Source organism: Pseudomonas sp. HMSC065H01, assembly GCF_001815235.1.
GTDB classification, from domain to species: Bacteria; Pseudomonadota; Gammaproteobacteria; order Pseudomonadales; family Pseudomonadaceae; genus Pseudomonas; species Pseudomonas aeruginosa.
The window spans coordinates 54311-97519 of the sequence record NZ_KV819892.1; the positions used below are offsets into that span (position 1 = coordinate 54311).

Here is a 43209-nt window from a genome sequence, read left to right on the forward strand (position 1 = left end):
GCCCGCCGAGGCGCGTCTGCTGGATGAGCCGACGTTGTGGGAGCGGGTGCCGCCGGTGCGTTTTCGCAAGTCGGTGCCGACCCACTGGCTGGAACTGGTGATCCGCGAGGGGCGCAATCGCCAGGTGCGGCGGATGACGGCGGCGGTGGGCTTGCCGACGCTGCGGCTGGTGCGGGTGCGGATCGGCCCCTGGAGCCTGGATGGCCTGGGCCTCGGGGAATGGCGGGAAGTGCCGGCGCGGCTGGACTGACGAGAGGGGCGTCGTCCAGCGGGCGCGGAACGATCAGTAGTACGACTTGATCACGGCGATGCCACGACCCATCACGTCGCGCCAGGCGTCGCGGGTCTCGGCGTCGCAGTCGCGGTCGTGCTCGGCGACCGCCATCAGCAGGGCGTCCAGCCACAGGTCGTAGAGTTCCGGGCGGATATCCAGCGCGGCGCGCGAATGGCTGGCGCCGAGGGCGCGCAGCTTGCTGTCGGACATGCCGCGGGCGTACATCACCAGGTTCATGATCCCGGCACGCAGCAGGTGTTTCTGCGCAGTCATGTCGGTGGTGGCGAACTTGGCGCGAATCTGCGGGGAACTGGCAAGGAAATGCCGGTAGAAATCATCGAAGAATCCGGTGCTGGCACAGCAGCGTCCATAACTCTGCATGACGCGGTCGGCGGCGTTCATGGCGACTCCCTTGTTCTAGGCAATGGCAAGGCGAGCCGGCCCCGTTGGCCGGGGCCGGCGGATGATTACGAATGGTTGGATGACGCGCGTGGCGCCGGGGTTACATGCCCGCGCCTTCGAGGCTGCCGATGACCAGGCCCTTGATGATGAAGCCCAGTACGCCCAGGCCGAGGGCGAAGAACAGGATCAGGGTTCCGAACTTGCCGGCTTTCGACTTCTTCGCCAGGTCCCACACGATGAAAGCCATGAACAGGATAAGCACGGTCACCAGACCGGTCATCATCCACTCTTCGAACAGTTCGGGATCCATTGGCAACCTCCGGATTTTCAAGCAAACGAAGTCCGGCTCGCGGTCGGACGGAGCGTGCCATGGGGGGCGGGCAAGGCGTTTATCGTTCTACGAGCAGGCTGCTCTTTATATGCGGGGGCCACGCGGGCATGACAACTGAAACAGGCTGCCGATTATACGGCATGCCGCCTGTTCCGTGTCATGTCCCAGGTCTCGCTACGATCAATCGCGCAGGTGCTCCAGCGGCAGTTCGGTACTCGCCAGCACCTGGTTGAGGACGAAGCTGGAGCGCACGCTGGAGACCCCCTCGATGCGCGTCAGGGTACCCAGCAGGAGCTTCTGGTAGTGGTCCATGTCCGGCACCACGACCTTCAACTGGTAGTCCGCGTCCATCCCGGTGACCAGGCTGCACTCCAGCACTTCCGGGCATTTGCCGATGACTTCCTGGAAGTGTTCGAAGCGTTCCGGGGTGTGTCGATCCATGCCTATGAGGACGAAGGCGGTGAGGCTCAGGCCGAGCTTCTTGCGGTCCAGCAAGGCTACCTGGCGGACGATGTAGCCGTCGTCCTCGAGCTGCTTGACCCGTCGCGAACAGGGCGATGGCGACAGGCCTATCCGTTCTGCCAGTTCCTGGTTGGAGATGCGTGCGTCGCGCTGGAGTTCTTCGAGGATACGCAGGTCGTAGCGGTCGAGTTTGTTCATGGCGAGGATTTCTTTCAGGTTGATTGCCATCGGCAAGGTGAATTTGAGTGATTTATTGCGCAATCAAGGTTCTGGTGAGCAATATTAGCAATCATTGGTCGCGCCTGGCGACGTATTCTTTTACCCAGATTCACGGCCCGGACATCTCGTCCATCACGGCTCGCCCAATCAGGCCAGCCGTGGCCGCCGACCCTACAGGGTTGCGCCGGCCTCCGGGTTGCACACCGCCCAGAAGGTGGAGTGAGGTGAGCCGTCGCCAACAGCGCCGAGCCAGGACAGTTACCCCAGAAGGGAGGTCGACGGGCCTCCCTTTTTCTTTGCCCGCGATCCGGCCCGTGCCGCGCTTTTACCCATTCTTTACCCGGCGTTTACCCACCCTTGGCGGAAAACGGCGGAAAGTCGTTCCCGGGATCATTCGAACGTGGCCGGGCGACCAGGCCCGGGGCGAGGCAGACGATGAACGGTGGATGGTGGCGAATGCTCGGGGTGGGCGCTCTCTCGCTGAGCCTGTGCGTCCAGGCGCAGGCCGACGACGGCCGAGGGGGACGCGGTGGAGCCGGCGGCGAGCGCGGTGTTGCCCACGGACAACCGGGACCTGGCCGCGGCGAAGCGCATGGCGGCAGTTGGGGACCGCATCCCGACTGGCGTCCGGGCCGGGTGGTGGAGGCCTTGCCGCGCGGGCACCTGCGGGTGCCCTATCGCGGCGGCGAGTATTTCTTCGACGACGGCTACTGGTACCGACCCGACGGCCCGCGCTATGTGCTGGTCGTGCCGCCCCGCGGGGTGCGCGTCCGCAGCCTGCCGCCCTATGCGGAGCAGGTCTGGCTGGGCAGCGTGCTGTACTTCCTTGCCGCCGGCACTTACTACCTGTGGCATGCCGACACCCGCGAGTACGAAGTGGTCAGCCCGCCGCCGCGGGCAGCGGGACCCGTTTATCCGGTCAGCGGGCCGGCCGCCAGCTACGACGTGGTGGCCTACCCCGCGCGCGGCCAGGGGCCCGACCAGCAGGGCCGCGACCGCTACGAGTGCCACCGCTGGGCGGTGGGCGAGAGCGGCTTCGACCCGGCGGGGGCGACCTACGCGCCGGCCGCCGAGGTCGCCAACGGCTACCGCCGGGCCATGGCCGCCTGCCTGAGCGGGCGCGGCTACAGCGTCAACTGACGGTTTCCTTGCCGACCACTTCCTGCGGGTCGGCATGGATCAGCACCTCGGCCTTCGGGTATTCGCGCTTGATCGCCAGCACTGCGCGGTCGGTCAGGGCGTGGGCCACCGACAGGCTCAGCTCGCCGGGCAGTTCGAGGTGCAACTGGACGAACCAGTGGTTGCCGGAAATCCGCGTGCGCACGTCGTGCGCGCCGAGCACTCCCGGCACGCTGCAGGCGAGTTCGCGCATGCGCTCGCTGATGTCGGTAGGCAGTTCCCGGTCCATCAGGATCGACACCGACTCGCGAGCGATCTGCAGGGCGCTCCAGAGGATGTACAGGGCGATGCCCAGGCCGAACAGGCCGTCGCTCTGTGGCCAGCCGTAGCGGGCCAGGAGCAGTGCCACGAGGATGCTGGCGTTGAGCAGCAGGTCCGAGCGGTAGTGCAGCGAGTCGGCGCGTATCGCGGTGGAACCGGTGCGGCGGATGACGTGGGTCTGGAAGGCCAGGAGAAGGGCCGTGAGCAGCAGCGACAGCAGCATCACCGCGATGCCCCAGGTGGCCGCGCCGAGGGGCTGCGGGTCGCGCAATTGCTCGACCGCCTGGATAGCCACCAGCACCGCGCTGGCACCGATGAACATGGCCTGGGCCAGGCCGGCCAGGGCCTCGGCCTTGCCGTGGCCGTAGCGGTGGTCGTCGTCGGCCGGGCGTAGCGAATAGTGCACCGCCAGCAGGTTGAGCAGCGAGGCGGCACTGTCCAGCAGGGAGTCGGTGAGGCCGGCGAGCAGGCTCACCGAACCGCTCAGCCACCAGGCAATGGCCTTGCCGATGACCAGGGTGACGGCGACACCGAGCGAGGCCAGGGTGGCCAGGCGCAGCAGGCGGGCGTGGGGGGAATCGGGACTCATGGGGCGCTTCTGTCAGGAGGGACGGCGCCACTGTAAACCAACCGGGCGGCGACCGGGCACTGACGCACGGTCGCGCTCGGAGGGCGGATCAGGCGGCCGGCTTCAGGCCATAGGCCGCCAGTTGCTCGACGCTGCCGCTGTGGCGGATCAGGCGCGGGTCGTCGAGCGGCAGTTCACGGCCGATCTCGCGTTCGAGGATGGCCCTGAGCTTGCGGTTGTCGACCTTGCCGTCCGCGCCGACGGCATCCTTGAGCACTTCCGGGGCGACCGAGTACTTGGCGTCGGGCAGGTAGATGGCGCCGGTGGCGAAGTCGACGCCGAAGGCGATCAGGCCGGGGATGATATAGAACAGCAGGCCGATGGCGTCGAAGGCGACGATGGCCGGATCGATGCGACCGTCGATCTGGCCGCGTCGCTCGGGGTAGAACAGCGTACCGCAGGCCGACAACTGGCTCAGCAGGGCTGCACTGAGAACGGCACAGGAAACGCGGGTGGCAAGGCGCATGTATGACCTCCGGGTGAACATGACGGCGAACTATAGCAATCGACCAGCGTTCGGCAATCTTCTGCCGCGACGATGACGATAAGACCGTCGAAAGCGCCTGCCGGTTCGCCGGTATACTTCGTCGGTCAGTCCGGAGCCAGCATGATTTCCCTACCCATCGACGCCGTTGTTCCCGCCCTGCGCCAGGCCCTTGGCGCACAACACCAGGCCGTCCTGGAAGCCCCGCCGGGTGCCGGCAAGACCACCCGGGTGCCGCTGGCCCTGCTCGACGAGCCCTGGCTCGCCGGCCAACGCATCCTCATGCTCGAACCGCGACGCCTGGCGGCGCGGGCCGCGGCCGAGCGGCTGGCCGCCGAGCTGGGCGAAAAGGTCGGCGAGACCGTCGGCTACCGGATCCGCCTGGAGAGCAGGGTCGGCCCGAAGACCCGCATCGAAGTGGTCACCGAGGGTATCCTTGCCCGTCGCCTGCAAGACGACCCGGCGCTGGACGGTGTCGGCCTGGTGATCTTCGACGAATTCCACGAGCGCAGCCTGGATGCCGACCTGGCCCTGGCGCTGACTCTCAATGGCCGCGAACTGTTGCGCGACGAGCCGCCGCTGAAAGTGCTGGTGATGTCGGCGACCCTGGAGGGCGAGCGTCTTGCGGCGCTGCTCGGCGAAGCGCCGGTGGTGCGCAGCGAGGGCCGCATGTTCCCGGTGGATATCCGCTGGGGACGGGCGGCGCAACCCGGCGAGTTCATCGAGCCGCGGGTGCAGCAGGCGGTGCTCCAGGCGCTGGCGGAGGAAAGCGGCAGCGTGCTGGTCTTTCTTCCCGGCCAGGCTGAGATCCGCCGCGTTCACGAAGGCTTGCGCGAGGCCCTTGGCGGTCGCCCCGAGGTGCTGCTCTGCCCGCTGCATGGCGAGCTCGACCTCGCCGCCCAGCGCGCCGCCATCGAGCCGGCGTCGCGGGGCACGCGCAAGGTGGTGCTGGCGACCAACATCGCCGAGACCAGCCTGACCATCGACGGCGTACGGGTGGTGATCGACGCCGGCCTGGCGCGGGTGCCGCGCTTCGATCCGGGTAGCGGCATGACCCGCCTGGAGACCCAGCGCATCTCCCGCGCCTCCGCTACCCAGCGTGCCGGCCGCGCAGGGCGCCTGGAGCCGGGCGTATGCTACCGCTTGTGGTCGGAGAGCCAGCATGAGCAGTTGCCTGCCTACGGCACGGCGGAAATCCTCCAGGCCGATCTGGCCGGGCTGGCCCTGCAACTGGCGCGCTGGGGCGTGGCGCCGGAGGAGCTGGCCTGGCTCGACGCGCCGCCCGCGGCGGCCTACGCCCAGGCCCGCGAGCTGCTCGGGCGGCTGGGGGCGCTGTACGCCAGCGGCGCGTTGAGTGCCCATGGCCAGGCGATGGCCGAATTGCCGACCCATCCGCGCATTGCCCACCTGCTGCTGCGCGGCCAGGCCCTCGGCCTTGGCGAACTGGCTTGCGACGTAGCGGCGCTGCTCGGCGAACGTGACATACAGCGTGGCGGCGGCGCCGACCTGCACAGCCGTCTCGCCCTGCTCGCCGGCGAGGCCCGCACTGGCGCCTCGCGCGGCGCGGTACAGCGCGCCCGGCAACTGGCCCGGCAGTTCCGCGGTTACCTGCGCGGCGCCGCCAGCGAGGCGGTCGTCGATCCCGGTCATCCGCGTTGGCTGGGTTGCCTGCTGGCCTTCGCCTATCCCGACCGCATCGCTCGCCAGCGCCGCGCCGGTGGCGGCGACTACCGGCTGGCCAATGGACGCGCTGCGCAGTTCGGCGAACCGGACAGCCTGATGAAGCAGCCCTGGCTGGTGATCGCCGATCTGGGCAGCCGCCAGGGCCAGCGCGAAGAGCGGATCTACCTGGCCGCCGAACTCGATCCGAGGTTGTTCGATACGGTCCTGGCGGAGCAGGTCAGCCAGCGCGACGAGCTGCAGTGGGACGAGCGCGAAGGCGTGCTGCGTGCCGAGCGCCAGCGCCGGGTCGGCGAACTGGTGCTGTCCAGCGAGGCGCTACCCGGCCTCGACGAAGCGGCGCGCAGCCAGGCGCTGCTCGGCCTGGTCCGGCGCAAGGGCCTGGAGTTGTTGCCCTGGACCCCGGAACTGCGCCAGTGGCAGGCGCGCATCGGCTTGCTGCGCCGGCTGGACCTGGAAGACAAGGGCGAGAGCGAGTGGCCGGACGTCAGCGACGCCGCGTTGCTGGAACGGTTGGAGGAATGGTTGCCGGCCTATCTCGGCAAGGTCACCCGCCTGGCTCACTTCGCCAACCTCGACCTGGCTTCGATCCTCGCCGGGCTGTTGCCCTGGCCATTACCGCAGCGTCTCGACGAGTGGGCGCCGAAAACCCTGGAAGTCCCCTCCGGCTCGCGCATCCGCCTGGACTACAGCGAAACCCCGCCGATCCTCGCGGTGCGCCTGCAGGAACTGTTCGGCCTCGGCGACACTCCGCGCATCGCCCAGGGCCGCCTGGCAGTGAAGCTGCACCTGCTGTCTCCCGCGCATCGCCCGGTGCAGGTGACCCAGGACCTGGCGAACTTCTGGCGCAGCACCTATGCGGAAGTCAGGAAGGACCTGAAGGGACGCTATCCGAAGCATTATTGGCCGGACGACCCGCTGGTGGCCGAGGCCACTGCCCGGGCCAAGCCACGCAAGTAGTCGACGGCGCTCAGAGCACCCGGGTCAGGTCGTCGTCGAGGAAGTGCCGGAAACTCAGGCGCTGGCCGTCGGCGAAGTCGAAGTGGCTGTCCAGGGTCGGGCCGTTGAGGACGAACTCCAGGGCCAGCAGGCGCACACCGACCAGGCCGCGCTGCCGGCCGAGGTCGTGCAGGCGGTACTCGCCCGGGCCTTCGTCGTTCTCGCAGGGCCGCGGCGCTTCGCCGCTGCGCCAGAACACCGTCTCGCCCTCGAAGTAGAGGCGATACCAGCGTTGCTCGAACTGCAGGTAGACCACGTTCACCGGATCGGCCGGACGGCCTTCCCACCACCATTCCTGGATCAGCAGCGACTGGCAGACCTGTCCGCGCAGGGCGGGCTGTTCGCCGTTGATCGTGCAGCAGGGGATGGCGGTATGCATCGGGCTCCTCCTCCGGGGTCGGTTCACAGCAGGGACAGGTCGGCGCCGTCGCTCCGCAACTGGTCGTAGGCCTGGTCCAGGCGGTCGCGCAGCGCTTCGGCGCCGGGAATGTGGCGCGAGACGATCATCCGCAGCGGCAGGCGGTACAGTTCCTGGCTTGCCAACGCCTGGCGGCTGGCCGCTTCCACCGGCGCCTGGTAGTCGAGCAGGTAGTCGCCGCGCCCGAGTTCGAGCATGCGCAAGGCGGCGTGGTGGGTGCCGGTGCGGTACAGGCGCAGGTGCAGGTTGGGGTCCTGGATGAAGTCGGTGACCGGTTTCCAGTAGCTGTAGCCGCTGATCAGGATCAGCCGGCGTCCGGCCAGGTCCTGGGGAACCCGCGGTGCCGGCTGGTGCGCCGGGTAGTACAGGTTCAGGCTGACGTGGCCGAGCACGCGCCGCGCCTGGAGGGTGTCGGCGGCCAGCTCCGGCTTGGCCGCGCCGGCCCACAGCGCCACGCTGCCATCCTGCAGCCCCAGGTACAGGCGCGCGCTGGGCAGGGCGCGGAACGCCGGACGATAGCCGGCCCGCTCCAGCAGCAGGCGGACCAGGCGGGCGCCGGAACCGGCGGCGTGGCCATCCCGGGCGGTATAGATGTAGGGGGGGAATTCGTAGTAGCCGACGTTCAACGACGGCCTTGCGTCCTGCGCATGGAGCTGCGGGGCGGCCAGCAGGGCGAACGCCAGCAGCGCGAGCAGGGGCGTTGTGGTGCGTAGGGGCATGGTGTGCGGCCTTGCCGTTTTTTGTTGTTATGAATGGGGGCGAAGCATGCGGCGCGCCGGGCCGCTTGTCCAGCCCGGCGCGCGCCCGGTCAATGGGGCAGCAGGAAGCGCGCGGCGAGCGGCAGGTGGTTGGAGATCTGCAGCGTATCGCTGCGCCGGACCCGGGCATCGAGACGGGTCAGCGAGGGGCTGTGGAACAGGTAGTCGAGGGTCCGATCCGGCCCCTGGACCCGTGGGTCGTTGGGGAAGTGCGTGTACCAGCGAACCTGGTCGACGCCACTGGCCTCTTCCAGCGACGGCACCATCGGGAAGCGCCCGCTCAGGACGGCCAGTTCGCTGTCTTCCCGGTAGGGCGCGCGCAGCGGCGCCAGCAGGTAGGGATACTGGCCGGGCGGCAGCAGGTTGAGGTCGCCGCCGAGCAGCCAGGGCGTGCGCCTGGCCTGCAGTTCGTCGAGTAGCGTACGGGTGGTCTCGACCTGGCGCTCGAGGGTGTCGTCGTTCGCCTGCGGGCGGTCGAAGCGGGCATTGAGCACGGCCAGCTCGCCGCCGCCGTCGATCGGCAGGTGGCTGACCAGGATCGCCGGGCGCGGCCCGAACAGGCGGTCGAACAGCCCGCCATCGCGTGGTGGCAACTGGCGCCGCTCGGCGCTATCGATGCGATAGCGGCTCAGGGTGGCCTGCTTGCGGCCGACGCTGCCGAAGATGTGCGGCGTCGGCACGAAGGCCGACTTCCACTCGTAGGCCTGGGCGCTGCAATGGTAGAGATCGTTGATGCGCTCCTGGATCAGCGCCAGTTGGTCCTGATCGTCGGTGGCGCTGGAGCCGTCGTCGATCTCCTGGAGCAGGACCAGGTCCGGCTGCTCGTCGCGGATCACCCGGACCACCTCGTCGAGGGTGAACGCCAGGTCTTCGGCGGTGGGGCGCTGGTCCGGGCCGGTGGCATCCGGCAGGTCGTCCCAGAAGACGTAGCGCTTGCCGGCCAGGTACTGGATGTTCCAGGTCATCACCTTCAGGGCCTGCCCCGGCTTCAGCGCCGGCGCGGCGCCCTGGCAATGCAGGGGCGCGGCTTCGCGATCGGCGGGTTGCCAGCTCAGCAGGTAGCTGGCGAGCAGGGCACCGCCGACCAGCAGGAGCAGGCCGACGAACAGCAGGTTGCGTAGACGGGGCAGTGACATCGCAATCGAGACTATGCTGGAAAGGACCAGAGCATAGAGCTTGCCGCCGCGCATTTCACCCTTGCAGGTCGAATTGACGCAAGGGTTCGCGTTTTTTCGAGCGGGAGGGTACCGCATGCCGCGCAAGGTATTCAGCAGCCAGGCCTACCGCCACAAGGTGGTGCTGGTCAGCGGCGGCTGTTCCGGCATCGGTCGCGCGCTGGCGCTGCGTTTCGCCCGGGCCGGTGCGCGACTGGCGATCCTCGACCTCGACCAGGCGGCGCTGGACAGTTTGGTCCAGCACCTGCGCGACCATCTCGGCGGCGAGGCGCTCGGCCTGCGCTGCGACGTCGCCGACGCCGATGCGGTGGAGCGTGCCGTGGCGCTGGCGGTGGAGCGCTTCGGCGGCATCGACGTGCTGGTCAACAACGCCGGCATCACCCACCGCGGTACCTTCGCCGAAACCGGCCTGGGGGTTTTCCGCAAGGTCATGGCGGTGAACTTCTTCGGCGCCGTGCATTGCACCCGCGCGGCGCTGCCGAGCCTGCTCGAACGGCGCGGGCAGATCGTCGTGCTCGGTTCGCTGACCGGTTTCGCCCCGTTGCTCTACCGCAGCGCCTACAACGCCAGCAAGCATGCCTTGCACGGTCTGTTCGATACCCTGCGGATGGAGCTGGAAGGCACCGGCGTCAGCGTGACCCTGGCCTGCCCGGGATTCACCGCCACCGACCTGCGCAAGAACGCGCTGGTCGGCGATGGCTCGGTGACTCGCCAGCCGGTGCAAGTGCTGGGCAGCCAGGTGGCATCGCCGGTGGAGGTCGCCGAGGCGATCTTCCAGGGCGCCGCGCGGCGCCGGCGCCTGCTGGTGCTGTCCAACGTCAACTGGCGGGCGCGGCTGCTGGCGCGCTTCTTTCCGCGTCTCTTCGAAAAGCTGCTGGTGCCGCGCCTGTCGGGACTCAAGCCGCAACCCTGACGGTGCTCAGTGGGCGTGGTCGTGGGCGTCGAAGCCCTGGCTCATGTCCCAGTAGGAGGCCTCGACCTTGTGCCCGTCGAGGTCGCGGATGAAACACCCGTAGTAGGGCTCGCCGTACAGCGGACGCGGGCCCGGCGCGCCCTCGTCGCGTGCGCCGGCGGCCAGGGCCGCGGCGTGGAAGGCGTCGACCTGGGCCTTGCTGTCGGCGAAGAAGCCGACGTGGCTGCCGTTGCCGACGCTGGCGGGACGGCCGTCGATCGGCGCCTGCACCCAGAACTCCGGATAGAGCTTGCCGTAGGCTACGGCGCCGGGGTATTCGAGGATCACCTTGCAGCCGAGGGCGGCCATCACCGCGTCGTAGAAGGCTCGGGCACGGGGAAAGTCGTTGGTGCCGATGGACAGGTGGGAAATGCAGCTGGGGTTGGCCGATTCGTCGCTCATGGTCCGTTCCTCGAGGCAGGGCTCGTCAAGCATAGGCCAGCGCGGCGAATCGGCGCGCGGCGCCGTTCACATCCCGTTGCGTGGCGCCGGACCGAGGCTGTAGATGCGGAAGGCGACGATGGTCAACAGCAGCTGGAAGAACCCGCTGAGCGTATGCAGGGCGACCCGCAGCACGACGGCGTCGCCGGCCGAATCGGCGAGCCAGGCTTCCAGGCTCCAGACCGGCAGCAGGATCACCAGCGAACAGGCGAGGATCAGGAAGAATCGCCCACGGGTGAACTCGAAGCTTTCCCGCAGCGCCTGCAGCGGACTACGGCCGCGCAGCACCAGGCAGAATTCGGCGAAGGACAGCTTCACCATGACGAAGATGCCCGGCAGGATCAGCAGCGACAGGCCGAGCACGATCAGCAGCGAAGTCAGCGCCGCGAGTAGCGCGAAGGCTGGCCACAGGCGCAGCGCGGCGCTCCACAGCTGGCCGACGCGAGGCCGCTCGTCGCGCCCGCGCGCGTCCATGAACAGGATCAGGGCTGCGGTGTAGAGCGGGTAGAAGAGCAGTCCGGCGACCAGGCTCCAGGCGCCCATCTGCTGGGGGCCGACGGCTTCGTCGATCTGCTGCTGGAGCAGGCTTTCGAGGAATATCCAGGGCAGGCAGAGCGGCACCAGGGTGGTCAGGTGGCGGGTGAAGAAGAACCAGGCGTCACGCAGCGGCAGCAGAGGATTCATCGCGGGTCGGCAGATCGGATACGAGCCCGCGACTCTAACCCAGCCGGCCGCCGAGGCCAACGCCTGGCGGCCGCCGTTGCCGTTCAGGCCGCTTCGCGAGCCTGGGCCTGCTCCAGTTCGCGGACCAGCGGCAACACGTGCTTGCCGAAATACTCCACTTCTTCGTGGAAGTGCAGGAAGGCCGACAGCACCAGGTCGACCCCGGCCGCCTTCAGCGCGACGATGCGCTCGGCGATCTGCCGTGGCGTGCCGATCAGGTTGGTCTTGAAGCCGTCGTTGTATTGCACCAGGTCTTCGAAGGTGGATTTGGCCCAGTTGCCATCGCCCTCCGGCGAGGCCTTGCCGGCCTGTTTCACCGCGTCGCCGAAGGCGTTCACCGCCTCGTAGTCGGCCTTGGCGATGATCTCGTCGAGCACCGCCCGCGCTTCCTCCTCGGTGTCGCGGGCAATGATGAAGGCGTTCACTCCGACCTTGACCGAATGGCCGTTGGCCGCCGCCTTGGCGCGGATGTCCTCGACCTGGGCGCGGATGCCGTCGATGCTGTTGCCGTTGGTGAAGTACCAGTCGGACACGCGCGAGGCCATGTCCCGCGCCGCCCGCGAGCTGCCGCCCTGGAAGATTTCCGGGTGCGGCTGCTGGATCGGCTTGGGTTTCAGGGTGTAGTCGTGGAAACGATAGAAATCGCCCTTGAAGGTGAAGTTTTCCTCGGTCCAGATGCCTTTCAGCACGCGGATGAACTCCTCGGAGCGCCGATAGCGTTCGTCGTGCTCCAGCCAGGGTTCGCCGATGCCGGTGAACTCTCCCTTGAACCAGCCGCTGACGATGTTCACCGCGACCCGGCCATTGGTCAGTTGGTCGATCGTCGCCAGTTGCTTGGCCACCACCGCCGGATGCCAGGGGCCAGGCAGGATCGCCGCGATCACCTTGAGCTTCTCGGTGGCCGCCAGCAGGGCGTGGCTGATGGCCACCGACTCGTGCTGGTACTCGGCGCCGTAGCCGGCGGTGAAGCGGATCTGCGAGAGGGCGTAGTCGAAGCCGTTGCGTTCCGCCAACTGGGCCAGCTTGCGGTTGTAGTCGATGTCCCAGCTGGTGCGTTGCTCGATCTTGCTCACCACCAGGCCGCCGCTGACGTTGGGGACCCAGTAGGCGAAGCGGATCGGCTGTTGCTCTTGGCTCATCGGGGGTATCTCCGGGTAGGGGCGTGGTCCGGTGTCTATGAAGGAACCGTGCCATCCCGGATTCATGTTTTCGAATCAATGGCTTATGGGGGATATGGCGGAACCGGCCTGTCTTCTGCCGGACAGCCCTGTTGTCCCGCTGTTGCCCGGCAGACAGTCAGGCCGGCAAGCGCTGCAACAGTTCGGCGGCGCGCAGTACCACGGCGTACTCGCCGTGCAGGTTGGCCAACGCCATCGCATGCACCTCGTCGGCGCTGCGCGGGGTGCCGTGGAAATCGGGCTTGGCGAAGGTGAAGCAGGCGTCGGCCACTACCCAGGTCTGGAAGCCGAGGTTGCCGGCGCTGCGTGCGCTGGCTTCCACCGAGTTCTCCGTGGCTACCCCGACGAGCGCCACCTGGCGGATGTCGCGGACATGGAGCCAGCGTTGCAGGCCGCTGTTGATGAAGGCGTCGGGAACGTTCTTCTCGAACACCGCCTCGTCGTCGCGCGGCGCCAGCGCTGGCTGGAACTCCACGCCAGGCTGGCCGGGCGCGAAGGGCGAGCCGGGCTGCCGGGATACGTGCCGGACGTGCACCACCGGCCAGCCGGCGGCGCGCCAGGCGGCAAGCAGTTCGACGATGCGCGCCTCGGCGCCGGGATTGTTGCGCGGCGGCAGGTCGTGGCGCTGCATGCCGCGTTGCAGGTCGACGATCAGCAGGGCGACCTGGGACCGTGCGGAGCGCTGGGCATCGTCATTCATCGGGAATTCACCGGAGGAACTTGAGATCGTGCAGGGTGCTCCAATATTTCCCTTTGGTGCAATCCATCCTTCCTTCTCGAAATGCAGTCGAGGCGTGCGATGAAATCCGATGAGAAAACCCTGATCGACGGCCTGTTCAGCCGCCTGCGCGAGGCCGAGGGGCAGTCCGCTCCGCGTGACGCCGAGGCCGAGGCGCAGATCAACCAGCACCTGGTGCGGCAGCCGGCGGCGCCGTACTACATGGCGCAGGTGGTGCTGATCCAGGAAGCCGCGCTGAAGCGCCTCGACCAACGGGTGAAGGAGCTCGAGGCGCAGGTCGCCCAGTTGCAGCAGAGCCGTCCGAGCAGCGGCGGCTTCCTCTCCGGCCTGTTCGGCGGCGGCGCGCGCGACGAGCCGGCGCCGAGCCAATCGGGGCGCCCGGCGGGCTGGGGCGAGACGCGTTTCTCCAATCCGGCGGCGGCCGGCGACATGCGTCCGGGTATGGCGCCCGCCGCGGCGGCCGCGCCTTCGCGGGCCAGCGGCTTTCTCGGCGGTGCGCTGCAGACGGCCGCTGGGGTCGCTGGCGGGATGCTGGTGGCCGACCTGCTCACCGGCATGTTCCGCCACAGCCAGCCGCAGGAAATCGTCGAGGTGATCCAGGACGTCCCGGTGGATAACCTCGACGCCAGCCAGTTTGCCGATCCCGAGCCGGCGACCGAGCGCTTCGCCGATAGCGACTATCCCGCCGACGGCGGTTTCGCCGATGGCGATTTCAGCGACAGCGACTTCAACGACGACTCCAGCTTCCTCGGCGACGACGATTTGTTCACCTGACCGTTAGGGTTGCGGGCCGTGGGCTGCGATAATGGTGGCCCACTGCCGTCGTTCCGGAGTTCCCCTTGAGTCGTCCCGAGTCGCCCGCGGTGAAGAAGATCGCTGTCTTCGCCGATGTGCAGAACCTCTACTACACCGTGCGCCAGGCCTACGGCTGCCATCTCAACTACGCCGCCCTGTGGGCAGACATCGCTCGCGGCGGGAGCATCGTCGAGGCCTATGCCTACGCCATCGACCGCGGCGACCCGCGTCAGCAGCAGTTCCAGCAGATTCTGCGCAACCTCGGTTTCACGGTGAAGCTGAAGCCCTACATCCAGCGTGCCGACGGCTCGGCCAAGGGTGACTGGGATGTCGGCATCACCATCGACGTACTGGATGCCGCGCCACGGGTGGACGAAGTGGTGCTGCTGTCCGGTGACGGCGACTTCGATCTGCTGCTGGAGAAGGTCATCCGCGCCCACGGCGTCGTGGCTACGGCCTACGGGGTGCCTGGCCTGACCGCCAACGCGCTGATCCGAGCGGCGTCGCGCTACGTGCCGATCGAGGGCGGATTGCTACTCAAGGGCTGACCGGCCGCGCTCCAGAGGACGATGGGAGACGGCGAATCCGCTAGAATGCCGTCCGTTTCCTTTTTTCCGAGTCGCTCATGACGTTCGCTTCCCTCGGTCTGCTCGACCCCCTGCTCAAGGCCCTCGAAGGGCTCGGCCACGGCACGCCTACGCCGATCCAGGCCCAAGCCATACCCCCGGCGCTCAAGGGCCGCGACCTGCTCGCCGCAGCACAGACCGGCACCGGCAAGACCGCCGGTTTCGCCCTGCCGTTGCTGCAGCGGCTGACCCTGGAGGGGCCGCAGGTCGCTGCGAACTCGGTGCGTGCACTGGTCCTGGTTCCGACCCGCGAACTGGCCGAGCAGGTCCACGGCAGCGTCCGCGACTACGGCCAGCACCTGCCGCTGCGTACCGCGGTGGCCTACGGTGGGGTCAGCATCAACCCGCAGATGATGAAGCTGCGCAAGGGAGTGGATATCCTCGTCGCCACTCCCGGGCGGCTGCTCGACCTGTATCGGCAGAACGCGGTGAAGTTCGCCCAGCTCCAGGCGTTGGTGCTGGACGAAGCCGATCGCATGCTCGACCTCGGTTTCGCCCGCGAGCTGGACGAACTGTTCGCCGCGCTGCCGCGCAAGCGCCAGACCCTGCTGTTTTCCGCGACCTTCTCCGACGCCATCCGCACGCTGGCCCGTGAACTGCTGCGCGACCCGCTGTCCATCGAGGTCAGTCCGCGCAATACCGCGGCGAAGAGCGTCAGGCAATGGCTGGTGCCGGTGGACAAGAAGCGCAAGGCCGAGCTGTTCTGCCACCTGTTGCAGGCCAATCGCTGGCGCCAGGCGCTGGTCTTCGCCAAGACCCGCAAGAGCGTCGAGGAACTGGTCGGACTGTTGCAGCGGCAGGGTATCGCCGCCGACTCGATCCATGGCGACAAGCCGCAGCCGGCGCGGCTGCGCGCCTTGCAGCGGTTCAAGGCCGGCGAGGTAGACCTGCTGGTAGCCACCGACGTGGCCGCGCGTGGCCTGGATATCGAGGAAATGCCGCTGGTGGTCAACTTCGACCTGCCGATCGTCGCCGAGGACTACGTGCATCGCATCGGCCGTACCGGACGTGCCGGTGCCTCCGGCCAGGCGGTGTCGCTGGTCTGCGCCGACGAAGTGGAGCTGCTGGCGGCGATCGAGACACTGATCGGGCAGACCCTGCAACGCCGCGAGGAGCCCGACTTCGAGCCGGAGCACCGGGTGCCGCAGACCGCGCCGGGCGGCGTGGTGCTGAAGAAACCGAAGAAGCCGAAGAAACCCAAGGCCGCGGAGAGCGTCGGCAAGCCCGGCAAGATCCACTTGGGCAGTTGGTTCGACAGCAGCGCGCCGACGGTCAAGGCGGTGCGCAAGGCACCGGGCTTCGGCGCGGGTGCGGCGGGCAAGCCGAAGAAGCGGCCGTCCGGCAAATAGCGAGGCGCTGGCGTACCGGTCTCTAGCGCCTGCCGCGCAACCAGGCCAGCGCGCCGAGTCCGGCCACGCGCCCGCTGGCGAAGCAGGCGGTCAACAGGTAGCCGCCGGTGGGCGCCTCCCAGTCGAGCATTTCCCCAGCGCAGAACACGCCGGGCAGGCCATCGAGCATCAGGTTGTGGTCGAGCGCCTCGAAGCGTACGCCGCCGGCGCTGCTGATCGCTTCGTCCAGCGGACGCGGGCGCAGCAGCGTCAGCGGCAGGCGCTTGATCGCCGCCGCCAGGCGGGCCGGCTCGGTATAGGTGGCGGCGGGGGTGAGTTCACGCAGGAGGCCGGCCCGAACCCCATCGATGCCCAACTGGCTGCGCAGGTGATTGGCCATCGACCTGGAGCCGCGCGGGCGAGCCAGGGCTGCCTCGATCTGCTCGCGACGCCTGTTCGGCAACAGGTCCAGCCATACTTCGGCCGAACCCCGTGCCTCGATCCGTTCGCGGATGGCGGCGGAGAGGGCATAGACCAGGCTGCCCTCGATACCGTCGCGGGTCACGACGAATTCGCCCTGGCGCGGCGTTTCGCCCGCCAGTCCCATGGCCACCGGTTTGACCGGAGCGCCGGAGAACTTGTCGCGAAACAGCTCGCTCCAGCCGTCGATCTCGAAACCGCAATTGCTTGGCCGCAGGGGCTCGACCTCGATGCCACGGGCGCGCAGCAGGGGCACCCAGGCGCCGTTGGAGCCCAGGCGCTGCCAACTGCCGCCACCGAGCGCCAGGATCACGGCGTCGGCGCGTATCGACAGGCGCTCGGCGGCGCTCTGGATGTCCAGCGTACCGTCCGCGTTCCAGCCCAGCCAACGGCAGCGGGTGTGGATGAGCACGCCTTGCTCGCGCAGGCGCTTGAGCCAGGCACGGAGCAACGGGGCGGCCTTCATGTCGGAGGGGAACACCCGGCCGGAACTGCCGACGAAGGTGTCGATACCCAGGCCGTGGATCCAGGCGCGCAACGCATCCGCGTCGAATTCGCCGAGCAGTGCGGCGATTTCCTTCTGGCGCCTGCCATAGCGGCCGAGGAATTGTTCCCTGGCCTCGGCATGGGTGATGTTCATGCCGCCGACGCCCGCGAGGAGGAATTTCCGGCCGACCGAGGGCATGGCGTCGAACACTTCCGTGCGTACGCCCGCCTGGCTCAGGACCTCCGCGGCCATCAGGCCTGCGGGACCGCCGCCGACGATGGCGACCTGGGGGGAAGGGGAGGATGCTTGACTGGGCATGTGGACGACGAGCGAGACCTGGGGAAACCGGCGTGCAGTGTAACCGAGGCGAAGACCGCCTCCGAGCCTTGTCGATGCCACCTGGTCCGCTCGCCGTGCGCCTGGTCAGGAACTGATCAACCGTCGCAAGGCCAGGCACGATGCGCTGCGCGAAGCGTTTTTCGCACCTTATCCACAGGCGGTTCCACACGCTTTGTGGAAATCCGCCGACGCTCGTCGCGTGGCAGGAACGGCTTCCGGTCGCGCTTGCCCGAAGGTGCCCTAGGCCTTGGCTTCGACAGCCAAGCGCCAGGTCAGTGGATCAGCGAATTGCGCTTGGCGAACTCTGCGAGGTCGACCAGCGAACCCAGGCCGAGCTTCTGCAGCAGGCGGGTCTTGTAGGTGCTGACGGTCTTGTTGCTGAGGAACAGCTTCTCGCCGATGGCCTTGTTCGAATAGCCCATGGCGAGATGCTGGAGGACGATCATCTCGCGGTCGGAGAGCAGGCCGATAAGCTCGCTTTCGGAAATGCGTTCCGGCGGGGTGCCGAGGGTATCGAACGTGAGCGAAGGAAAGAACGTGTAGCCAGCGGTCACCGCGTTCAGGGCGTTGATCAGGTTGTTCAGGTCTTCTTCCTTGTTGACGAACCCACGGGCACCGACCTGGATGCAGCGCTTGCAGAACGCCTCTGCGGATTGCGAAGTGAGTACCAGCACCTGGCTACGCAGTCCCAGGGACTTGATCCGCGAGATCACGGTCAGGCCATCGAGTTTGGGAATGCCGATGTCGAGAATCACCACGTCCGGTTCGTGCTCCCGGACCAACTGGATGGCATCCACGCCATTGTCCGTCTCGGCGACCACCTGCAGACCATGCTTTTCCAGCAGGACGCGCACGGCGAGACGGATGACGGGGTGGTCGTCGACGATCAGGACGGTATGCATAAATTCGATTTACCTTGAGGGACCGGGACAGGGTCGGGATTCGATTTCCCGGGCGCTGCCGCCGGTGGTCATCCATGTTGGGCGCTAGGCCGAGATCGCCGTCCAGAATAGCCTGTTAAGGCGGGGCGACTCGGTTTTTCATGTGGAACCATGCTAATCCAACCGAACCTCCAAATCAGTAGGAAAATTCCCACAAAACATGGGGACTTGTCCCATAGGTCTAGTAAGGGAAACACAGCAGTATATCGCCGGTATTTCCTGGAAACCCTGTGTGGACCGTGATGAATGATTTGAATGTTCTGGTGTTGGAGGATGAGCCTTTTCAGCGCCTGGTAGCCGTCACAGCCCTGAAGAAAGTGGTGCCCGGATCGATCCTCGAGGCGGCGGACGGCAAGGAGGCGGTGGCGATCCTGGAGTCCTGCGGACACGTCGACATCGCCATCTGCGACCTGCAGATGAGCGGCATGGACGGCCTGGCGTTCCTTCGCCACGCAAGCCTGAGCGGCAAGGTCCATTCGGTGATCCTCAGCAGCGAGGTGGATCCCATCCTGCGCCAGGCCACCATTTCGATGATCGAGTGCCTGGGCCTCAATTTTCTCGGCGACCTCGGCAAGCCATTCAGCCTGGAGCGGATCACCGCCCTGTTGACCCGCTACAACGCTCGTCGCCAGGACCTGCCGCGACAGATCGAAGTCGCCGAGCTGCCCTCCGTGGCGGACGTGGTGCGCGGCCTCGACAATGGCGAGTTCGAAGCCTACTACCAGCCCAAGGTGGCCCTGGATGGCGGCGGCCTGATCGGCGCCGAGGTCCTGGCACGCTGGAACCACCCGCATCTCGGCGTATTGCCGCCGTCGCATTTCCTCTATGTGATGGAAACCTACAACCTGGTCGACAAGCTGTTCTGGCAACTGTTCAGCCAGGGGCTGGCGACGCGCAGGAAGCTGGCGCAGTTGGGGCAGCCGATCAACCTGGCGTTCAACGTCCATCCTTCGCAACTGGGTTCGCGTGCCCTGGCCGAGAACATCTCGGCGTTGCTGACCGAGTTCCACCTGCCGCCCAGTTCGGTGATGTTCGAGATCACCGAGACCGGGTTGATCAGCGCTCCTGCCAGCAGCCTGGAGAACCTCGTGCGTCTGCGGATCATGGGCTGCGGCCTGGCGATGGACGATTTCGGCGCCGGCTATTCGTCCCTCGACCGGCTCTGCGAGTTTCCCTTCAGCCAGATCAAGCTGGACAGAACCTTCGTCCAGAAGATGAAGACCCAGCCCAGGAGTTGCGCCGTCATCAGCAGTGTCGTGGCGTTGGCGCAGGCGCTGGGAATTTCCCTGGTGGTGGAAGGGGTGGAGAGCGACGAACAACGGGTACGCCTGATCGAACTCGGTTGCTCCATAGCCCAGGGCTACCTGTTCGCCCGGCCGATGCCGGAACAGCACTTTCTCGACTATTGCTCCGGATCCTGACGCCGCCGCCCTGGCCTCGGCTGCCTCTAGCCGAACGCCGGGCCTCGCGCCGGACGCGTTTCCTTTCCATACAACTGCCGGCCCTGCCGCACAGACCTTTCATGCGATCAAAACTATTCCTGCTGTTCTTCTGCCTGCTGCTGTCGGGCGGACGCCTGTTCGCCGTCGAAGCGCATCCGTCCCTGACGCTGTTCAGCCAGTTGCGCATCGAGCACGAGGACATGGCGATCGCCGAGGACGACTGGGCCTGGCTGCGCCACAAGGGTCACCTGAGACTCGGCGCGGCGCTGGACGAGACCTCGCCCTTCAACGTCCGGCTCGACGACGAGAACTACGAAGGCATAACGGCGGACGTCGCCACGCTGGTCGGGCAGTTGCTCGGCATGCGCATCAAGGTCGTGAGCTTCGATACCCATGCGGATGCCGTGGCGGCGCTCGCTGCCGGAAAGATCGACCTGCTTGGCAGCCATTACAGCTCGGCGGGTGATTCCTCCCTGGTGCTCAGCCAACCCTATGCCCGTGATCGATTGGCGGTGTTCAAGCGGATGGGGGAAAAGCGCAACTCGCCGGAGGATCTCGCCGGACTCAGCGTGGCGGTGGCCCGGGAGCATGTCGGGGAATTGCGCCAGCGTTTCCCGCGGGCGCGTTTCGTGGTCTTCGGCAGCCATGACGAGGCCGTTGCCGCGGTGGCTTTCGGACATACCGACCTGTATCTCGACGATGTGCTCAGCGCCTACCACCGGATCAATCGGTCCTATTACGGCTACGTGAGGTTCGAGCGGTTTGCCGATGCCCGCCTGGAAGGGGGCTACGGCTTCCTCCTTCGTCGCGGCGACACGAACCTGTTGCGCGTCGTCAACTCGGCCATCGGCGCGATCAACCAGGACCGTCTCGAAAGCATCGCCAGGCGCTGGGTCGGCAGCGGTTCCCTGCCAACGGGCCAGCGTATCGCGCTGACGCCGCAGGAGAGTCGCTGGATCGCTCGCCACCCGGTGGTGCGGTTGGTCATCAACGACGACCTGGCGCCGCTGGCCTTCTTCAATTCCGACGAGACCTTCTCGGGCATCGCCTCCGACCTGCTGGACATGATTTCCCGCCGCACCGGCCTGCATTTCCAGGTCACGCCTCGCAGTGGCGGCTTCCCCGAGCAGATCGGCGTATTGGCCAGGAAGGAGGCGGACCTGGCGATCATGAGCCGCAGCAGCAAGCGCGAGGAAATGCTGCGTTTCACCCGCTCGTTCCTGTCCACCTCGTACGTCCTCGTCACCCGGGCGGACGACAAGGGACGCGCGGATAGCCCCGGAAGCCTCGACGGCAAGCGCATAGCGATTCCCGCCGGCCATGTGGGCATGCAACAGGTGCGCGAGCGCTATCCGCAGGCCTCGATGGTGGAGGTCGGCGTCGCGCTGGATGCCATGAACCTGGTCTACGAAGGACGGGCCGACGCGGCGGTGGTGCCGCTGGTCACCGCTCGCTACTACATCGTCCGGTTGTTCCGCGAGAGGCTGGCGATCGCCGACCTGGTTCCCATCGGTGCGGCCACCGCCCACTTCGCCGTTCGCCGAGGCGACGCCGAACTCCAGTCGATTCTCGACAAGGCCTTGCTGAGCATCTCGCCGGACGACCTGAGCGATATCGTCAATCGCTGGCGCTCGCCGCCGGGAATGAGCGGCCAGACCTGGGTCGACTACATCCTGGTGATCACCGAGATCCTGGCGATCGCAGCGGCCTTGCTGCTGCTCTGCCTGGGCTGGGTCACTTATCAGCGCCGGCAGATCAGGGTGCGCGCGCGGGTCGAACAGGCGCTCAGCGACCAGTTGCGGTTCGTCGAGGCCCTGACCGACTGCATGCCTCCGCCGCTGTATGTGCGCGATGTCAACGGACGGATGCTGTCCTGCAACCGCAGCTACCTGCAGAGCGTCGGCTTGAGTTCCGAGGAGGTGATGAACCGCACCGTGCTCGAACTGCCCATGGAAAACTTCGAGACCGCTCCGGAGTTCCATCGCAGCTACCTGATGGCCATGCGCGAGGGCAGGACCATCGAGGCGGTCTACCCGGTGGCGCTGGGCGGTCGGGAGCGCTGGATCGACCACTGGATCCAGCCGTTCCGCGATTCCAGCGGGACCATCCGCGGTGTCATCTGTGGCTGGCTGGACATCACCGAGCACCGCCAGTTGATCGATGAGCTGGAAGAGGCAAAGAATCTGGCCGACGAAGCGAGCCGGGCCAAGACCACCTTCCTGGCGACCATGAGCCACGAGATCCGCACGCCGATGAACGCGGTGATCGGTATCCTCGAACTGGCGCTCAAGCGTGCCGAGACCGGTCGGGTGGACCGTTCCAGCATCGAGATCGCCTATGCCTCGGCGAAGAGCCTGCTGGAGCTGATCGGCGATATTCTCGACATCGCCCGCATCGAGTCAGGTCGCCTCAGCCTGTCGCCGAAACGGGCCAACCTGCGCGAGCTGGTGGAATCGGTGGCACGGGTATTCGAAGGCCTGGCCCGGCAAAAGCGCCTGAGCTTGGTGCTGGAGATCGATTCGAGCATCAACGGCGACGTACTGCTGGATGCCATGCGCTTCAAGCAGATCCTCTCCAACCTGGTCAGCAACGCGATCAAGTTCACCGACGAGGGCTCGATCCGCATCCGCATCGATGGCCGCCAGGTGGAGCCGTCGCTGTTGCAGGTCAATCTCTGTGTGGAAGACACCGGCATCGGTATTTCCCTGGGCGACCAGCAGCAGTTGTTCCGGCCTTTCGCCCAGGTCAACCGCAACCTGCAGAACACCGAGGGCACCGGGCTCGGCCTGGTGATCTCGCGCTCGCTGTGCGAAATGATGGGAGGGCGCCTGGTGATGAGCAGCGAGCTGGGGCAGGGTACGCGGATCGACATCGAGCTGCGCCTGCAGGTGCTGGAACCGATCGTCGAGAACGTGCGGGCGATCCCGCTCGGCAGTCGCCAGGCGCGGCGGTTGCAGGTGCTGGTGGTGGACGATCATGCGGTCAACCGGCAGATCCTCCATCAACAGCTGAGCTTCCTCGGTCATGACGTGGAGGAAGCGGAGAACGGCCTGAGCGCTCTCAACCTGTGGCATGGGCAACCGTTCGACATGGTCATCACCGACTGCCACATGCCGCTGATGAGCGGCTCCGACCTTGCCCGCTCGATCCGCCAGGAGGAGCGCGAGAATGGCGAGGAGCCGGTGGTCATCATCGGCCTCACCGCGGACGCCCAGCCGGAGGAGATCGAGCGCTGCATCCAGGCTGGAATGAACGAGTGCCTGATCAAGCCCATCGGCCTCGATGTCCTCGAGGAGCGCCTGCTGGCCCTGGGCTTCGCCGCCGACGAGCTGCCCGTCACCATCGATGCCGAACCCGTCGCCATACCGACGGCCCCCCGTCTCTACGACCTGGATTCCCTGCATGCGCTGACCGGCGGCGAGCCGACGATGCTCAGGCGGCTGCTCGACGAACTGCTGACCAGCAACCGCAAGGACCTGGAGACCCTCGAGGGACTGGTGCAACGCCAGGAGACCGGCGAACTGGCCGAGCTGGCGCATCGGATCAAGGGCGCGGCGAGGGTGGTGCGTGGCGAGCAACTGGTGGAAAGCTGCCGGCGCCTCGAGGATGCCTGCCTCAGCCCGAACGCCTCGTTCGCCTGGGTGGAAGAGTGCGCCGTTGGGGTGAAACTGGCGATCCTCGCCCTGGACGAAAGCCTGGTGGAAGAGTGCACGGATTGACGTGGCCCGCGCCCGTTGCCCGGGCGGTAAACCAATCGTCATCGCTTTGCCCGAGGATCGGGCATGTCCAGGCGCGGAAAAGACTACACTCCGGTTGGGGAGCCTTTTCCGCGGAGCCTGACCAAAGATCGGAATACCGCCCTCGCGGGCACCCCAGCCGATTCCTGCGGTCAGATAGTCCTTCTGGAGTGCGTTGAACGAAAGGAACCAAGCGATGGCCGACCTGACCAGCCTGAGCATCGAGCATCTTCGCTCGCCACGGCTGTATACCCACCGTCTGATCCTGCGGCCCTGGCTGGTGCAGGACCGGGCCAGGTTCGCCGAGCTGAATGCCGATCCACTGGTGATGGAGTTCTTTCCGTCCTGCCTGGATCGTGCCCAGAGCGACGCGTTGCTGCGCCGCATCGACGCGCACTTCGCCGAGCACGGTTTTGGCTGGTGGGCGCTGCAGGTCAAGGGCGGCGATCCTTTCATCGGCTACGTGGGGCTGGAGGTCGTGGACTTCGATGCGCCCTTCGTACCCGCGGTGGCCATCGGCTGGCGTCTCGCCGCCGAGCATTGGGCGGAGGGCTTCGCCCACGAGGCGGCCGAGGCGGCGCTGAGCTACGCCTTCGATACCCTTGGCCTGGACCAGGTGGTGGCTTTCACCGTACCGGCCAACGAGAACTCCCTGGGGCTGATGGAGCGCCTGGGGATGCATCGCGATCCCACCGACGACTTCGAGCATCCCGACCTGCCTCCCGGCCACCGCTTGCGGCATCATGTGCTGTACCGGTTGACGCGCGAGGACTGGCTTCGCAGATGAGTCGGCCGTTTCCGAAAAGGCCTCCCATGAACGCGAACCTTCCCCCTTCCGCCATTTCCGAACTGCATGGCCCGCGCCTGCTGCTGCGCGCCTGGCGCGACAGCGACCGCGAGGCGTTCGCCGAGATGTGCGCCGACCCGCAGGTAATGGAATTCTTCCCCAGTGTGCTCGACCGCGCGCAGAGCGACGCCTTGGTCGATCGCGTCCAGGCGCATTTTGCCGAGCGTGGCTACGGGCCCTGGGCCCTGGAGCTACCGGGCGAGGCGGTGTTCATCGGATTCACCGGCCTGTTCGACGTGACCATGGACGTGCACTTCGCCCCGACCGTGGAGATCGGCTGGCGCCTGGCGCCCGCCTACTGGGGGCGTGGACTCGCCCGCGAAGCGGCGGAAACCGCCTTGGACTTCGCCTTCGAGCGGCTGCGCCTGCCCGAGGTGGTGGCCTTCACCACGCCGCCCAACCGCCGCTCCTGGGGATTGATGGAGCGCCTGGGCATGCGTCGCGATCCGGCCGAGGATTTCGGCCACCCACTCCTGGCAGCGGATCACCCGATGCGCCGGCATATCCTCTATCGCGTCGACGCGGCCCGCTGGGCGGAGCGGTGAACATGGGCGACGGCGGCGGCGAGGTGCTCTCCTACCATCGCCTCAGCATGCATCGCCCGGAGCGCTACGCACCCGGTCCCGGCGGACTGGACTGGGCGACCCAGCCGGCGCCGTTCCGCCAGTACCGGGGCTGCCGGCAAATCGAACTGCTGCATCGGCCGCTGGAGGAGTCGCCACCCTACGACGGGGTGTTTTCCGGGCCGGCGGCCGCGCCCTCTCGGCTCGATCGCCGCAGCCTCTCGCAGATGCTCTACGACGGATTGGCGCTGTCGGCCTGGAAGGAGGCCGGCGGCACTCGCTGGGCGCTGCGGGTCAATCCGTCGAGCGGCAACCTGCATCCCACCGAAGCCTACCTGCTGCTTCCCGGCGGTACCCTGGAGCCGGCGCCGCTGCTCGCCCACTACCGTCCCGACAAGCATGCCCTGGAGGTGCGCGGCGAACTGCCGGCGCCGCTGGCTTCGCTGCTGGATGACTGCTTGCCGCCCGGCGGCTGCCTCCTGGCATTGACCAGCGTGCACTGGCGCGAGGCCTGGAAATACGGTGAGCGAGCCTATCGCTACTGCCAGCATGACCTCGGCCACGCGCTGGCCTGCCTCTCGATCGCCGCGGCGATCCAGGGCTGGGAGATGCGCCTGCTGCGCGGCGTCGCCGAAAGCGCACTGGACGGCCTGTTCGGCCTTGACCGGGACGGCTTCGCCGAGTGCGAGAGCGTCGACGCACTGTTCTGGATCGGGCCGGCGCTCACGCAGGAGCCTTCCCTTTCGCCGCGCCTGTGCGAAGGACTGGCGGCCCTGCCGTTGGCCGGCGCGCCGAACCGGCTGTCGCGGGAGTACCGGGACTGGCCGGAGTTGCAGCGGATACATGGGCTATGTCGGGCGCCGCGCCTGCCGGCACGCCCGTGGAGGGTCGCACCGGGCGAGCCCGGCAACGACAACCCCGGCCTGCCGCTGCGACCGCTGCTGCATCGGCGGCGTAGCGCGCAGCGCATGGACGGGCGCGCCGGCATCGATGTCGGGCTGCTGCGGGCCTGGCTGCGCAGGCTGCTGCCGGAGCGCTCGCCGGTGCCTTTCGCGGTCACCGGCGAGGCCGCGCGGGTCGATCTGCTGCTGTTCGTCCATCGCGTCCGGGGCCTGGTGCCGGGGTTGTACTGGCTGGACCGCAGCGGCCTGCGGCGGCCGCCGATGCGCGAGGACTTCCTCTGGCAGCACGTCGATCCGGAGTTGCCGCTGTACCTGTTGCAGGAAGGCGATGCACGCGCGCTGTCGGCGTATCTCTCCTGCCAGCAGGACATCGCCGGCGACGGCTGCGTCGCGCTCGCCATGCTCGCCCATCTCGGCGCGGCGCTCGAAGAAGGTCCCTGGTGCTATCCGCGGCTGTACTGGGAATGCGGGCAGGTCGGCCAGTTGCTCTACCTCGAGGCGGAGGCCGCCGGGCTGTCTGGGACGGGTATCGGCTGCTACTACGACCCCCTGGTGCATGAGCTGCTTGGACTAACGGATGAGTCCATGGCCAGTCTCTACCATTTCACCCTCGGCCGCGCGGTGTGGGACACTCGTCTTTGCAACATGCCCGCGTACCCGGCCATGCGCCGCGACTAGCCCGTCGACAGCCCGAATTCGAGGAAACACCCCATGACCCAGATACTGGACAACCTGGTGGCTTTGCTGAGCCTGGAACCCATCGAGGAGAACCTGTTCCGGGGCATGAGCCAGGATCTCGGCTTCCGCCAGCTCTATGGCGGCCAGGTCCTGGGGCAGGCGCTGTCGGCGGCCAGCCAGACGGTGGAGGACGATCGCCACGTACACTCCATGCACGGCTACTTCCTGCGTCCCGGCGACGCCAGCATGCCGGTGGTGTACCAGGTGGACCGGGTGCGCGACGGCGGCAGCTTCAGCACCCGCCGGGTCACCGCGATCCAGAAAGGCCAGCCGATCTTCACCCTGAGCAGCTCCTTCCAGTACGACGAGGAAGGTTTCCACCACCAGATCGAGATGCCCGAGGTGGTTGGCCCGGATAATCTGCCTTCGGAACTGGAGCTGACCCGCCAGCGCGCCGAGCGGATTCCCGAGCGCATCCGCGACAAGCTGCTGTATCCGAAGCCCATCGAGATTCGTCCGGTCACCCAGCACGACCCCTACGACCCGCAGCCCGACGAACCGGTGAAGTACCTCTGGTTCCGTGCCGACGGCAAGCTGCCGGACGTCCCGGCGCTGCACAAGTACCTGCTGGCCTACGCCTCGGACTTCGGTTTCCTTACCACCTCGATGCAGCCCCATGCCGTTTCGGTGTGGCAGAAGACCATGCAGGTCGCCAGCCTCGACCACGCCCTGTGGTTCCACCGCGACCTGCGCGCGGACGAGTGGCTGCTCTACGCCATCGACAGCCCCTGGGCCGGCAACGCACGCGGTTTCGTGCGCGGCAGCATCTTCAACCAGAGCGGCCAGCTGGTCGCCTCGTCGAGCCAGGAAGGCCTGATCCGCAAGCGTGAGGACTGGGCGTGAGGCTGGCCGACATCCGCCACTGGGTGTTCGACATGGACGGCACCCTGACCCGGGCCGTGCACGACTTCCCGGCGATCCGCCGAGCGCTGGACATCCCCGAGCAGGACGACATCCTGCTGCACCTCGCCGCCCTGCCCGAGGCCGAGGCGGCGGCCAAGCACGCCTGGCTGCTCGAACACGAGCGCGCCCTGGCCGAGGCCGCGCGGCCGGCGCCGGGCGCACTGGAACTGGTGCGCGAGTTGCAGCGGCGCGGCGTGCGCCTGGGCATCCTGACCCGCAACGACCACCAGTTGGCGCTGATCACCCTCGAAGCGATCGGCCTGGGCGGCTGCTTCCCCACCGAGCACATCCTCGGGCGCGGCGAGGCGCGGCCCAAGCCGGACCCTGATGGCTTGCTGCGCATCGCCCGACGCTGGAACGTGACGCCGGCGGAGCTGGTGATGGTCGGCGACTACCGTTTCGACCTCGACTGCGGACGCGCCGCGGGTAGTCGCACGGTGCTGGTCAACCTGCCGGAAAACCCCTGGCCGGAGCTGGCCGACTGGCACGCTGCCGATTGCCATGCGTTGCTCGAGCAACTGCAAACGCCGTAGGAATATCCGGCGGAAAACCTCGAGGGCGGCAGCGCCAGCGGCTCCCCGAAAACGAAAAAAGCGCAGGAAGCCAGGCTCCTGCGCTTTTTTCCTGCGCATCCGTGCGGGATGCGGCGGCCGTTATCAGCCGTTGATCGCGTCGGTCAGTGCCTTGGCCGGAACGAACTTGGCTACACGCTTGGCAGCGATCTCGATCGCCTTGCCGGTCTGCGGGTTGCGGCCGGTGCGCGCGGGACGCTCGGAGACCTTCAGCTTGCCGATACCCGGCAGGGTGATTTCGCCATCGTTCTCCAGGGCGTCCTTGACGATCTCGGCGAGCTGGTCGAGCGCGCTGCGAACGGTGGTCTTCTGCGCGTCGATGGCTTCGGCGATGTCCTGGATCAGTTGGTCTTTGGTCAGTGCCATGGTGGTGTAGCTCCTTGGTAAAAGACTGCGCGAGGGGCCTCGCACAGAAACGGGCGTGATTTTAAACAGCTTGGCGCGAATAAGGTTCCCTTTTCTCCGCTTATTTGTTTCCTCGCACGACGCGCATGACAGAGCCGTTACAGAGGTTTTCGCGGCTGTCCGGAATGATGCCGGCGTCGGTTGCCCGACGCATCCTCATGGTTCTGCCAGGGCGCATGCCTCCGGTTCTTAGTTAAGGATTATTGGTTATTTATAGGTTAGGGTTTCATCCATTAGGGTTATAAGCAGGACATCCCGTCCCTTTCCATCACCGGAGCCTGCTTACCTCGCGCCAACGCCTGGCCCTCGCTCCCCGTTCGAGGTGCCGCATGAGCGAAGCCCGGCTCCACTCGCCCGACCCCAGGACACCGCGACCCATGGCCGGTTGGGCGGCAAGCCTGCGCGACAGTGGACTGCTGGCGCTGGCAGTGCCGCGCGTGTTCGCCGGCATGGAGCGGGACTGGGGGGAAATCTTCGCTGGCGTCCGCCACCTGGCCGAGCAGGAACTCGAGCTGGCACGGCGCCTGGCCCTGCATCATCTGCAGATCGCTTCCATTCGCCTGCTGGGTAGTCCTGAACAGCAGCGCCGCCTGTTGCCGGCCAGCGTCGAGCGCCGCTGGCTGTGGAGCGAGGCGGTCGATCTGCGGCGCGCCCAGCCCGAAGCGCAGGAGCACTGGCGGGGCGGTTTCCTGGTGGGTGGACGGGGTAGCGATTGCTTCGCCGTGGAAGACGTGGATCGCTTGCTGATCTCAGCCTGGCACGCGCCCTCCCGCGCTCACCTGATCGCTGTCGCCGAAACGGGGCGGGCAGGCATCGACATCTCCGGCCTCGCCGATGGTTCGGGGCTGTTCTTGCCCGCCGGGCAGCGGCTGCATTACCAGCGGCTGCGGCTGCATCCCGAGGACATCCTGGTGCCGCCCGGCCTGCCGCCGACCCCGTGCGGGCAACTGCGCGAAGGCTTGACCCGATTGGCCCAGGCCAACCTCGACCTGGGCCAGGCTGCGCGGGTGCCGGGCGACGTGGCGGGGCAGGGAGAGGCGCCGCGTCTCCTCGCCCTCGCGCTGCGTCTTGTCGAACTGGCGGCGGAGTCCTTCCAGGCGGCATTCGCCCGCGGCGGCGCGCTGACATTCCGCGAAAGCGCGGCGGCGTCGCTGCTGGCGAGCGAGGCGGAGGCGGTGGCCCGCGCCGGGCTGCTCGCCTGCCTGCGCCGACAGGCCCTGGAAGCCCGTTTGCTGGGCGCGGCCCTGTAGGGACGGGGGCATGGAGCAAGGGCGGAAGGGCATCCGGGGGCGCATTCGCGCTCATAAACTAATTCCAAAATATTATTTATATCGAGTTTTTTATATCTGTAATCTGCATCGCACCGGACCACCGGACTTGCTGTCGCCACCCATTGCCCGTCCCTGGTCCGTTCTCCTCCGGAGCGCGGCACCGTTGCCTCCGAGGTTCGCCCGATGAAACGCCCGAATTCCCTGCACCGCCTGGTGGCAGCCCTGGCCTTTGCCAGCCTTTCCGTCGCCGCCCAGGCCGCCGACATCACGGTCGGCTACCAGACCGGCATCGACCCGACCAAGGTGCCCCAGGCCGATGGCCTGTACGAGAAAGCCATCGGGGAGAAGATCGACTGGCGCCGCTTCAACAGCGGTCCGGAAGTGATCGCCGCGCTCGCCTCCGGAGACCTGCAACTCGGCAACATCGGGTCCAGCCCGTTGGCAGCGGCGACCTCGCGGAAGCTGCCGATCGTCGCCTTCATCGTTTCCGCGCAGATCAACGCCGCCGAGGCGCTGGTGGTGCGCAATGGAAGCGGGATCGGGAAACCCGAGGACCTAGTCGGCAAGACTATCGCTACCCCGTTCGTTTCAACCTCCCACTACAGCCTGCTCGGCGCCCTCAAGCACTGGAAGATCGATCCGTCCAAGGTGAAGATCGTCAACCTCAACCCGGCCGAGATCGCTGCCGCCTGGCGTCGCGGCGACATCGACGGGGCCTTCGTCTGGTCGCCGGCGCTGGGCGAGATCAAGAAAAGCGGCAAGGTCCTCACCGACGCCGCCGAAGTCGGCCAGTGGGGTGCGCCGACATTCGAGGTGTGGGTGGCGCGCAAGGACTTCGCCGAGAAGCATCCTGAAATCGTCGCCCGCTTCGCCCGCGTCAGCCTCGATTCCTTCGCCGACTACAACGCGCACAAGGCCGAATGGACCGCCGACTCCGAGCCGGTGAAGAAGATCGCCCGGCTGACCGGCGCCGATCCCAGGGACGTCCCCGAACTGCTGGCCGGCTCGACCTTCCCGGAAAGCCAGGCGCAACTGTCCGCCGACCTGCTCGGCGGCGGCACCGCCAAGGCTATCGCCGGCACTGCCGAATTCCTCAAGGAACAGAAGCGCGTGCCGGCCGTCCTCGGCGACTACTCGCCCTACGTCAGCGCCGACTTCGTGCGCCAGGCGGAGCAGGTCCAGGTCGGCCAGCGCTGAATTCCGCGCCTCCGCTCCGGCCTGTCGGAGCGGAGGCTTTCTTACCCTACGGAGGGCAGAACACATGAGCCGTCTGACGGCCGAGGCGATCAGCCTCTCATTCGAACAGCGCGGCCAGCGCCGCGCCATCCTCCGCGATCTCAGCCTGGGCCTGGCCAAGGGCGAGTCGCTGGTGGTGCTGGGTCCTTCGGGCTGCGGCAAGTCGACACTGCTGAACATCCTTGCCGGTTTCCAGAAGCCGAACCAGGGACGCGTGCAGATCGACGGCCGGACACTCGAAGGGCCTGGCGGCGAGCGCGGCGTGGTATTCCAGGACGACGCCCTGATGCCCTGGCTCAACGCCCTCGACAACGTCGCCCTGGGCCTGCGCATCCGTGGCCTGGGCAAGGCCGAGCGCACCGCGCGGGCGCGCCAGGTCCTGCAACTGGTGGGCCTCCAGGAGTACGCCGAGCAGTCCGTCGCTCAGCTCTCCGGCGGCCAGCGGCAACGCCTCGGGCTGGCACGCGCGCTGGCGGTCGAGCCGGACTTCCTGCTGCTCGACGAGCCGTTCGGCGCGCTCGACGCGCTGACCCGCGAGCGCATGCAGGTGCTCCTGCTGGACCTGTGGAAGCAGACCGGCAAGGGCCTCTTCCTGATCACCCACAGCGTCGACGAAGCCCTGTTCCTGGCTACCGACCTGGTGGTGATGGACGGCCCGCCGGCGCGCATCGTCAAGCGCCTGCCGGTGGACTTCGCGCGGCGTTACGCCGCCGGCGAAACGGTGCGTTCGATCAAGGCTGATCCCGAGTTCGGCCGTTTGCGCCAGGCGTTGCTGGACGAATTCCTCGATGTCGCGGAGGCCGAACATGCCCACTGATACCCTCGGACTCGCCGTTGCCAATCCTGTCCCGCGCAAGCGCCGTCTGCCCGGCGACCGTCGGCGCTGGGCCGCCGGTGCCAGCGTGCTGGCCCTGGCCCTGCTGTGGTGGGCGGCGACCCGTTTCGGCTGGGTCGACGTGCTGTTCCTGCCGGCGCCCGAACAGCTCTTCGAAGCCCTGCAACGGCTATGGCAGGAGGGCTACCTCGATGCCAGCCTGCTGCAACACGTCGGCACCAGTCTGCTGCGGGTGCTCCTGGCGCTCGGCGCGGCGGTGCTGACGGCGATCCCGCTGGGCGTGCTGATGGGCCTCAATCCCTTGGCCGGAGCGGCCCTCGATCCGCTGGTGGAGTTCTACCGGCCGATCCCGCCGTTGGCCTACCTGCCGTTGATCGTCATCTGGTTCGGCATCGGCGAGCTGAGCAAGGTGCTGCTGATCTACCTGGCGCTGTTCGCGCCGCTGCTGATCGCTACCGCCGCCGGCGTGCGTCGCGTCGACCGATCGCGGGTGCAGGCGGTGCGCTGCCTGGGGGCCAGCCGCTGGCAGGTGGTGCGCTACGTGATCCTGCCGAGTGCCTTGCCGGAGGTCCTCACCGGCCTGCGCATCGCCCTCGGCGTCGGCTGGTCGACCCTGGTCGCCGCCGAGCTGATCGCGGCCAACCGAGGCCTCGGCTTCATGGTCCAGTCCGCCGCGCAATTCCTCGCCACCGACGTGGTGGTGGTCGGCATCCTGCTGATCGCCGCCATCGCCCTGGCCTTCGAACTGGGGCTGCGCTGGGTCCAGCGGCGCTTCGCCGCCTGGGGTTGAGCGCGAGAGTCCCGAGTCATTTCCGAACCGGCCTTCACTCACGCGGCGAAGGCCGGAGCGAGGGCGCGCAGGGCGCGCCCGCAACCTGCCCGACGAGTAGCACGACATGAGCCTGACCATCCAACCCATCAGCCCGGCCCTGGGCGCCATCGTTTCCGGCATCGACCTCGGCGCGCCGCTGGACGACACCGGCCAGCGGGCCATCGAGCAGGCCCTGCTCGAACACCAGGTGCTGTTCTTCCGCGACCAGTCGCTGGAACCCAGGAGCCAGGCGCGCTTCGCCGCCCGCTTCGGCGACCTGCACATCCATCCGATCTACCCCAGCGTGCCGGAGCAGCCGGAGGTCATCGTCCTCGACACCGCGGTCACCGACGTGCGCGACAATGCCATCTGGCACACCGACGTGACCTTCCTCGAGACCCCGGCGCTGGGAGCCGTGCTCGCCGCCAAGCAATTGCCGCCGTACGGCGGCGACACCCTCTGGGCGAGCAGCACGGCGGCCTACGAGGCGCTGTCGGCGCCGCTGCGGCGTCTGCTGGACGGCCTCACGGCGACCCACGACATCGGCAAGTCCTTCCCCCGCGAGCGCTTCGGCGTCACGGAGGCCGACCTGGCGCGCCTGGAGGAGGCCCGCCTGAAGAATCCGCCGCGCTCGCATCCGGTGGTGCGCACCCATCCGGTCACCGGGCGCAAGTGCCTGTTCGTCAGCGATGGCTTCACCACCCGCATCAACGAACTGGAGCCGGCCGAGAGCGATGCGCTGCTGAAGTTCCTCTTCGCCCATGCCACGCGACCTGAATTCACCGTGCGCTGGCGCTGGCAGGAAAACGACGTGGCGTTCTGGGACAACCGCGTGACGCAGCACTACGCGGTGGACGATTACCGGCCCCAGCGGCGGGTCATGCATCGCGCCACCATCCTCGGCGACAAGCCCTTCTGACGCCGCCGCGCGCGGGCTTCCTCCGGCGGCCCGCGCCGGCAACTGTCCGTTCCGCCAGCTTTTGCTCTCGAAAAGGTCGCCTCTGCGACATTCGCTGTCGTGTCCCGGCGTGCCGCTCTCGCCTAAGCTTGGCGGGTCCAATTGTTTCGAGAGTTTTCATCCATGCAAGAACGCATCCCGGATGAGCTGACCCTGCCAGAGCTCACCCTGCGTGGCCTGATCCTCGGTGCGCTGATCACCGTGGTCTTCACCGCCTCCAACGTCTACCTCGGTCTGAAGGTCGGCCTGACCTTCGCCTCGTCGATCCCGGCGGCGGTGATCTCGATGGCCGTCCTGCGCTACTTCTCCGGCGCCAACATCCTCGAGAACAACATGGTGCAGACCCAGGCCTCGGCGGCCGGCACCCTGTCCTCGATCATCTTCATCCTTCCCGGCCTGCTGATGATCGGCTACTGGAGTGGCTTCCCGTTCTGGCAGACCGCGGCGATCTGCTCCATCGGCGGCATTCTCGGGGTGCTCTATACCATTCCGCTGCGCCGGGTGATGGTGGTGCAGAGCGAACTGCCGTATCCGGAAGGGGTGGCGGCGGCGGAAATCCTCCGGGTCGGCAGCGACGGCGCCGAGGACGAGGAAGACGCCCGCGCGCCGCGTGCCGCCGGTAACGCGCCGGGGCTCTACGATATCCTCGGCGGCGGCCTGGTGGCGGCGCTGTTCAGCCTCTGGAGCAGCGGCTTCAAGGTTCTCGCCGAAGGCTTCAGCGTCTGGCTCAGTGCCGGGCAGGCGGCGTTCCGCCTTTCCACCGGTTTTTCCCTGGCGCTGGTCGGTGCCGGCTACCTGATGGGCATCACCGCCGGCATCGCGATCCTCATCGGCGTGGTGATCTCCTGGGGCGTCGCGGTGCCGCTGCTGACCGTCAACAGCGTGCCGGCCGACGGCCAGAGCCTGTCGGACCTGGCCACCCAACTGTGGAGTTCGCAGGTGCGCTTCCTCGGCGCCGGCACCATCGGCGTGGCCGCGCTGTGGACCCTGGCGACCCTGTTCAAGCCGATGGTGCGGGGCGTCTGGGCCTCCCTCGGGGCAGTGCGCGGCAATAGCCAGGCGAACAGCCTGCGCACCGAGCTGGACATGCCGGCCAAGTGGATCCTGCTGATCGCCGGGATACTGCTGGTCTCGCTGTTCGTGGTCTTCAGCCACTTCCTCGGTGCCGCCGCGCCGGACATGGCCAGCCCGCAGTTCTGGAGTCTGGTGGCGGTATGCGTGGTGTTCGCCTTCTTCTTCGGCTTCCTGATCGCCGCCGCCTGCGGCTACATGGCCGGCCTGGTCGGTTCGTCGAGCAGTCCGATCTCGGGGATCGGAATCATCGCGGTCATCCTGGTGTCGTTGCTGATACTCGGCTTCGGCAGCATCGAGGGCGGCCTGCTGGACCGCCAGAACGGCAAGCTGGCGATCGCCCTGGCGCTGTTTACCACCTCGGTGGTGCTGGCCATCGCGGCGATCTCCAACGACAACCTGCAGGACCTCAAGACCGGCTACCTGGTCGGCGCCACGCCCTGGCGCCAGCAGGTCGCGCTGATCGTCGGCTGCATCGTCGGCGCGCTGGTGATCCCCCCGGTGCTGGAACTGCTCTACAGCGCCTACGGCTTCACCGGGGCCCTGCCGCGCGAGGGAATGGACCCCGGCCAGGCCCTGGCCGCGCCGCAGGCGACCCTGATGACGGCGATCGCCAGCGGGATTTTCCACGACGCGCTGAACTGGAACATGATCCTCATCGGCGTCGCCCTGGGCATCGCCCTGATCCTCGTCGACCTGCTCCTGCGCCGTACCGGCAAGGCCTGCCTGCCGGTGCTGGCGGTGGGCCTGGGGATCTACCTGCCGCCGACCATCGGCATGACCCTGGTGGTCGGTGCGCTGATTTCCTGGCTGCTGGAAAATGCCCTGAAGAAGCGTGCGGCGGCGGCCGGGGTCGACGAAGAGGCTTATGCCGAAGAGCCGAAGCGACGCGGCGTGCTGCTGGCTTCGGGGCTGATCGTCGGCGAGAGCCTGATGGGCATCCTGCTCGCCGGGGTGATCGGCGCCACCGGCGAGGACGCGCCGCTGGCGCTGGCCGGCGCCGGCTTCGCGGGCATCGCCCAGTGGCTGGGACTGGTGGTATTCGTCGCGATCTGCGTGCTGTTCTACCGGCGAGTGCTGGCGCGCTGAGGGATTCGCAGCTGCACGGGGATGGGATGTTGCCGCTAGCGTCATTCCCCGCGGACAGGGACGGAGGATGAGGGAAGGGGCGCCCTGCGCGCCCCCTTTTCCTGCGCTCAACGCACCAGGTGCAGGAACTGCAGGTGCCGCTCGTACTGGTCGAGCATGTCGTTGATGATCTGCTCCTTGGTGTAGCCCATCAGATCGTAGTCCTGGCTACCTTCGGCGAGATGCACCTCGGCACGGAAGTAGCGGCGATTCTTCAGGTGCAGGCCGCCCATGCCGGCACGCGCGAAGGACGGCGTGAAGTAGCCGCGCATCAGCACCTGGTAGAGGAACCGATGCTGCTCGCCATGACCGATCTCCAGGCTCAGCGAGGCGTTGCCCGGGTCGAGCTGGGCGTCCACCGCCAGGCCCTTCTCGCGGAACACCTCGGAAACCTCGCTGATCGCCGGGCGCACCACGTCGTTCATGAAGCGGTACACCTCGTCCCGCGAGGGGAAGTGCACGGCCTGCGACAGGCGTCGCTTCCAGCCGCCGGAGCGCTTGCCGTTGCCGCTCATCAGCGGCGCCAGGGAGTGGCTCCGCGCCCGCTGGCGCTGCGACTCCATGTAGAAGGCCTTGTGCAGGCCCCACATCATCAATAGCAGGATCAGCGAGAAGGGCAGGGAGGTCAGCACCACCGCCGACTTCAGCGCGTCGATGCTGCCGGCGAACAGCAGCCCGCCGGTGACCAGCGCGGTGACCGAGCCCCAGAACACCCGCAGCCACTTCGGCCCGTCGTCGTCGGCGCTGCCGCCGTGGGCGGAGAGGGTGGAGAGGACCACGGTGCCGGAGTCCGCCGAGGTGACGAAGAAGACGAAGCTGACCAGCACCGTGACGGTGATCACCGCGCGGCTCCAGGGGTAGTTCTGGAGCATCTGGTAGAGGGCCATCGACGGCTGCTCGATGGCCACCCGGCCGAGTTCGCTGGCGCCGCCGAGGGCCTGCTCCAGGGCGCTGTTGCCGAAGATCGACATCCACGCCAGGGTGAAGCCGAGCGGGATGAACAGCACGCCGAAGACGAATTCGCGGATCGTCCGGCCGCGCGAGATGCGCGCGATGAACAGGCCGACGAAGGGCGCCCAGGCGATCCACCAGGCCCAGTAGAACACCGTCCACGAGCCCAGCCAGTCGCTGGGGCCGCCGTAGGCGTAGAGGTCGAAGCTCTTGCCCGGCAGGTGGCCGAGGTAGTCGCCGACGTTCTGCACCAGGGTGTTGAGCAGGTGCTGGGTCGGACCGGCGAACAGCACGAACAGCAACAGGCTGCAAGCCAGCAGCATGTTGATGTCGGAGAGGATGCGGATGCCCTTGTCGACCCCGGAGACCGCCACCGAGATCGCCGCGCCCATCATCAGCACGATGAGCACCATCTGCACCGCATGGGTATGCGGGATGGCGTACAGGTAGTCCAGCCCGGAGTTGAGCTGGAGCACGCCGAAGCCCATGTCGGCGCCGAGGCCGAACACCGTGGCGATGATGCCGAAGCAGTCCACCGTGTAGCCGATCGGCCCGTTGATGCGCTTGCCGATCAACGGGTAGAGCGCCGAACGCAGGGCCAGCGGCAGGTTGTGGCGGTAGGCGAAGTAGGCCAGCGCCATCGCCACCAGGGCGAACACGCCCCAGCCGTGCAGGCCCCAGTGCAGGAACAGCAGTTCCATGGCCTGCCGCGCGGCTTCCTGGGTACCGGCCTCGCCTTGCGGCGGCTGGAGGAAGTGGGTCAGCGGTTCGGATACGCAGAAGAAGAACAGGGTGATGCTGATGCCGGCGGCGAACAGCATGCCGGCCCAGGACAGGTAGCTGAATTCCGGCTCGTCGTGGTCGGCACCGAGCTTGATCTTGCCGTAGCCGGAAAGCGCGGTGACCACCACGAAGATCAGGTACAGCGTCATCGCCAGCAGGTAGTACCAGCCGACGGTCTGCGAGGCCCAGGTCTGCGCGGCCAGCAGCCATTCGCCGGCGCGCTGGGGGAAGCCGATGACCACTGCGGCGAACAGCAGGATCAGGATCGCCGCACCGTAGAACACCGGGGGATTCATGCGGATGGGCGTGGGGGTGGAGGGGGTGGCGGAGGGCGATTGTGCGTCAGTCAAAACAGGCTGGTCTCCTCGTCCTTAATTTGATCAAGCGTTCAATATAAACACGATCAAGGGCTCGGGAGCCAATCCTTCGGACGTATGGAAGCCTTCGGCGCCGCGCTTTTCCCGCACGTTCGCCGAAGGATTCCTTCAGTTCGCCGCCAGTCCCAAGCGCCGCCTTCCCACCTCCTCGTCGCCGCCTGCCTGCTCGGTGGCCAGTTGCAGGAGCAGGGCCTGTACCTGCTCCAGCGACGGCGCTCCGGCTTGGCCGAGCAGGCGCCGCAGACCGGCCAGCGATGGGTCTGGCGTTGCCCCGCCAAAATTCAGATGCTGCGGCAGGATTTCTTCCTTGTCGCTGACCAGCAGGGCGAAGTGGACGACGTTTTCCAGCTCGCGGATGTTGCCTGGCCAGGGATAGCTCTCGAGGACCCGCTGGGTTTCCACGCCGATGGCCGGCACCGGCAGGTCCAGGCGCTGGGCATAGACGCCGATGAAGTATTCCGCCAGCGGCAGGATGTCTCCCGGACGTTCGCGCAATGGCGGCAGGCTCAGGCGGCCGTCGTGCAGGTACTGCTGCAGGCCGGCCAGGAACTTGCCGGCGCGCACCGCCTGGTCCAGGTCGACGCTGGTGGCGGTGACCAGGCGCACGTCATGGGGAATCGGCTGCTGCGCGCCGACCCGCAGCACCTCGCGTTCCTCCAGCGTCTGTAGCAGCCTGGCCTGCAGCGTCAGCGGCAGGTCGGCGATCTCGTCCAGGTACAGGGTGCCGCCATTGGCCGAACCGAACCAGCCGGCGCGGCTGCCGACCGGGCCGTTATGGGCGCCGGGAGCGTAGCCGAACAGCTCGGCTTCGGCATGGTTGCGACTGAGGGCGCTGCAACTGACCGCGACGAACAGACCGGCGCGTTCGCTGTGGCGGTGGATCTGCCGGGCGAGCAGCTCCTTGCCGGTGCCGGTCTCGCCTTCGATCAGCACCGGCTGGCCCTGTGGCGCGAGGCGCTCGAGTTCTTCGCGGACCCGGTGCGAGCGTGGGTCGAAGAACACCAGGGCCTTGGCGCGGATGCTCAGCGGACTGCGGTCGGCGTCGGGGAAGGTCAGCGGCGCGGGGCGTGGTTTCTCGCTCATGGGTAACTCCTTGGCGGCACGGGGCGCCTCCAGCGCCTGCGCCGCGACGACGGCCGGAACGGCTGCGGGCGGGGGCCGTTGCGGAAAAAGAAACGCCGGTGCAAGCCATGCGACACCGGCGTGAACAAGGGGCGCTGCAACGGCGCCCAGCGTGGGAGTCGGGACGGGCTGGGGTCAGAAGGCCGGGACCACCGCGCCGGCATATTTCTTCTCGATGAAGGCTTTCACTTCCGGGCTGGTCAGCGCGGCGGAAAGCTTCTTCAGGGCGTCGCTGTCCTTGTTGTCAGGACGCGCCACCAGGTAGTTCACATAGGGCGAATCGCGGTCTTCCAGGACCAGCGCGTCCTTGGCCGGGTTGAGCTTGGCCTCCAGCGCGTAGTTGGTGTTGATCAGGTCCAGGTCGACCTGGTCCAGCACGCGCGGCAGCAGGGCCGATTCGAGTTCCTTGAATTTCAGGTTCTTCGGGTTCTCGGCGATGTCCTTGGGCGTGGCCAGGGCGTTGTTCGGATCCTTCAACTTGAGTAGGCCGGCCTTCTGCAACAGCAGCAGGGCGCGCCCGCTGTTGCTGCCTTCGTTGGGAATGGCGACGGTGGCGCCGTCGGGCAACTCGGCCAGCGACTTGTATTTCCTCGAATAACCACCGAAGGGCTCGACGTGTACGCCGACCACGGTGACCAGGTTGGTGCCCTTGCCTTTGTTGAAGTTCTCCAGGTACGGCAGGGTCTGGAAGTAGTTGGCGTCCAGGCGCTTCTCGGCGACCTGCACGTTGGGCTGCACGTAGTCGGTGAACACCTTGATCTGCAGGTCGACGCCTTCCTTCGCCAGGGTCGGCTTGATCAGCTCGAGGATTTCCGCGTGGGGGATCGGCGTGGCGGCGACGAGGAGCTTTTCCGCTGCGTTGGCGGAAACGCTGATGACGGAGGCCAGGGCAGTCAGCAGGAGCAGTTTTTTCATTCTTCGATCCTTGTAGGGCGATGTCCGCCGCTGCGTTCAGGGCGGTGAAGGAGGGGCGCCAACACGCGAGGGGCGGCTTGAAGGGGAGAGTAGCGACTCTTTTTATTCCATAAAAATATTATTTGTTTATTTTTATATTCTATTAATGAATATGAGAGAGCTGAGGCAATTTGTCTCGCGACAACCGACCACAGCAGGACGGTCTAGGCTAACGGGTAAGATTTTCGTACCGAATTGCTCTGCATCAAGGCGGGCGGTCCGGGAATCTGCTTGCGACCCTTCCCGCATTCCTGCCATCCAGGGCTGCGGTCGCTTTCCAATGACAAGAACGATAGCTGAAGGATGTGTTCCAAAACCTTGCGTAGCGTTGCGCGTGAGGAAGCACGGCCGAATCCGCACGTAAGCCGGAAGGGCCGAGAACCTGAAGAGGAGTTGCCATGTTCGGATTGGAGGCTATCGACCTTGCCCGCATCCAGTTCGCGTTCACCGTGTCCTTCCACATCATCTTCCCGGCGATCACCATCGGGTTGGCCAGCTACCTGGCCGTACTGGAAGGCCTCTGGCTGAAAACGAACGAAGAGGTCTACCGCGACCTCTATCATTTCTGGTCGAAGATTTTCGCGGTCAACTTCGGCATGGGCGTGGTGTCCGGGCTGGTCATGGCGTACCAGTTCGGCACCAACTGGAGCCATTTCTCCGACTTCGCCGGGTCCATCACCGGTCCGCTGCTGACCTACGAGGTGCTCACCGCGTTCTTCCTCGAGGCCGGTTTCCTCGGGGTCATGCTGTTCGGCTGGAACCGCGTGGGACCGGGCCTGCATTTCTTCGCCACGGTGATGGTGGCGATCGGCACGCTGATCTCGACGTTCTGGATCCTCGCTTCCAACAGCTGGATGCAGACCCCGCAGGGTTTCGAGATCGTCGACGGCCGGGTGATCCCGGTGGACTGGCTGGCGGTGATCTTCAACCCGTCGTTCCCCTACCGCCTGCTGCACATGTCGGTCGCCGCGTTCCTCGCCACCGCCTTCTTCGTCGGCGCCTCGGCCGCCTGGCACCTGCTGCGCGGGCGCGACAACCCGGCGATCCGCAAGATGCTCTCGATGGCCATGTGGATGGCGCTGATCGTCGCCCCGGTACAGGCGCTGATCGGCGACGCCCATGGCCTCAATACCCTGGAGCACCAGCCGGCGAAGATCGCCGCGATGGAAGGCCACTGGGACAACAGCAGCGGCGAGCCGACCCCGCTGATCCTGTTCGGCTGGCCGGACATGCAGCGCGAGGAAACCCGCTTCAAGGTGGAGATCCCGGTGCTCGGCAGCCTGATCCTCAAGCACAGCCTGACCGAGCCGATCCCGGCGCTGAAGGACTTCCCGCCGGAAGACCGGCCGAACTCCACCGTGGTGTTCTGGTCGTTCCGGATCATGGCCGGCCTCGGCATGCTGATGATCCTGGTCGGCGTCTGGAGCCTGTGGCTGCGCTGGCGCGGCCAGGACAAGCTGTTCAACTCGAAGGCCTTCCTGCGCCTGACCCTGCTGATGGGACCGTCCGGCCTGATCGCGATCCTCGCCGGCTGGTTCACCACCGAGATGGGCCGCCAGCCCTGGGTGGTCTACGGACTGATGCGCACCGCCGACGCCTCCTCGGCGCAGAGCGTGACGCAGATGAGCCTGACCCTGCTGACCTTCGTGGTGGTGTACTTCTCGCTGTTCGGCGTCGGTATCGGCTACATGATGCGCCTGGTGCGCAAGGGCCCGGTCACCCATGAGGGACGCGAGACCAACCCGGGAGGCGCCGGGCAGAAGCGCACGCCGGCACGGCCGTTGTCGGCCGCCGGCGAAGGTTTCGACGAAGAGCACGACGGCCACGCGCAAGCGGCCGACCGCGACCAGGACAAGAGGAACTGAGACATGGGTATCGATCTTCCCCTCATCTGGGCGGTCATCATCATCTTCGGCATCATGATGTACGTGGTGATGGACGGCTTCGACCTGGGCATCGGCATGCTCTATCCGTTCTTCAAGGACAGCGGCGACCGCGATGTGATGATGAACACCGTGGCGCCGGTCTGGGACGGCAACGAGACCTGGCTGGTGCTGGGCGGCGCGGCGTTGTTCGGGGCCTTCCCGCTGGCCTACGCGGTGGTCCTGTCGGCGCTCTACCTGCCGTTGATCTTCATGCTCGTCGGGCTGATCTTCCGCGGCGTCGCCTTCGAGTTCCGCTTCAAGGCCAAGCCGGCCAAGCAGCACATCTGGGACAAGGCGTTCATCGGCGGTTCGCTGGTGGCGACCTTCTTCCAGGGCGTGGCGCTGGGCGCCTTCATCGAAGGCATCCCGGTGGAGAACCGCAGCTTCGCCGGCGGTTCGCTGGACTGGATCGCGCCGTTCCCGCTGTTCTGCGGCCTGGCCCTGATCGTCGCCTACACCCTGCTCGGCTGCACCTGGCTGATCATGAAGACCGAAGGCCGCCTGCAGGAGCGCATGCACGACCTGGCGCGCCCGCTGGCGTTGGTGCTGCTGGCGATCATCGGGGTGGTCAGCCTGTGGACGCCGCTGGCCCATGCCGAGATCGCCGCACGCTGGTTCAGCCTGCCGAACCTGTTCTGGTTCCTGCCGGTGCCGATCCTGGTCCTGGTGACCTTCTATGCGCTGCTGCGCTCGGTGGCCAACAACGACCACGTGAAGCCGTTCGTGCTCACCCTGGTGTTGATCTTCCTCGGCTACAGCGGCCTGGGGATCAGCCTGTGGCCGAACATCATCCCGCCGGCGGTGAGCATCTGGGAGGCCTCGGCGCCGCCGCAGAGCCAGGGCTTCATGCTGGTCGGCGCGCTGTTCATCATTCCCTTCATCCTCGGCTACACCGCCTGGAGCTACTACGTGTTCCGCGGCAAGGTGAAGCACGGCGATGGCTATCACTGAGGAGGCGCCGCATATGGTCCGTACGCCGAGTCATCCCGAACGAGATAGCGCGGCCAAGCCAGCGCTCTGGCGACGCCTTGCCTGGCTGGCGGGTATCTGGACCGCCAGCGTGCTGGCCCTGGGCGTCGCCGCCTGGCTGATGCGCCTGTTCATGAGCGCGGCGGGGCTGGGCGTCCCGCACTGATCGACGATCCCATCCGGGCGCTCCGGCGCCCTTTTCCGAGAGCCCTCCGCTGGAGGGCTTCTTTTTGTCCGCCGATCCGCCAGTGCTCGGTGTTGCGCCGTAGGGCGTCAATCCTCGCGTTCCCGCCTTGCACCATCCAGGCCGGTTCGGCGGATAACCGCGCTGCGGTTATGCGCCCTACGGGAGCGGCGGATGCGCCCTACTGAAGCCTTGGTAGGGCGAATAACGCCGCAGGCGTTATCCG

Annotated in this window: 41 protein-coding genes (1 of these 41 running past the window's edge); 23 read left to right on the forward strand and 18 right to left on the reverse strand. The window is 67.1% G+C overall.

The window, feature by feature from the left end; all coding sequences use genetic code 11:
• On the forward strand, positions 1-250 hold the 3' end of the coding sequence (locus tag HMPREF3014_RS15630; protein WP_003106061.1) for a pseudouridine synthase. It extends 320 nt beyond the left edge of the window; 250 of the gene's 570 nt are visible here — the last part of the coding sequence; its start codon lies beyond the left edge, outside the window; its stop codon occupies positions 248-250.
• A gap of 33 nt (positions 251-283) precedes the next feature.
• On the opposite strand, the gene HMPREF3014_RS15635 is transcribed toward HMPREF3014_RS15630, so the two are convergent.
• The 3 genes from HMPREF3014_RS15635 to HMPREF3014_RS15645 all read right to left on the reverse strand — a co-directional run bounded on the left by HMPREF3014_RS15635 (position 284) and on the right by HMPREF3014_RS15645 (position 1697).
• Positions 284-676 (reverse strand): globin, encoded by a 393-nt coding sequence (locus HMPREF3014_RS15635; RefSeq protein WP_003093127.1) that lies wholly within the window; start codon positions 674-676, stop codon positions 284-286.
• Positions 677-776: 100 nt separating this feature from the next.
• Positions 777-986: a DUF2788 domain-containing protein gene (locus HMPREF3014_RS15640; RefSeq protein WP_003093125.1), complete on the reverse strand. Its 210-nt coding sequence runs from the start codon at positions 984-986 to the stop codon at positions 777-779.
• A 201-nt stretch (positions 987-1187) separates the two neighbouring features.
• A complete protein-coding gene (locus tag HMPREF3014_RS15645; protein ID WP_003119210.1) occupies positions 1188-1697 on the reverse strand; it encodes an Lrp/AsnC family transcriptional regulator in 510 nt (169 codons plus the stop codon).
• 447 nt (positions 1698-2144) lie between these two features.
• Here HMPREF3014_RS15645 and HMPREF3014_RS15650 point away from each other — a divergent pair, with 447 nt between their 5' ends.
• Entirely contained in the window at positions 2145-2828 is a 684-nt protein-coding gene (locus tag HMPREF3014_RS15650) for a DUF6515 family protein (RefSeq protein WP_003114323.1), read from the forward strand.
• Here the strand turns inward: HMPREF3014_RS15650 and fieF are convergent.
• On the reverse strand, positions 2821-3717 hold the full coding sequence (fieF, locus tag HMPREF3014_RS15655; protein WP_003093118.1) for a CDF family cation-efflux transporter FieF: 897 nt from the start codon (positions 3715-3717) through the stop codon (positions 2821-2823). The two genes, HMPREF3014_RS15650 and fieF, sit on opposite strands and share 8 nt — an antisense overlap.
• Before the next feature lie 88 nt (positions 3718-3805).
• A complete protein-coding gene (locus tag HMPREF3014_RS15660) occupies positions 3806-4222 on the reverse strand; it encodes a hypothetical protein (protein WP_023087006.1) in 417 nt (138 codons plus the stop codon).
• 141 nt (positions 4223-4363) lie between these two features.
• Between HMPREF3014_RS15660 and hrpB the strand changes: the two genes are divergently transcribed.
• A complete protein-coding gene (gene hrpB, locus HMPREF3014_RS15665; protein WP_023087007.1) occupies positions 4364-6880 on the forward strand; it encodes an ATP-dependent helicase HrpB in 2517 nt (838 codons plus the stop codon).
• Positions 6881-6890: 10 nt separating this feature from the next.
• Here the strand turns inward: hrpB and HMPREF3014_RS15670 are convergent, their stop codons facing one another.
• The 3 genes from HMPREF3014_RS15670 to HMPREF3014_RS15680 all read right to left on the reverse strand — a co-directional run bounded on the left by HMPREF3014_RS15670 (position 6891) and on the right by HMPREF3014_RS15680 (position 9285).
• Positions 6891-7298 carry a hypothetical protein gene (locus HMPREF3014_RS15670; RefSeq protein WP_003093113.1) on the reverse strand — a complete coding sequence of 136 codons (408 nt, stop codon included), beginning with the start codon at positions 7296-7298 and terminating at the stop codon, positions 6891-6893.
• A gap of 23 nt (positions 7299-7321) precedes the next feature.
• Positions 7322-8056, reverse strand: coding sequence for a substrate-binding periplasmic protein (locus HMPREF3014_RS15675; protein WP_003106825.1), 735 nt, complete (start codon positions 8054-8056; stop codon positions 7322-7324).
• A gap of 89 nt (positions 8057-8145) precedes the next feature.
• Positions 8146-9285: an endonuclease/exonuclease/phosphatase family protein gene (locus HMPREF3014_RS15680; protein WP_003110387.1), complete on the reverse strand. Its 1140-nt coding sequence runs from the start codon at positions 9283-9285 to the stop codon at positions 8146-8148.
• 61 nt (positions 9286-9346) lie between these two features.
• On the opposite strand from HMPREF3014_RS15680, the gene HMPREF3014_RS15685 reads away from it, so the two are divergent.
• Complete coding sequence (locus HMPREF3014_RS15685) at positions 9347-10183, forward strand: SDR family oxidoreductase (protein ID WP_003106828.1); 837 nt, start codon at positions 9347-9349, stop codon at positions 10181-10183.
• A gap of 6 nt (positions 10184-10189) precedes the next feature.
• On the opposite strand, the gene HMPREF3014_RS15690 is transcribed toward HMPREF3014_RS15685, so the two are convergent.
• From HMPREF3014_RS15690 to HMPREF3014_RS15705, 4 genes are all read right to left on the reverse strand, one after another.
• Complete coding sequence (locus HMPREF3014_RS15690) at positions 10190-10624, reverse strand: VOC family protein (protein ID WP_003106829.1); 435 nt, start codon at positions 10622-10624, stop codon at positions 10190-10192.
• 66 nt (positions 10625-10690) lie between these two features.
• Complete coding sequence (locus HMPREF3014_RS15695) at positions 10691-11347, reverse strand: DUF7847 domain-containing protein (protein ID WP_003106831.1); 657 nt, start codon at positions 11345-11347, stop codon at positions 10691-10693.
• Between the two features lie 83 nt (positions 11348-11430).
• Positions 11431-12525, reverse strand: coding sequence for a dimethylsulfone monooxygenase SfnG (sfnG, locus tag HMPREF3014_RS15700; RefSeq protein WP_003093107.1), 1095 nt, complete (start codon positions 12523-12525; stop codon positions 11431-11433).
• A 157-nt stretch (positions 12526-12682) separates the two neighbouring features.
• Positions 12683-13264 (reverse strand): cysteine hydrolase family protein, encoded by a 582-nt coding sequence (locus HMPREF3014_RS15705; protein WP_003106834.1) that lies wholly within the window; start codon positions 13262-13264, stop codon positions 12683-12685.
• Between the two features lie 99 nt (positions 13265-13363).
• Between HMPREF3014_RS15705 and HMPREF3014_RS15710 the strand changes: the two genes are divergently transcribed.
• From HMPREF3014_RS15710 to HMPREF3014_RS15720, 3 genes are all read left to right on the forward strand, one after another.
• The gene (locus tag HMPREF3014_RS15710) at positions 13364-14077 is read left to right on the forward strand and encodes a DUF2076 domain-containing protein (protein WP_019726682.1); all 714 of its coding nucleotides are present in this window, start codon (positions 13364-13366) and stop codon (positions 14075-14077) included.
• A gap of 65 nt (positions 14078-14142) precedes the next feature.
• Positions 14143-14646, forward strand: coding sequence for a LabA-like NYN domain-containing protein (locus tag HMPREF3014_RS15715; protein ID WP_017148443.1), 504 nt, complete (start codon positions 14143-14145; stop codon positions 14644-14646).
• A 77-nt stretch (positions 14647-14723) separates the two neighbouring features.
• Positions 14724-16073, forward strand: a complete 1350-nt coding sequence (locus HMPREF3014_RS15720) for an RNA helicase RhlE1 (protein WP_016253022.1) — start codon at positions 14724-14726, stop codon at positions 16071-16073.
• A 22-nt stretch (positions 16074-16095) separates the two neighbouring features.
• On the opposite strand, the gene HMPREF3014_RS15725 is transcribed toward HMPREF3014_RS15720, so the two are convergent.
• Both HMPREF3014_RS15725 and HMPREF3014_RS15730 read right to left on the reverse strand, forming a co-directional pair.
• A complete protein-coding gene (locus tag HMPREF3014_RS15725; RefSeq protein ID WP_023087008.1) occupies positions 16096-17337 on the reverse strand; it encodes a TIGR03862 family flavoprotein in 1242 nt (413 codons plus the stop codon).
• A 293-nt stretch (positions 17338-17630) separates the two neighbouring features.
• A complete protein-coding gene (locus tag HMPREF3014_RS15730; protein WP_003106011.1) occupies positions 17631-18260 on the reverse strand; it encodes a response regulator transcription factor in 630 nt (209 codons plus the stop codon).
• Between the two features lie 281 nt (positions 18261-18541).
• Here HMPREF3014_RS15730 and rocR point away from each other — a divergent pair, with 281 nt between their 5' ends.
• From rocR to HMPREF3014_RS15765, 7 genes are all read left to right on the forward strand, one after another.
• Entirely contained in the window at positions 18542-19720 is a 1179-nt protein-coding gene (rocR, locus tag HMPREF3014_RS15735; RefSeq protein ID WP_003106013.1) for a two-component system response regulator cyclic di-GMP-specific phosphodiesterase RocR, read from the forward strand.
• Positions 19721-19821: 101 nt separating this feature from the next.
• A complete protein-coding gene (locus HMPREF3014_RS15740) occupies positions 19822-23460 on the forward strand; it encodes a transporter substrate-binding domain-containing protein (protein WP_023087009.1) in 3639 nt (1212 codons plus the stop codon).
• 214 nt (positions 23461-23674) lie between these two features.
• Positions 23675-24265 carry a GNAT family N-acetyltransferase gene (locus tag HMPREF3014_RS15745; protein ID WP_003106016.1) on the forward strand — a complete coding sequence of 197 codons (591 nt, stop codon included), beginning with the start codon at positions 23675-23677 and terminating at the stop codon, positions 24263-24265.
• A gap of 26 nt (positions 24266-24291) precedes the next feature.
• Positions 24292-24870 carry a GNAT family N-acetyltransferase gene (locus tag HMPREF3014_RS15750; RefSeq protein ID WP_023087010.1) on the forward strand — a complete coding sequence of 193 codons (579 nt, stop codon included), beginning with the start codon at positions 24292-24294 and terminating at the stop codon, positions 24868-24870.
• A gap of 2 nt (positions 24871-24872) precedes the next feature.
• Positions 24873-26468, forward strand: coding sequence for a SagB/ThcOx family dehydrogenase (locus HMPREF3014_RS15755; RefSeq protein WP_023087011.1), 1596 nt, complete (start codon positions 24873-24875; stop codon positions 26466-26468).
• A gap of 33 nt (positions 26469-26501) precedes the next feature.
• Positions 26502-27371, forward strand: a complete 870-nt coding sequence (gene tesB / locus HMPREF3014_RS15760) for an acyl-CoA thioesterase II (protein WP_003093084.1) — start codon at positions 26502-26504, stop codon at positions 27369-27371.
• The gene (locus tag HMPREF3014_RS15765; RefSeq protein WP_003107576.1) at positions 27368-27964 is read left to right on the forward strand and encodes an HAD family hydrolase; all 597 of its coding nucleotides are present in this window, start codon (positions 27368-27370) and stop codon (positions 27962-27964) included. Before tesB ends, HMPREF3014_RS15765 begins: the two co-directional genes overlap by 4 nt.
• A 123-nt stretch (positions 27965-28087) precedes the next feature.
• On the opposite strand, the gene HMPREF3014_RS15770 is transcribed toward HMPREF3014_RS15765, so the two are convergent.
• Complete coding sequence (locus tag HMPREF3014_RS15770; RefSeq protein ID WP_223198316.1) at positions 28088-28414, reverse strand: HU family DNA-binding protein; 327 nt, start codon at positions 28412-28414, stop codon at positions 28088-28090.
• A gap of 323 nt (positions 28415-28737) precedes the next feature.
• Here HMPREF3014_RS15770 and HMPREF3014_RS15775 point away from each other — a divergent pair, with 323 nt between their 5' ends.
• The 6 genes from HMPREF3014_RS15775 (at position 28738) to HMPREF3014_RS15800 (ending at position 35679) form a co-directional block, all read left to right on the forward strand.
• A complete protein-coding gene (locus HMPREF3014_RS15775; RefSeq protein WP_003143037.1) occupies positions 28738-29658 on the forward strand; it encodes an acyl-CoA dehydrogenase family protein in 921 nt (306 codons plus the stop codon).
• A gap of 204 nt (positions 29659-29862) precedes the next feature.
• The gene (gene tauA, locus HMPREF3014_RS15780) at positions 29863-30876 is read left to right on the forward strand and encodes a taurine ABC transporter substrate-binding protein (RefSeq protein WP_023087012.1); all 1014 of its coding nucleotides are present in this window, start codon (positions 29863-29865) and stop codon (positions 30874-30876) included.
• A gap of 64 nt (positions 30877-30940) precedes the next feature.
• Positions 30941-31732: a taurine ABC transporter ATP-binding protein gene (locus HMPREF3014_RS15785; protein ID WP_023085563.1), complete on the forward strand. Its 792-nt coding sequence runs from the start codon at positions 30941-30943 to the stop codon at positions 31730-31732.
• Positions 31722-32540, forward strand: a complete 819-nt coding sequence (locus tag HMPREF3014_RS15790; RefSeq protein WP_003114312.1) for an ABC transporter permease subunit — start codon at positions 31722-31724, stop codon at positions 32538-32540. The genes HMPREF3014_RS15785 and HMPREF3014_RS15790 overlap by 11 nt, the downstream gene beginning before the upstream one ends.
• A gap of 106 nt (positions 32541-32646) precedes the next feature.
• Positions 32647-33480 carry a taurine dioxygenase gene (tauD, locus tag HMPREF3014_RS15795; protein ID WP_023087013.1) on the forward strand — a complete coding sequence of 278 codons (834 nt, stop codon included), beginning with the start codon at positions 32647-32649 and terminating at the stop codon, positions 33478-33480.
• 162 nt (positions 33481-33642) lie between these two features.
• The gene (locus HMPREF3014_RS15800) at positions 33643-35679 is read left to right on the forward strand and encodes an OPT family oligopeptide transporter (RefSeq protein WP_003114310.1); all 2037 of its coding nucleotides are present in this window, start codon (positions 33643-33645) and stop codon (positions 35677-35679) included.
• Positions 35680-35786: 107 nt separating this feature from the next.
• On the opposite strand, the gene betT is transcribed toward HMPREF3014_RS15800, so the two are convergent.
• From betT to HMPREF3014_RS15815, 3 genes are all read right to left on the reverse strand, one after another.
• Positions 35787-37748 carry a choline BCCT transporter BetT gene (betT, locus tag HMPREF3014_RS15805; RefSeq protein WP_016852485.1) on the reverse strand — a complete coding sequence of 654 codons (1962 nt, stop codon included), beginning with the start codon at positions 37746-37748 and terminating at the stop codon, positions 35787-35789.
• Positions 37749-37937: 189 nt separating this feature from the next.
• On the reverse strand, positions 37938-38912 hold the full coding sequence (locus HMPREF3014_RS15810; protein WP_016253026.1) for a sigma 54-interacting transcriptional regulator: 975 nt from the start codon (positions 38910-38912) through the stop codon (positions 37938-37940).
• A 174-nt stretch (positions 38913-39086) separates the two neighbouring features.
• Positions 39087-39866 carry a MetQ/NlpA family ABC transporter substrate-binding protein gene (locus HMPREF3014_RS15815; RefSeq protein ID WP_003118275.1) on the reverse strand — a complete coding sequence of 260 codons (780 nt, stop codon included), beginning with the start codon at positions 39864-39866 and terminating at the stop codon, positions 39087-39089.
• Positions 39867-40303: 437 nt separating this feature from the next.
• Between HMPREF3014_RS15815 and cioA the strand changes: the two genes are divergently transcribed.
• The 3 genes from cioA to HMPREF3014_RS15830 are packed head-to-tail and all read left to right on the forward strand — an operon-like array spanning position 40304 to position 42965.
• Complete coding sequence (gene cioA, locus HMPREF3014_RS15820) at positions 40304-41770, forward strand: cyanide-insensitive cytochrome bd quinol oxidase subunit I (protein ID WP_003103027.1); 1467 nt, start codon at positions 40304-40306, stop codon at positions 41768-41770.
• Between the two features lie 3 nt (positions 41771-41773).
• Positions 41774-42781: a cyanide-insensitive cytochrome bd quinol oxidase subunit II gene (gene cioB, locus HMPREF3014_RS15825; RefSeq protein ID WP_003093053.1), complete on the forward strand. Its 1008-nt coding sequence runs from the start codon at positions 41774-41776 to the stop codon at positions 42779-42781.
• Between the two features lie 13 nt (positions 42782-42794).
• Positions 42795-42965: a DUF2474 domain-containing protein gene (locus tag HMPREF3014_RS15830; RefSeq protein WP_003103026.1), complete on the forward strand. Its 171-nt coding sequence runs from the start codon at positions 42795-42797 to the stop codon at positions 42963-42965.
• Positions 42966-43209: the final 244 nt, after the last annotated feature.

What these genes read in the sequence shown, in the direction of transcription:
- HMPREF3014_RS15635 (WP_003093127.1), bottom strand. Translation starts at nt 676, where the DNA reads ATGAACGCCGCCGACCGCGTCATGCAGAGTTATGGACGCTGCTGTGCC.
- HMPREF3014_RS15640 (WP_003093125.1), bottom strand. Translation starts at nt 986, where the DNA reads ATGGATCCCGAACTGTTCGAAGAGTGGATGATGACCGGTCTGGTGACC.
- HMPREF3014_RS15645 (WP_003119210.1), bottom strand. Translation starts at nt 1,697, where the DNA reads ATGGCAATCAACCTGAAAGAAATCCTCGCCATGAACAAACTCGACCGC.
- HMPREF3014_RS15650 (WP_003114323.1), top strand. Translation starts at nt 2,145, where the DNA reads ATGCTCGGGGTGGGCGCTCTCTCGCTGAGCCTGTGCGTCCAGGCGCAG.
- fieF (WP_003093118.1), bottom strand. Translation starts at nt 3,717, where the DNA reads ATGAGTCCCGATTCCCCCCACGCCCGCCTGCTGCGCCTGGCCACCCTG.
- HMPREF3014_RS15660 (WP_023087006.1), bottom strand. Translation starts at nt 4,222, where the DNA reads ATGCGCCTTGCCACCCGCGTTTCCTGTGCCGTTCTCAGTGCAGCCCTG.
- hrpB (WP_023087007.1), top strand. Translation starts at nt 4,364, where the DNA reads ATGATTTCCCTACCCATCGACGCCGTTGTTCCCGCCCTGCGCCAGGCC.
- HMPREF3014_RS15670 (WP_003093113.1), bottom strand. Translation starts at nt 7,298, where the DNA reads ATGCATACCGCCATCCCCTGCTGCACGATCAACGGCGAACAGCCCGCC.
- HMPREF3014_RS15675 (WP_003106825.1), bottom strand. Translation starts at nt 8,056, where the DNA reads ATGCCCCTACGCACCACAACGCCCCTGCTCGCGCTGCTGGCGTTCGCC.
- HMPREF3014_RS15680 (WP_003110387.1), bottom strand. Translation starts at nt 9,285, where the DNA reads ATGCGCGGCGGCAAGCTCTATGCTCTGGTCCTTTCCAGCATAGTCTCG.
- HMPREF3014_RS15685 (WP_003106828.1), top strand. Translation starts at nt 9,347, where the DNA reads ATGCCGCGCAAGGTATTCAGCAGCCAGGCCTACCGCCACAAGGTGGTG.
- HMPREF3014_RS15690 (WP_003106829.1), bottom strand. Translation starts at nt 10,624, where the DNA reads ATGAGCGACGAATCGGCCAACCCCAGCTGCATTTCCCACCTGTCCATC.
- HMPREF3014_RS15695 (WP_003106831.1), bottom strand. Translation starts at nt 11,347, where the DNA reads ATGAATCCTCTGCTGCCGCTGCGTGACGCCTGGTTCTTCTTCACCCGC.
- sfnG (WP_003093107.1), bottom strand. Translation starts at nt 12,525, where the DNA reads ATGAGCCAAGAGCAACAGCCGATCCGCTTCGCCTACTGGGTCCCCAAC.
- HMPREF3014_RS15705 (WP_003106834.1), bottom strand. Translation starts at nt 13,264, where the DNA reads ATGAATGACGATGCCCAGCGCTCCGCACGGTCCCAGGTCGCCCTGCTG.
- HMPREF3014_RS15710 (WP_019726682.1), top strand. Translation starts at nt 13,364, where the DNA reads ATGAAATCCGATGAGAAAACCCTGATCGACGGCCTGTTCAGCCGCCTG.
- HMPREF3014_RS15720 (WP_016253022.1), top strand. Translation starts at nt 14,724, where the DNA reads ATGACGTTCGCTTCCCTCGGTCTGCTCGACCCCCTGCTCAAGGCCCTC.
- HMPREF3014_RS15725 (WP_023087008.1), bottom strand. Translation starts at nt 17,337, where the DNA reads ATGCCCAGTCAAGCATCCTCCCCTTCCCCCCAGGTCGCCATCGTCGGC.
- HMPREF3014_RS15730 (WP_003106011.1), bottom strand. Translation starts at nt 18,260, where the DNA reads ATGCATACCGTCCTGATCGTCGACGACCACCCCGTCATCCGTCTCGCC.
- rocR (WP_003106013.1), top strand. Translation starts at nt 18,542, where the DNA reads ATGAATGATTTGAATGTTCTGGTGTTGGAGGATGAGCCTTTTCAGCGC.
- HMPREF3014_RS15740 (WP_023087009.1), top strand. Translation starts at nt 19,822, where the DNA reads ATGCGATCAAAACTATTCCTGCTGTTCTTCTGCCTGCTGCTGTCGGGC.
- HMPREF3014_RS15745 (WP_003106016.1), top strand. Translation starts at nt 23,675, where the DNA reads ATGGCCGACCTGACCAGCCTGAGCATCGAGCATCTTCGCTCGCCACGG.
- HMPREF3014_RS15750 (WP_023087010.1), top strand. Translation starts at nt 24,292, where the DNA reads ATGAACGCGAACCTTCCCCCTTCCGCCATTTCCGAACTGCATGGCCCG.
- HMPREF3014_RS15755 (WP_023087011.1), top strand. Translation starts at nt 24,873, where the DNA reads ATGGGCGACGGCGGCGGCGAGGTGCTCTCCTACCATCGCCTCAGCATG.
- tesB (WP_003093084.1), top strand. Translation starts at nt 26,502, where the DNA reads ATGACCCAGATACTGGACAACCTGGTGGCTTTGCTGAGCCTGGAACCC.
- HMPREF3014_RS15775 (WP_003143037.1), top strand. Translation starts at nt 28,738, where the DNA reads ATGAGCGAAGCCCGGCTCCACTCGCCCGACCCCAGGACACCGCGACCC.
- tauA (WP_023087012.1), top strand. Translation starts at nt 29,863, where the DNA reads ATGAAACGCCCGAATTCCCTGCACCGCCTGGTGGCAGCCCTGGCCTTT.
- HMPREF3014_RS15785 (WP_023085563.1), top strand. Translation starts at nt 30,941, where the DNA reads ATGAGCCGTCTGACGGCCGAGGCGATCAGCCTCTCATTCGAACAGCGC.
- HMPREF3014_RS15790 (WP_003114312.1), top strand. Translation starts at nt 31,722, where the DNA reads ATGCCCACTGATACCCTCGGACTCGCCGTTGCCAATCCTGTCCCGCGC.
- tauD (WP_023087013.1), top strand. Translation starts at nt 32,647, where the DNA reads ATGAGCCTGACCATCCAACCCATCAGCCCGGCCCTGGGCGCCATCGTT.
- HMPREF3014_RS15800 (WP_003114310.1), top strand. Translation starts at nt 33,643, where the DNA reads ATGCAAGAACGCATCCCGGATGAGCTGACCCTGCCAGAGCTCACCCTG.
- betT (WP_016852485.1), bottom strand. Translation starts at nt 37,748, where the DNA reads ATGAATCCCCCGGTGTTCTACGGTGCGGCGATCCTGATCCTGCTGTTC.
- HMPREF3014_RS15810 (WP_016253026.1), bottom strand. Translation starts at nt 38,912, where the DNA reads ATGAGCGAGAAACCACGCCCCGCGCCGCTGACCTTCCCCGACGCCGAC.
- HMPREF3014_RS15815 (WP_003118275.1), bottom strand. Translation starts at nt 39,866, where the DNA reads ATGAAAAAACTGCTCCTGCTGACTGCCCTGGCCTCCGTCATCAGCGTT.
- cioA (WP_003103027.1), top strand. Translation starts at nt 40,304, where the DNA reads ATGTTCGGATTGGAGGCTATCGACCTTGCCCGCATCCAGTTCGCGTTC.
- cioB (WP_003093053.1), top strand. Translation starts at nt 41,774, where the DNA reads ATGGGTATCGATCTTCCCCTCATCTGGGCGGTCATCATCATCTTCGGC.
- HMPREF3014_RS15830 (WP_003103026.1), top strand. Translation starts at nt 42,795, where the DNA reads ATGGTCCGTACGCCGAGTCATCCCGAACGAGATAGCGCGGCCAAGCCA.